This window comes from Arthrobacter sp. A5 (assembly GCF_051131705.1).
Lineage (GTDB): Bacteria > Actinomycetota > Actinomycetes > Actinomycetales > Micrococcaceae > Arthrobacter_M.
Genome location: NZ_CP180316.1, coordinates 510667 through 567895, shown reverse-complemented (window position 1 = coordinate 567895; position 57229 = coordinate 510667). Strand labels below are relative to the sequence as shown.

Annotated in this window: 51 protein-coding genes, 1 tRNA gene, 2 rRNA genes and 3 pseudogenes (1 of these 57 cut by a window edge); 31 read left to right on the top strand and 26 right to left on the bottom strand. The window is 63.3% G+C overall.

Translation table 11 applies throughout. The annotated features are described in order from the left end of the window. The first annotated feature begins 18 nt into the window (after positions 1-18). The 3 genes from ACLLJI_RS02735 to ACLLJI_RS02725 all read left to right on the top strand — a co-directional run bounded on the left by ACLLJI_RS02735 (position 19) and on the right by ACLLJI_RS02725 (position 2847). Positions 19-792, top strand: a complete 774-nt coding sequence (locus tag ACLLJI_RS02735) for a uracil-DNA glycosylase (protein WP_434617638.1) — start codon at positions 19-21, stop codon at positions 790-792. 76 nt (positions 793-868) lie between these two features. After that, a complete protein-coding gene (locus tag ACLLJI_RS02730) occupies positions 869-1693 on the top strand; it encodes a siderophore-interacting protein (protein WP_434617635.1) in 825 nt (274 codons plus the stop codon). 110 nt (positions 1694-1803) lie between these two features. Beyond that, a complete protein-coding gene (locus ACLLJI_RS02725; protein ID WP_434617632.1) occupies positions 1804-2847 on the top strand; it encodes a DNA-formamidopyrimidine glycosylase family protein in 1044 nt (347 codons plus the stop codon). A 65-nt stretch (positions 2848-2912) separates the two neighbouring features. On the opposite strand, the gene ACLLJI_RS02720 is transcribed toward ACLLJI_RS02725, so the two are convergent. Together ACLLJI_RS02720 and ACLLJI_RS02715 are read right to left on the bottom strand one after the other, a co-directional pair. Then, positions 2913-4388 carry a threonine/serine ThrE exporter family protein gene (locus ACLLJI_RS02720; RefSeq protein ID WP_434617629.1) on the bottom strand — a complete coding sequence of 492 codons (1476 nt, stop codon included), beginning with the start codon at positions 4386-4388 and terminating at the stop codon, positions 2913-2915. A gap of 137 nt (positions 4389-4525) precedes the next feature. Further along, positions 4526-5599, bottom strand: coding sequence for a lipid II:glycine glycyltransferase FemX (locus ACLLJI_RS02715; RefSeq protein WP_434617626.1), 1074 nt, complete (start codon positions 5597-5599; stop codon positions 4526-4528). Positions 5600-5896: 297 nt separating this feature from the next. Between ACLLJI_RS02715 and ACLLJI_RS02710 the strand changes: the two genes are divergently transcribed. The 3 genes from ACLLJI_RS02710 to ACLLJI_RS02700 all read left to right on the top strand — a co-directional run bounded on the left by ACLLJI_RS02710 (position 5897) and on the right by ACLLJI_RS02700 (position 8078). Next, on the top strand, positions 5897-6508 hold the full coding sequence (locus ACLLJI_RS02710) for a hypothetical protein (protein ID WP_434617623.1): 612 nt from the start codon (positions 5897-5899) through the stop codon (positions 6506-6508). Next, positions 6448-7251, top strand: coding sequence for an ABC transporter permease (locus tag ACLLJI_RS02705; protein WP_434621114.1), 804 nt, complete (start codon positions 6448-6450; stop codon positions 7249-7251). The genes ACLLJI_RS02710 and ACLLJI_RS02705 overlap by 61 nt, the downstream gene beginning before the upstream one ends. A 146-nt stretch (positions 7252-7397) precedes the next feature. Beyond that, the gene (locus ACLLJI_RS02700; RefSeq protein ID WP_434617620.1) at positions 7398-8078 is read left to right on the top strand and encodes an ABC transporter ATP-binding protein; all 681 of its coding nucleotides are present in this window, start codon (positions 7398-7400) and stop codon (positions 8076-8078) included. Between the two features lie 160 nt (positions 8079-8238). Here the strand turns inward: ACLLJI_RS02700 and ACLLJI_RS02695 are convergent, their stop codons facing one another. Then, entirely contained in the window at positions 8239-8481 is a 243-nt protein-coding gene (locus ACLLJI_RS02695; RefSeq protein WP_434617617.1) for a DUF2630 family protein, read from the bottom strand. A gap of 111 nt (positions 8482-8592) precedes the next feature. Continuing rightward, on the bottom strand, positions 8593-10044 hold the full coding sequence (locus ACLLJI_RS02690) for an amino acid permease (RefSeq protein WP_434617614.1): 1452 nt from the start codon (positions 10042-10044) through the stop codon (positions 8593-8595). A gap of 218 nt (positions 10045-10262) precedes the next feature. Here ACLLJI_RS02690 and ACLLJI_RS02685 point away from each other — a divergent pair, with 218 nt between their 5' ends. The 15 genes and pseudogenes from ACLLJI_RS02685 to ACLLJI_RS02615 all read left to right on the top strand — a co-directional run bounded on the left by ACLLJI_RS02685 (position 10263) and on the right by ACLLJI_RS02615 (position 24075). Then, entirely contained in the window at positions 10263-11135 is an 873-nt protein-coding gene (locus ACLLJI_RS02685; protein ID WP_434617611.1) for a prephenate dehydratase, read from the top strand. A gap of 112 nt (positions 11136-11247) precedes the next feature. Continuing rightward, positions 11248-11652, top strand: coding sequence for a hypothetical protein (locus ACLLJI_RS02680; RefSeq protein ID WP_434617608.1), 405 nt, complete (start codon positions 11248-11250; stop codon positions 11650-11652). Beyond that, on the top strand, positions 11633-11821 hold the full coding sequence (locus ACLLJI_RS02675) for a hypothetical protein (protein ID WP_434617606.1): 189 nt from the start codon (positions 11633-11635) through the stop codon (positions 11819-11821). Before ACLLJI_RS02680 ends, ACLLJI_RS02675 begins: the two co-directional genes overlap by 20 nt. Before the next feature lie 307 nt (positions 11822-12128). Further along, positions 12129-13334 (top strand): cation:proton antiporter, encoded by a 1206-nt coding sequence (locus ACLLJI_RS02670; RefSeq protein WP_434617603.1) that lies wholly within the window; start codon positions 12129-12131, stop codon positions 13332-13334. Between the two features lie 60 nt (positions 13335-13394). Next, entirely contained in the window at positions 13395-14402 is a 1008-nt protein-coding gene (locus ACLLJI_RS02665; RefSeq protein WP_434617600.1) for a zinc-binding dehydrogenase, read from the top strand. A gap of 185 nt (positions 14403-14587) precedes the next feature. Then, on the top strand, positions 14588-14998 hold the full coding sequence (locus ACLLJI_RS02660) for a hypothetical protein (RefSeq protein ID WP_434617597.1): 411 nt from the start codon (positions 14588-14590) through the stop codon (positions 14996-14998). A gap of 129 nt (positions 14999-15127) precedes the next feature. Then, a pseudogene (locus tag ACLLJI_RS02655) lies at positions 15128-15258 on the top strand (IS30 family transposase); the annotation flags it as partial. A gap of 947 nt (positions 15259-16205) precedes the next feature. Beyond that, on the top strand, positions 16206-16871 hold the full coding sequence (locus ACLLJI_RS02650) for a GntR family transcriptional regulator (RefSeq protein ID WP_434617594.1): 666 nt from the start codon (positions 16206-16208) through the stop codon (positions 16869-16871). Positions 16872-16909: 38 nt separating this feature from the next. After that, the gene (locus ACLLJI_RS02645) at positions 16910-18538 is read left to right on the top strand and encodes a BCCT family transporter (RefSeq protein WP_283562425.1); all 1629 of its coding nucleotides are present in this window, start codon (positions 16910-16912) and stop codon (positions 18536-18538) included. 2 nt (positions 18539-18540) lie between these two features. Continuing rightward, positions 18541-19674 (top strand): mandelate racemase/muconate lactonizing enzyme family protein, encoded by a 1134-nt coding sequence (locus ACLLJI_RS02640; protein ID WP_434617590.1) that lies wholly within the window; start codon positions 18541-18543, stop codon positions 19672-19674. A 2-nt stretch (positions 19675-19676) separates the two neighbouring features. Then, a complete protein-coding gene (locus ACLLJI_RS02635; RefSeq protein WP_434617587.1) occupies positions 19677-20795 on the top strand; it encodes a mandelate racemase/muconate lactonizing enzyme family protein in 1119 nt (372 codons plus the stop codon). A 753-nt stretch (positions 20796-21548) separates the two neighbouring features. Beyond that, the gene (locus tag ACLLJI_RS02630) at positions 21549-22046 is read left to right on the top strand and encodes a hypothetical protein (RefSeq protein WP_434617584.1); all 498 of its coding nucleotides are present in this window, start codon (positions 21549-21551) and stop codon (positions 22044-22046) included. 231 nt (positions 22047-22277) lie between these two features. Then, positions 22278-22535, top strand: a complete 258-nt coding sequence (locus ACLLJI_RS02625; RefSeq protein WP_434617581.1) for a relaxase domain-containing protein — start codon at positions 22278-22280, stop codon at positions 22533-22535. 171 nt (positions 22536-22706) lie between these two features. Further along, positions 22707-23060, top strand: coding sequence for a tyrosine-type recombinase/integrase (locus ACLLJI_RS02620; RefSeq protein WP_434621111.1), 354 nt, complete (start codon positions 22707-22709; stop codon positions 23058-23060). A 331-nt stretch (positions 23061-23391) separates the two neighbouring features. Further along, positions 23392-24075 (top strand): DUF4192 family protein, encoded by a 684-nt coding sequence (locus tag ACLLJI_RS02615; protein ID WP_434617578.1) that lies wholly within the window; start codon positions 23392-23394, stop codon positions 24073-24075. Positions 24076-24506: 431 nt separating this feature from the next. Here ACLLJI_RS02615 and ACLLJI_RS02610 read toward each other — a convergent pair whose 3' ends face one another. The 3 genes and pseudogenes from ACLLJI_RS02610 to ACLLJI_RS02600 all read right to left on the bottom strand — a co-directional run. Continuing rightward, positions 24507-24653 carry an aldehyde dehydrogenase family protein gene (locus ACLLJI_RS02610; protein WP_434617575.1) on the bottom strand — a complete coding sequence of 49 codons (147 nt, stop codon included), beginning with the start codon at positions 24651-24653 and terminating at the stop codon, positions 24507-24509. Positions 24654-25250: 597 nt separating this feature from the next. Next, positions 25251-25947 (bottom strand): annotated as a pseudogene (locus tag ACLLJI_RS02605) (SDR family oxidoreductase). 57 nt (positions 25948-26004) lie between these two features. Further along, a pseudogene (locus ACLLJI_RS02600) lies at positions 26005-26550 on the bottom strand (aldehyde dehydrogenase family protein); the annotation flags it as partial. A 1167-nt stretch (positions 26551-27717) separates the two neighbouring features. Here ACLLJI_RS02600 and ACLLJI_RS02595 point away from each other — a divergent pair. Further along, positions 27718-28389: a FadR/GntR family transcriptional regulator gene (locus ACLLJI_RS02595; RefSeq protein WP_434617572.1), complete on the top strand. Its 672-nt coding sequence runs from the start codon at positions 27718-27720 to the stop codon at positions 28387-28389. Between the two features lie 160 nt (positions 28390-28549). On the opposite strand, the gene ACLLJI_RS02590 is transcribed toward ACLLJI_RS02595, so the two are convergent. The 4 genes from ACLLJI_RS02590 to ACLLJI_RS02575 all read right to left on the bottom strand — a co-directional run bounded on the left by ACLLJI_RS02590 (position 28550) and on the right by ACLLJI_RS02575 (position 32153). Continuing rightward, entirely contained in the window at positions 28550-29488 is a 939-nt protein-coding gene (locus ACLLJI_RS02590) for an amidohydrolase family protein (protein ID WP_434617569.1), read from the bottom strand. Further along, positions 29481-30449 carry an aldo/keto reductase gene (locus ACLLJI_RS02585; protein ID WP_434617566.1) on the bottom strand — a complete coding sequence of 323 codons (969 nt, stop codon included), beginning with the start codon at positions 30447-30449 and terminating at the stop codon, positions 29481-29483. The genes ACLLJI_RS02590 and ACLLJI_RS02585 overlap by 8 nt, the downstream gene beginning before the upstream one ends. Further along, positions 30446-30760 (bottom strand): L-rhamnose mutarotase, encoded by a 315-nt coding sequence (locus ACLLJI_RS02580; protein ID WP_434617563.1) that lies wholly within the window; start codon positions 30758-30760, stop codon positions 30446-30448. Before ACLLJI_RS02580 ends, ACLLJI_RS02585 begins: the two co-directional genes overlap by 4 nt. Positions 30761-30824: 64 nt before the next feature. Then, positions 30825-32153, bottom strand: coding sequence for an L-fuconate dehydratase (locus ACLLJI_RS02575; protein ID WP_434617560.1), 1329 nt, complete (start codon positions 32151-32153; stop codon positions 30825-30827). A gap of 211 nt (positions 32154-32364) precedes the next feature. Between ACLLJI_RS02575 and ACLLJI_RS02570 the strand changes: the two genes are divergently transcribed. Both ACLLJI_RS02570 and ACLLJI_RS02565 read left to right on the top strand, forming a co-directional pair. After that, positions 32365-33285, top strand: a complete 921-nt coding sequence (locus ACLLJI_RS02570; protein ID WP_434617557.1) for a fumarylacetoacetate hydrolase family protein — start codon at positions 32365-32367, stop codon at positions 33283-33285. Then, on the top strand, positions 33286-34044 hold the full coding sequence (locus tag ACLLJI_RS02565; protein ID WP_434617554.1) for an SDR family NAD(P)-dependent oxidoreductase: 759 nt from the start codon (positions 33286-33288) through the stop codon (positions 34042-34044). 100 nt (positions 34045-34144) lie between these two features. On the opposite strand, the gene ACLLJI_RS02560 is transcribed toward ACLLJI_RS02565, so the two are convergent. The 8 genes from ACLLJI_RS02560 to ACLLJI_RS02525 are packed head-to-tail and all read right to left on the bottom strand — an operon-like array spanning position 34145 to position 43363. Then, positions 34145-34909 (bottom strand): copper homeostasis protein CutC, encoded by a 765-nt coding sequence (locus tag ACLLJI_RS02560; protein ID WP_434617551.1) that lies wholly within the window; start codon positions 34907-34909, stop codon positions 34145-34147. After that, positions 34906-36477: a M81 family metallopeptidase gene (locus tag ACLLJI_RS02555; protein WP_434617548.1), complete on the bottom strand. Its 1572-nt coding sequence runs from the start codon at positions 36475-36477 to the stop codon at positions 34906-34908. The genes ACLLJI_RS02560 and ACLLJI_RS02555 overlap by 4 nt, the downstream gene beginning before the upstream one ends. Continuing rightward, positions 36474-37910: a sulfatase family protein gene (locus ACLLJI_RS02550; protein ID WP_434617545.1), complete on the bottom strand. Its 1437-nt coding sequence runs from the start codon at positions 37908-37910 to the stop codon at positions 36474-36476. The genes ACLLJI_RS02555 and ACLLJI_RS02550 overlap by 4 nt, the downstream gene beginning before the upstream one ends. Before the next feature lie 37 nt (positions 37911-37947). Then, positions 37948-38823, bottom strand: coding sequence for an ROK family protein (locus tag ACLLJI_RS02545; RefSeq protein WP_434617542.1), 876 nt, complete (start codon positions 38821-38823; stop codon positions 37948-37950). Next, the gene (locus ACLLJI_RS02540) at positions 38820-40163 is read right to left on the bottom strand and encodes an alpha-L-fucosidase (RefSeq protein ID WP_434617539.1); all 1344 of its coding nucleotides are present in this window, start codon (positions 40161-40163) and stop codon (positions 38820-38822) included. The genes ACLLJI_RS02545 and ACLLJI_RS02540 overlap by 4 nt, the downstream gene beginning before the upstream one ends. A 27-nt stretch (positions 40164-40190) precedes the next feature. Further along, positions 40191-41096, bottom strand: a complete 906-nt coding sequence (locus tag ACLLJI_RS02535; protein WP_434617536.1) for a carbohydrate ABC transporter permease — start codon at positions 41094-41096, stop codon at positions 40191-40193. Then, positions 41086-42024 (bottom strand): carbohydrate ABC transporter permease, encoded by a 939-nt coding sequence (locus tag ACLLJI_RS02530; protein ID WP_283562038.1) that lies wholly within the window; start codon positions 42022-42024, stop codon positions 41086-41088. Before ACLLJI_RS02530 ends, ACLLJI_RS02535 begins: the two co-directional genes overlap by 11 nt. A 43-nt stretch (positions 42025-42067) precedes the next feature. Then, complete coding sequence (locus ACLLJI_RS02525; protein WP_434617533.1) at positions 42068-43363, bottom strand: ABC transporter substrate-binding protein; 1296 nt, start codon at positions 43361-43363, stop codon at positions 42068-42070. Positions 43364-43513: 150 nt separating this feature from the next. Between ACLLJI_RS02525 and ACLLJI_RS02520 the strand changes: the two genes are divergently transcribed. Both ACLLJI_RS02520 and ACLLJI_RS02515 read left to right on the top strand, forming a co-directional pair. Further along, on the top strand, positions 43514-44761 hold the full coding sequence (locus ACLLJI_RS02520; RefSeq protein ID WP_434617530.1) for an ROK family transcriptional regulator: 1248 nt from the start codon (positions 43514-43516) through the stop codon (positions 44759-44761). Between the two features lie 251 nt (positions 44762-45012). Beyond that, the gene (locus ACLLJI_RS02515) at positions 45013-45339 is read left to right on the top strand and encodes a hypothetical protein (RefSeq protein ID WP_434617526.1); all 327 of its coding nucleotides are present in this window, start codon (positions 45013-45015) and stop codon (positions 45337-45339) included. Between the two features lie 34 nt (positions 45340-45373). Here ACLLJI_RS02515 and ACLLJI_RS02510 read toward each other — a convergent pair whose 3' ends face one another. Next, positions 45374-45775: a hypothetical protein gene (locus tag ACLLJI_RS02510; protein WP_434617524.1), complete on the bottom strand. Its 402-nt coding sequence runs from the start codon at positions 45773-45775 to the stop codon at positions 45374-45376. 13 nt (positions 45776-45788) lie between these two features. Here ACLLJI_RS02510 and ACLLJI_RS02505 point away from each other — a divergent pair, with 13 nt between their 5' ends. Then, positions 45789-46004, top strand: coding sequence for a hypothetical protein (locus ACLLJI_RS02505; RefSeq protein ID WP_434617522.1), 216 nt, complete (start codon positions 45789-45791; stop codon positions 46002-46004). A 103-nt stretch (positions 46005-46107) separates the two neighbouring features. Here ACLLJI_RS02505 and ACLLJI_RS02500 read toward each other — a convergent pair. Together ACLLJI_RS02500 and ACLLJI_RS02495 are read right to left on the bottom strand one after the other, a co-directional pair. Then, a tRNA-Thr gene (locus tag ACLLJI_RS02500) sits at positions 46108-46184 on the bottom strand. Between the two features lie 179 nt (positions 46185-46363). Beyond that, positions 46364-47263, bottom strand: a complete 900-nt coding sequence (locus ACLLJI_RS02495; RefSeq protein ID WP_434617520.1) for a DsbA family protein — start codon at positions 47261-47263, stop codon at positions 46364-46366. Positions 47264-47483: 220 nt separating this feature from the next. On the opposite strand from ACLLJI_RS02495, the gene ACLLJI_RS02490 reads away from it, so the two are divergent. The 4 genes from ACLLJI_RS02490 (at position 47484) to ACLLJI_RS02475 (ending at position 52578) form a co-directional block, all read left to right on the top strand. Next, positions 47484-48920: an alpha,alpha-trehalose-phosphate synthase (UDP-forming) gene (locus ACLLJI_RS02490; protein WP_434621108.1), complete on the top strand. Its 1437-nt coding sequence runs from the start codon at positions 47484-47486 to the stop codon at positions 48918-48920. Continuing rightward, positions 48910-49758 carry a trehalose-phosphatase gene (otsB, locus tag ACLLJI_RS02485; RefSeq protein WP_434617518.1) on the top strand — a complete coding sequence of 283 codons (849 nt, stop codon included), beginning with the start codon at positions 48910-48912 and terminating at the stop codon, positions 49756-49758. The genes ACLLJI_RS02490 and otsB overlap by 11 nt, the downstream gene beginning before the upstream one ends. Before the next feature lie 225 nt (positions 49759-49983). Continuing rightward, complete coding sequence (locus tag ACLLJI_RS02480; protein ID WP_283562044.1) at positions 49984-51066, top strand: ABC transporter ATP-binding protein; 1083 nt, start codon at positions 49984-49986, stop codon at positions 51064-51066. Between the two features lie 150 nt (positions 51067-51216). Further along, positions 51217-52578 (top strand): DUF4032 domain-containing protein, encoded by a 1362-nt coding sequence (locus ACLLJI_RS02475; RefSeq protein ID WP_434617515.1) that lies wholly within the window; start codon positions 51217-51219, stop codon positions 52576-52578. A gap of 106 nt (positions 52579-52684) precedes the next feature. Here ACLLJI_RS02475 and ACLLJI_RS02470 read toward each other — a convergent pair whose 3' ends face one another. The 4 genes from ACLLJI_RS02470 to ACLLJI_RS02455 all read right to left on the bottom strand — a co-directional run. Beyond that, positions 52685-53371 (bottom strand): hypothetical protein, encoded by a 687-nt coding sequence (locus ACLLJI_RS02470; RefSeq protein WP_434617513.1) that lies wholly within the window; start codon positions 53369-53371, stop codon positions 52685-52687. A gap of 93 nt (positions 53372-53464) precedes the next feature. After that, entirely contained in the window at positions 53465-54850 is a 1386-nt protein-coding gene (locus ACLLJI_RS02465; RefSeq protein WP_434617510.1) for an FAD-binding oxidoreductase, read from the bottom strand. A gap of 151 nt (positions 54851-55001) precedes the next feature. Beyond that, positions 55002-55118 (bottom strand): 5S ribosomal RNA (rrf, locus tag ACLLJI_RS02460). Positions 55119-55413: 295 nt separating this feature from the next. Then, positions 55414-57229 (bottom strand): 23S ribosomal RNA (locus ACLLJI_RS02455); it runs 1331 nt beyond the window's last position.

Sequence of the window (57229 nt, the reverse complement as noted above, 5' to 3'; positions counted from 1 at the left end):
TCGGCCAGAATAGGGTGCGTGACTGATTCCGATGCACTTTTCGATCCCCCCGCATCCGATCCCCCCGGGACAGGCCGCTGGCAGGCTGACGATGAGGACGCGCTCGCGCGCTTAGCGGATGAGCCGCTGGCGGCCATGGCTCCGGACTGGGCCGCGGCCCTGCAGCCGGTCGAGGAGCAGCTGCGCCGGATGGGCCGCTTTCTGCGGCGGGAGTACGACGACGGACCCGGGTTTCTGCCCCGTCCCCGGCACGTTTTGCGCGCCTTCGAACGTCCCCTGGCCGACGTCAGGGTGCTGATCGCCGGTCAGGATCCCTACCCCACCCCGGGGCACTCCGTCGGGCTGGCGTTCTGCACGGACCGGCGCACCCGCCCGCTGCCGCGTAGTCTGGCCAACATTTATAAGGAGCTTCAGTCGGATCTTGGCATTCCGCCGGTGCAGCACGGTGATCTGAGCCCGTGGGCGGACCGGGGTGTGATGCTGCTGAACAGGGTTCTTTCCGTGGCGCCGGGAGCCACCGGCTCGCACCGCGGGAAGGGCTGGGAGTTCGTCACGGATGCCGCCATCAGCTCCCTGGCAGCCCGGGACACGCCGCTGGTCGCCGTCCTTTGGGGCAAGGATGCACTCAAACTCCGGCCGCTGCTGGGCGGAACCGCCGCCGTCGTCTCCGCGCACCCCAGCCCGTTGTCCGCTTCCCGCGGATTCTTCGGATCGCGGCCGTTCAGCCGCACCAACGAACTGCTGCAGGCCCAGGGCGGGTCCCCGGTCGACTGGGCCCTTCCCTCGCTATAGGCTCGTAAGGGCGCCCTCACCCAGCTGGCAAAAGCCCGGTCTGGAGGTTGTCCACGCCGATCCCAGGAGCCCTGACATGACAATTGCCCCCGCCGTAAAGCACCGTCCGCAGGCCACCCTGACCGTGCTGCGGACGCACTGGCTCGGTGACCATATGGTGCGCGTTATCGCAGGAGGTGCGGGCTTCTCGGACTTCACCCCGAACAATTCCACCGATATGTACGTCAAGCTCCACTTTCTTCAGCCCGGCGTCGACTATCCGGAACCAGTTGACGTTTTCGCCCTCCGGGACACGCTTCCGCGCGAACAATGGCCGTCCACCCGCACCTACACGGTCCGCTGGGTGAACCCGGTGGCGCAGGAACTGGCCATCGACTTTGTGGTGCACGGAGACGAGGGTCTGGCCGGCCCGTGGGCCGCGGCGGCCCAACCGGGTGACCGACTGATCGTCTCCGGACCGGGCGGCGGCTATACCCCAAACCCGGACGCCGACTGGTACCTGTATGCCGGCGACGAGGCCGCACTACCCGCCATCGCCGCGGCGATGGAAGCGCTGCCCGAAGGTGCCGTTGGCCACGCTTTTCTGGAGGTCGACGCCGAAGCGGACATCCAGGAAATTGCCGCCCCGCGTGGAATGGAATTGGTCTGGCTGCTCCGCGAGGGTGAACCCGCCGGCACCAGCGCCCTGCTGACAGACGCGGTGGCGGCGGCCACGTGGCGCGAGGGAACAGTGGATGTCTTTGCCCACGGCGAGCGCGAATATATGAAAGCACTCCGGAAGATCTTCTTCGCCGGACAGGGCCTGGAGAGGTCCCAGGTCTCGCTTTCCGGCTATTGGGCCCGGGGGCGCAACGAGGACGGTTTCCAAGCCGAGAAGAAACTGCCGATCGGAAAAATCTGACCACCCTTCTGAACGCTGCTGAGCACTCTTCTGGAGTGTGCCGAGGGACGCCTCGGGCCGTGGGAATTTCCATACTGCGCGGATCCCTGGCGTTGGGGCACAATGGCTGTATGCCAGAACTTCCGGAGGTTGCCGGTCTGATCGGCTTTCTGCAGACAAATCTGTTGGGGGCAACGCTGACGCGGATGCAGGTTCTGTCCTCCGCGGCGCTGAAGACGGCCGATCCGTCCTACGCAGACCTGCAGGGGCTGCGGCTCGCCGCCGTGACACGGCACGGAAAGTTCGTCGATATGTCCCTCACCGCGCTCGGATCCCCCGACCTCCACGGTGCCGCGGCCGCCGCCGCGGATACCGAGGCTTATGGTGCCGCGGTCGCCGCCGCGGATACCGAGGCTTATGGTGCCGCGGTCGCGGAAACTGAGGCTCACGCTTCCACTGCCGCGGATACTGAGGCTCACGCGGACTGGACCCCCGGGCCACTCCACCTGATCTTCCACCTGGCAAAGGCGGGCTGGGTACGGTACTCCGAAACGCCGTCGAACGCTGTGCTGCACCCGGGCAAAGGACCGATCGCTGCACGACTGACCTTCGACCAGGATTCCGCCGTGCGGAGCCTGGATCTGACCGAGGCCGGGACCAGGAAGAGCCTGGCGGTTTACGTCGTCCGCAGCCCGTCCGATGTTCCCGGCATCGCCGCCCTCGGACCGGATCCGCTCAGCGCGGACTTCGGCGTTCCGGAACTGGCCGGCATCCTGGCCGCAGGCTCCGGCCAGCTCAAGGGTTTGCTGCGCAATCAGCGGGTGATCGCCGGAATCGGAAACGCCTACAGCGACGAGATACTGCATGCCGCGCGGCTGTCGCCCTTCGCCATCGCCCGATCCTTGGACGAGCCGGCCGTCAGGGCGTTGTACGACGCCATCGGGAACGTGCTCGGAGCGGCCGTTAAGTCAGCCGAAGGCAAGCCGGCCAGCGCATTGAAGGACACGAAACGGGCCAGCATGCGGGTCCATGGAAGAACGGGACAGGCCTGCCCCGTCTGCGGCGACGAGGTCCGGGAGGTCTCCTTCGCTGACACGTCGCTGCAGTATTGTCCGACCTGCCAGACCGGCGGAAAGATCCTCGCGGACCGGCGGACGTCCAAGTTCCTCAAATAGCGTCCACGTTGCAGGCATGTTGGCCTCGCCGACCGGAGCGGGCGGGGAAAATTCATGCAGGAGCGCTAACGGCGCCGGTTGCGCCGCTTCTCGTTGCTCCCCTGCCCCCGGGTCAGTGGACGTGCCAGATTATCGCCGAGCACCACGCCGGCGGCAACGGCCATGATGATGATCAGAGCATTAAACAGTCCCACCGCGCCTTCCACCGAGGCGGCTGGAGTGATGGTCATGACGAACATGGCGCGGAAGATGGACAACCCCACCAGCAGGAAAATGACGGACGGCACGGCGACAACCAGCTGCGGCGCCCCCATCCGCAGCGCCACGAAACGAGCCGCCATTCCCACGGCAACGGCGGCCACTGCGGGCGCGAATCTGTCGCCGAGCCCGGCCGCCGTGGCGACCAGCAGGACGCAGTACCCCATCAGCCCGATCAGGCCGGTGGGCAGCAGCAGCTTAATCTTGGTCTGCTCGGCAATGCCGATGGCCACGGAGGCCAGCAGCACCAGCGGCAGGGCGATCCATAAGGGCAGACCGCCGGACAGCGGCTGCGTCACGTTCAGGTCCCCGGAGCCGAAAAGCGATCCGCAGACCAGTGCCCCGGCAATACCGGAGACGATCGCACCAAAGGTCAGGAACGCGGACAGGAAACGTCCCGCGGCTGTCACGGGGAAGCCATTGATGGCATCCTGGACGGCGGAGACGAGCCGGCCGGAGGGCAGCAGCAGCAGAATACCGCCGGCCACGACCGTGGCAGGGGTCAGGGGAACGTTCAGCAGGGAACATGCCAAGGCTATCGCGGTCACCACAAAGGAGCTGGCCCCCGTGATGAAGAAGTCCGGCACCCGCCATTTGCCCAGGGTACGGGCCAGCAGCCCCACCAGCAGCGAGCTGAGCAACGCGACTAGCGCGCCGAAGGCGGCGCCACCGATCACTGCCACGACGATGCCGGCAAATCCGGCCTCCGCCAGGGTCACCATCCAGCGCGGGAAGGGCCTCGGGCTCCTGAGGATGACGTCCAGCCGGCGATACGACTCGTCGCGGCCCACCCCGCCGGACACAATGTCGGTCACCAGCTCATGCACCAGTGCCAGGCCGGCATAGTTATTGGTCCACGACCGCACCACGCGCAGCAGGGTGATGGGCGTGGCATCCTTCTTGGCGTAGTTGATGATGACCGACTGGTTCGTGATGTCGACCTCGATATTGCGCAGCCCAAGCGCAGCGGTGACCGCGATGATGCTGGTCTCCACCTCCAGGGCCCCGGCCCCGTAGCGGAACATCGTTTCGGCCAGATGCAGCGCGAAATCGATGGTCTTGCGGGCCGAGGCATCCACCCCGCCCACCTGGATCATCGGATTCGCATAGGGGCTGCCGGCAAGGCGTTCCACGATACTCATCGGGGCCGTCGGTGGTGCTTCGCCCTGCACGAGCTTACGCAGCACACTCCGTGCCGCGTAATTCTGCTTCACTGCCGGCACCACGGGAATCATTCCGGGATGTGGCACCGAGCGGTTCCTGTCCTGTGACTTGTCGCTCATCTGGCCCTTCCCACCGGCTGAAGCCTGCCGGCCGCCGTCGTTGCTGCTGCTGCTGGCGTTGCTGTTACTGCTGTTGCTGTTGCTGTTGCTGTTGCTGTTGCTGTTGCTGTTGCTGTTGCTGTTGCTGTTGCTGTTGCTCAGTAAAACTGCTTTCCTGTCCGACGCGTATACAGTTGCCGGAAGAGCCGCTCACCGGCCACGGTCCATGCCTTATAGGTCAAGGGCCTGACCGGCAGATCGTAACAGCCCACAAAGTCGGTGACCGTTTTCGTGAAGCTGGTCTTAAACATTCCCAGCCCGTGATGCGGATGCGATGGGTCCTTCAACCGGTCTGCCGGCGGCGTGCCACAGAAATCGTACTCGGTGACGCCAAGTTCCTTTATGGCATTGATGGCAACCCATTGCACCAGGTGCGAATCCCCATACTGCGAGCGCTTCTGCAGCGATCCGCCGTCCTTATAGGTGCCCTTGTCTCCGTAGTTGATCACGAAGGCGCCAACCGACGGACGGTTGTCCTCGTAAACAAAGTAGAGCCGGCCCTGCCCCCGGCTGATGAACCCGTTCCAGAACCGGCGGTAATAGCCGTAGTCCCGGATCTGGGTACTCCCCTTTTCGGCAATGGTGCCCGCCATCAGCGCATACATGGACGTCAGGTTCTGCTCCGTCGGCTCCACCTGACGCACCTCGACGCCCTCGCGCAACGCCCGTCGGACCGCGTTGCGGCCGCGCGAATGCAGATTGCGCAGCAGCTGGTTTTCCTCCGGTGAAATATCCAGAATCGCGGTACTGTCATTGGGCTGCAGATTGAAAGTCTTGACCAGCCCGGCGCCCGCAAGAACGGCACGGGCCCGGGCACCGTCCACGATGTCCGGCTCGATCTTCACCGCAAAGACGTTCAGCCGGGCCCGCTTAATGAGTCCCACCGTGGCCGTCATCATGGCGCGAATGTCCGCCACCTCCGCGGCGTCTGGCCCCTTGATCAGATACCAGAGCCTGCCGAGCACGGGGAATGACTTTTCCAGCACCAGGTTGTAGCTGCGGTAATCGGAGGATTCGTACACCAGGTACAACGGCTTCCAGCCGTAGTCGCTCTTAACCTCCGCGAAGGCCTCCGACTGCAGGAGGTTGCCACCATTAGGATTCGCGGTGACATGTGCATCCCAGCCCGCAATCTCCGCTGGGGAGGCGAACCGGGCAGTGAATTCTGGCAAGAGACCCTCAATTGATTGGCGGCATTGTATGCAGCGTGGTTTGGCGGGAGATTTGGCGGCAGACGGCTGCATCAAGGTTGGCTGATGGACGTCTGCATCAAGTCTAACGGCCAGTGGCTGTGCCCTTCCTGAGGCGTTGCCCACGTCGGGAGGAGCACAAAGCAGAGTGCCGGAATTTGCGGGGAGGTCCACGGCTCACAGCCCGGCCACAGCATCGGGAAAGCACTTCCACGGTTACGCGCTGAAGCATGAAGGACAACGAGCGCCGCCAGGGCGCCGGCAATCTCTGGAGCAATTATGAGTGTTCTAGCCCGTAGTGTGGGCTATGCCTTCCGCAATAGGGTCCGCAGCGGCGCCGTCGTCGTTATTCTGGCCGTCGCCATCGGGCTGGCCCTGTCCATACTGGTGGCCAATCAGGCCGTGGCGGCCAGGATCACCTCACTGAAGGCGTCCGTCGGCAACAACCTGACGGTGAACCCGGCCGGATCGCGCGGCGGGCAGGGCGGCGGCGAGCCGTTGACCACTGCCGATGTCAGCACCGCCCAGTCCGTGGCGCATGTCGGCTCGGTCACCGGGGCGCTCACGCTCCGGTTGAGCAGCTCCGGCACCGCCGCGGCATCCGCCACTGCACAGGGGGGCGGGCAGTCCGGCGGCCCGGGAGGAAGGGCCGCCGACGGCACCACCAGCCTGGTGTCCGCCGTCGACCCCGGCACCTTGGGTAACCGGGCGAGCGGCAGCGCCGCCAGCAACTCGTCCGCTACCGCCACCTCCGGAGCCAGCGGCGGGACCGGGGCCGGCAACACCGCCGCCAGGGCCGGCTTCAGCAGCCCGATCGAGGCCACCGCGGCATCAACGGATCGGTCAACGCCGCCGGTGCGGCCATCAACATCGTCAGCGGGGCCGCGCTGAGCGATTTCGCCGGGACCTCCGCCCAGGCGCTCGTCGGCAGCACGCTGGCCGCCAAGAACTCCCTGACCGTCGGCTCCACGTTCACCGTCAACGACCGCACCATGACGGTGGCCGGAATCTTCGACGCCGGCACCGCCTTCGACAACAACGCGATCTATCTGCCGCTCGTGGCCGCACAGACGCTGACCGGCCAAACCGGCGAAATCAGCACCATGAGCGTGGTTGTGGACAGCATCGACAACGTGGACGCCACCAAAACAGCGCTGGCGTCGGCGCTGGGCAGCACCCGCGTGGACGTCACCGCCGGCTCCGCCAATCTGGATTCCGCCATCGGCTCGCTCGGCAGCGTGCAGAATATCTCCCTGATCGGCTTCATCGCCGCCCTCGGCACCGCCGGTCTGATCGTGTTGCTGATCATGATCATGGTGGTGCGCGAACGCCGCCGGGAGATCGGCGTGCTGAAGGCCATCGGCGCCTCCAATCGCAGCATCGGAGTGCAGTTCGTCATCGAGGCACTGGTGCTGGTGGTCATGGGCTCCGTGGCCGGCGCGGTCATCGCGTCCTTCAGCAGCAATTCGATCGTCGGCGCGCTGGTCTCCAGCAACACGACTACGACGACGGCGGCAGGCTCGGGTCGCCGGGCGGCCCTTGGTGCCGCGGGCAGGCGGCCGGACAGGCAGTCGGCGGAGGCACGCGATTTCAGGGCAGCGGTCGGGGTGCCTTTGCCGGAGCGAGTCAGCTGATCGGCACCGTCAGTACCTCCGTTGGCTGGCAGACCCTGGTCCTCGGCGTCGTCGGCATCCTGGTCATTGCAGCCCTCGGCGCGCTGATCCCGGCGCTGCTGACAGCCAAGATCCGTCCCATCGAAGTTCTGCGAGGAGAGTAAGCCATGCTGGAAGTAAAAGACGTCGTTAAGGCCTTCAAATCGGGCGACCACACCATCAAACCGGTCAATGGAGTGACCTTCTCCGTCGGGCAGGGCACCTTTGCCGCCATTCTGGGCAAGAGCGGCAGCGGCAAGAGCACGCTGCTGTCCCTGCTGGGGGCGCTGGACAAGGCCACATCCGGCGATGTGCTGGTGGATGAGGTCAACATCAGCAAGCTGCCCGACGCCAAGCTGACGGCCTACCGCCGAGACGATATTGGTTTCGTCTTCCAGCAGTACAACCTGATCCCGAACCTCTCGGCGAAGGAAAACGTCATGCTGCCGATGGAATTCGCCGGTGTTTCCCGGGCCGAACGCAACGTGCGTGCTGCCGAGCTGCTCAACCAGGTGGAACTGACAGAGGATATGCACGACCGGAAGGCAAACAGGCTTTCCGGCGGTCAGCAGCAGCGCGTTTCGATTGCGCGGGCCTTGGCGAACAGGCCCAAACTGATCCTGGCGGACGAGCCGGCGGGAAACCTCGATGATGAAACGGGCGAACTCATCATCGAACTGCTGCGCTCGCTCTCACATGAGAAAAACACGACCATTCTGGTGGTCACCCACGACCAGGCCCTGACCGGGAAGACGGACCGCAAATTCCGGATGGCCCGCGGCAAAATCACCGAGATAACGGCCAGCTAGGGACGCTGACCGAGCCGCTGGCCGCTGATGACGGGGCAGACCTGCGATAACGATGTTGCGCAACAGCGTCTTCGCTGGTCCGCCCCGTCTTCGCTGGTCCGCCCCGTCTTCGCTGGTCCGCCCCGTCTTCGCTGCACCGCCCCGTCTTCACGCTGGAGGGCTACTGTCGGTAACCCTCCACCTCATCAGCGGGACGCACGGCGGCCTCATCTGGATTCTGACCCGCGTCAAGCTTGGCGCGCCGCTGCCGGAGCAGGTCCCAGCACTGATCCAGCTGGACTTCGAGGCGCCGGAGCTCCTCGCTGCGGGATTTCGACTCCCCCTCGGAAGGGGCCACGTCGCGTAGGCCTTGCTCCTGCTGCACCAGTTCCTGAATCCGTTGATGTATCTGCTGACCATCCATCGCTGACTCCTCCCTTCGACCCGGCAGGACATATGTCCTTGCGTCCTACGCTACGCAGTACGCGCGCCGCTGACCACACCCAACCCCATCCGTGATCGGGCGGGCAACGGCCTATTTTACGACGATGACCGGTTTCTGGTCCGGGCTTCCTTCCGGTGCCGGATGCGTTTCAACGTCGGCGGACCGGGCGGCCGCCGACGCTGCGGCTGCGCGTCCACCGCCGCCACGGTAGCGGTACAGACCGAGGGCGACGACGACGGCCGCCAGTCCGGCCGAAAGCAGCAGCGCCTCGCGGGTGTCCGGCAGGACGATCATGCCGATGAGCAAGGCCACGATGCTGCCGATAGCGAGCCAGGTCAGGTATGGGAAGGCCCACATTTTTAGTTGCAGGTCCCTCGCGGCAGCACCCATCCTGCGGCGCAGGATCAGCTGGGACAGCGAAATGACCAGCCAGACGAACAGGGCGATCGCGCCCGAGGTGTTGACCAGGAACAGAAAGACCGTGTCCGGGGCAAGGTAATTCAGGCCGACGGTGATGAAGCCGACGACGGTGGAAGCCAGCACCGCTGCCGCCGGTACGCCGCGCCGGGAGATCTTTTTCAGCGCATTCGGGGCATCGCCCCGGCTGGAGAGCGAAAAGATCATGCGACTAGCTGTGTACAGGCCCGAGTTCAGGCAGGAAAGCACAGACGTCAGCACGACGACGTCCATTATCACGCCTGCGCCGGGGATTCCGTACAGCTCGATTACGGCGACGTAAGGGCTCTTGGCCACCGACGCGTCGTTCCAAGGCAGCAGGGTAACCACGATGGCAATCGAGCCGATGTAGAAGATCAGAATGCGCCAGACCGTAGATTTAACCGCCTTTTTGACTGCATCCACGGGGTTGGCGGACTCGCCGGCGGCTATGGTGGCAATTTCCGCGCCGAAGAAGGAAAACACGACCACCAGGATCCCCGCCAACACGGCTCCGCCACCATTGGGCAGGAAGCCCCCGTTGCCGGTGAGGTTACTCATGCCGGGTGCTGCGACGCCGGGCAACCAGCCCAGGATTGCCGCCACGCCGAGCAGCAGGAAGATGGTGATTGCCGCGACCTTGATGGAAGCGAACCAGAATTCAAATTCGCCGAAGGATTTTACCGATGCGACGTTGGTCAGCGTCAGCAGCACCATCAGGATCAGCGCCCAGATCCACTGGTCCACTCCAGGCACCCAGCGGTGCATGATCGCGGCTCCGGCCGTAGCTTCCACGCCAAGAACAATGATCCAAAACCACGCGTACAACCAGCCGATACTAAAGCCCGCCCATCGTCCCAGCGCTTTGTCCGCGTAGGTGGAGAACGACCCCGTTTCCGGATTGGCAGCGGCCATCTCCCCCAGCATGCGCATCACTAGAATGACCACTAAACCCGCGGCGGCATAGGCAATGAGGATGCCCGGACCCGCCTGCTGGATTGCGACACCGGAGCCGACGAACAGCCCTGCACCGATCACGCCGGCGATGGCGATCATGGACAGATGCCGCGGTTTGAGCGTTTTGGAAAGTTGTGGGTCTGCAGTCACTGCTGATATCCATTCTGTTCTTCGACTCTGTTCTTCGACGTCCCGCGGGCCACTACGTACGGCCCACTGGTATCGAAAAGCGTGGGCTGTGTCACAGCCGGGTTTTACTGTAACGGCAGTTCCGAATGCGGCCTATGTGCAGTTGGACAGTTGAGGCGTCCCGCTACTGAACGGACGCCCTTTTAGGGAGCCTGCCCGGCATTAACTAGCATGGAATCATGACGTCTCCAGCAGAACCTACCGTGATCGGTTCCATTGCCTACCAGGGCGAGCCCGGAGCGAACTCGCACATTGCCTGCCTCGAGGCCTACCCGGGCTGGGAGGCCCTGCCGTGTTCCACCTTCGAGGACGCCTTCGCCCTGGTCACGTACGGTGAGGCACAACTGGCCATGATTCCGATCGACAACTCGGTGGCGGGGCGGGTAGCGGACATTCACCTGCTGCTCCCGGACACTAGTCTGCAGATTGTCGGCGAGCACTTTCTGCGAATCCGCTTTGATCTGCTGGGTATACCCGGTGCCACCATTGACCAGGCACAAGAAGTCCACAGTCATGTCCACGCCCTGGCCCAATGCCGCCGCTTCATCCGCGCTCACGGCCTCAAACCGGTCGTTGCCGGGGACACAGCCGGGTCCGCCCGCGAGGTACGCGACTGGAACGATCCGAGTAAGGTTTCGCTGGCTCCGCCGCTGGCCGCCGGCATGTACGGGCTGGATACTCTGGCCAAGGATGTGGAAGACGAGCACCACAACACCACCCGATTCGTGGTGCTCTCTCCCCCACAGAGTTACCCGGAGGCTGGTAGCGGGCCGCTGGTCACCAGTTTCGTCTTTCGGGTCCGGAACATCGCCGCGTCCCTGTACAAAGCGCTCGGCGGTTTCGCGACCAATGGTGTGAACATGACCCGGTTGGAGAGCTACATGGTGGATGGTGAATTTTCCGCCACCATGTTCATGGTGGATGTGGAGGGCCATCCCGAGGACCGCGCCCTGAAACAGGCTTTGGCGGAGCTCACCTTTTTCAGCACCGAGTTGCGGATCCTGGGCGTGTTCCCCGCACACCCCTACCGGCAGACCAAAATATCGGATTAGACCCTGATCCGCGAACAACTGATCGATTACGTCGTCGAAGCAGTCGCGGCAGCCGTCCGCTGAGCGGGCGCGGACGTCCCCTTGGATCCCCCCGCGGGACTATGCTGATCCGATGCGAACGGCTACCGAAATCCCCGGCTGGCTGCAGTACATCTCTGCCGCCGCGCCCTTGGCCATATTGGTCGGCGCCTTCATCGCAGGGACCATCGGCCTGGTGACCCTCGTCGAGCGCACACGCGCCGACAGACGGGATCAGTTCTGGCAGCGCCTGCAGTGGGCCATCGACGCAGCTATTTGCACGGACGATCGGGTCCGGCAGCGGACCGGCCTTATCGTACTGGCACGATTGGGGATCAGCGACCTCTGCCGTGATGAAGATGCGGATCTTCTCCGTGACATCGCCGACGGCGTCACCGCCGCACTGCTGGCCGCACCAGTGGACGGGACTGCGGCCACGGGCGATAATGAAAAGACAGCACATGAAGAAGGTGGGGCTAGTGGCAACTCCAAAAGCTGAGGAAATGCAACCGAAGCTGATTAGGAAGCTGTCCCCGTCCGGCCATTACGAGGTGTCGCTGCCCACTCAAAGCAGGACCGTCGTGGTGGCCAACAGGGAAGATGCCCTCGTGCTCGAAGCCGCGGAAAACTTACGCCGCGCCCTGGATTCGCGTCACAGCAGACGCTAGCGGCCGCCGTCGCCGACTATGCAGAACCCGCCGTCGTTGACATGCGAGATGAACAGGTACCCCGCACCGATGGCAAGCACCACCAGGGCCAACTGCCCCGGCTGAAGGTTCCCTGGCTGAAGGTTCCCCGCCAGCGGGTCACAATGCCGGCCGCGGTAGTCGCGACCGTGGCAGACCCGGAGGCCGGCTGTGCAGCAGAGTATCCACCACCGGGTTACGTTGTGGCGACTACGATGACGGTATTAACCGGTTGCCTCCCGTCAGCGGCCCGCATCACCCCGACGGGTTGAGATGAAGGAATGCTGACGTGAACGATCTATCGACGAGCATCGTCCTTATCTCGCTGATCGCCGGGGCTGCGCCGCTCTTGGCCTCGCTGACCGGTCGAGTTGCAAAGGTGCCTCTCGTCGTATTCGAGATCGTTTTGGGTATCGTCATCGGCCCAAGCGTGCTCGGCTGGGTGCAGCCGACGGCGTTCGTCAAGACGCTCTCCGAGCTTGGACTTGCCATGTTGTTCTTCATGGCCGGGAACGAGATTGATTTTGCCGCGATCAAGGGACGCCCTGTCAATCGGGCCGCGCTGGCCTGGCTGATCTCCCTTGGCGCGGGAGTTGCCGCCGGCGTGCTGCTGACACCCACACCCGAGGCCGGAGTCCTGGTCGGGATCGCGCTCTCGTCAACGGCCCTCGGAACGCTTCTGCCAATACTTCGCGACGCAGGGGAAACCAAGTCACCTTTCGGACGGGCAATTACGGCCATCGGCACGGTCGGCGAATTCGGACCGCTGCTGGCAATCTCGCTGTTTCTGAGTGGCCGGAACCTGGGACCATCCGCCATCCTGCTGGTGGTATTTGTCCTCATCGTCGGACTTTCCATCTGGCTGACTGGGCGAGGAAAGCATCAAAGCGTTCACCGGCTGATGACGGCGACCCTGCACACCAGTGGCCAGTTCGCCGTCCGCCTCGTTCTCCTCATCATCGCCATCCTGGTCGCCCTGAGTCTCATATTTGGTCTGGACATGCTCTTGGGGGCGTTTGCGGCAGGCATTCTCTGGCGCGTTCTGATGGCAGGCGCCAGCCGGAACGACGCGGAAGTTGTCGAAATCAAGCTTGCAGCTGTCGCCTTCGGGTTCCTGGTACCGGTCTTTTTCATCAATACCGGTATCTCGTTTAACCTTGTCGCGCTCCTGGCCGATCCGTTTATTCTTGCCTTGGTGCCCATATTCCTCATCCTGTTCCTGCTTGTGCGCGGCCTGCCGAACCTGCTGGCAGCATCCGTAGGCGCTACCTGGTCGGACCGGCGCGCAACCGTCTTATTCAGTTCGACGGGTCTGCCCATCATCGTTGCCGTGACCGCCATCGGCAGGAGCAGCGGACTCCTCCCTTCGGGAATTGCGACCGCCCTGATCGGCGCGGGGATGCTGTCGGTACTGCTCTTCCCGTTCCTTGCCCTGGATCAACGACGACGGCGCCCCTCTGCCGTACCGCCAGATTCCAGCCGCACGACGGCGTGAACACCCCGTCTACTGGCTGCAGCGGTACCCAGGGATTCCCGGGAGGCCTAGGCTGGCTCCATGGATTCTCACGAAGTGCAGCTGGCCAGCTACCCGGACGGGGCCGTCGAGGCCCGGAATTTCAGGATCGAAACGGCGGATGTCCCGGAGCTTGGCCCCGGCCAGGTGCTGGTGCGCCTGCGTCGGCTGGGCCTGAACGCCGGGCTGGCCAACCGGATCGGCGGCCCGGACACGGCCTACGGCCCGGGCATTCGTCCGGGCGACGTGCCGGCGAGCGACGGCGTCGTGGAGGTTCTTGACTCCCGCAGCGATCTGTTCCGCCAAGGCGACCTCGCCGTCCGAAAATCGCCGTGGCGCAGTGTTGGAGTAGCCGCTGTCGAAGAGCTGCACCGCATCCCCACACTCGAAGCGGACGTCCCGCTGGAGGCCCATCTGACGGTGCTTGGACATGTCGGCTTCACCGCGTACACCGGCCTGATGCGCTTTGGCGGTGTGCGAGCGGCGGACACCGTCTACGTTTCTGGGGCGGCCGGCGGTGTGGGCAGCTGCGCCCTACAGTTCGCCAAGGCCGTCGGCGCCACCGTGGTTGGCAGCGCCGGTTCGGCTCAGAAGGTGCGGTTGCTGGGCGAATTGGGCGCTGACGCCGCCTTCAACCACCACGACGGCGCGGCCCTGGACCTGCTGCGCGCAGCGGCCCCGGACGGGATCGACCTGTTCTATGACAACGTTGGCGGAGAACAGCTGGAAGCCGCTCTGGAGGTGCTCCGCTTTGGCGGGCGCGTCGTGATCTGTGGCGCCGCGTCCCAGTACGGGAGGGGTGGCGAGCGCCGCGGCCCGGCGAACTACATGCGGATGATCTACCGGCAGCTGACCATGCGCGGCTTCGACGTGACATCGAACGAGGACCTGCGCGAGGACTTCGAGTCCGACGCCACCCGGTGGTTGCGCGCCGGGAAAATCCGCAGTGTCCACACCGTAATTGATGGCTTTGGCCGCATCCCGGAGGCTTTCGCGTCGCTCCTTTCCGGCGGCAACAGCGGCCGCATGATTGTCGACTGCGACGGCTGACCACGGGGGCTCCACGGCCGCAGACTCATGGACACCCGAAGCTGGTGGACCAGGCATACGGCACCTCGACGGGTTACACGGTCGCAACGTACGGATGTTATCCAAGCCGGGCAAAATCAAAAGCATGCGCCTCTGGTTCCGCCTATAGCGGGTGCCGTAGAGCGGACCATTGAAAGAAACAGACCATGAGCACCACCTTCAGCAAGGAGGAAAAGGCTGCAATGCGCGCGGCTGCGGCCGAAGCGAAGGCCGCAAAGGTGGGCGCCGATCTGGAGGCAGCGTGCCTCGCTGCAATCGCCGAGAAGACCGGCACGGACAAGGAGTTGGCTCAGACTCTGCACCAGCTGGTCAAGAGGCACACTACTTTGGGGGCAAAGACGTGGTACGGCATGCCGGCGTACATCAACACTGATGGCAAGGTGGTGGTGTTCTTCCAATGCGCCGCCAAGTTCAAGGTCCGGTACGCCACCATCGGCTTTCAGCCCGATGCCAATCTCGACGAAGGCAATTTCTGGCCGAGCTCTTTTGCCGTGACCAAGCTGACCGCGGCCGATCAGAAGCGACTGGTGGAGTTGCTGAAGCGGGCCGTCAGCTAGGCGTAGATCCCATAGACGTAGTGATCAACGAGGCCGCCCATACTCTGTCTCATGGAGGATGGTTAGGCGGCCACTTGCGTTTCCAGTAGGCGATGGTGAATCGTGCTGGCGACGCCGATTAGCATCCGCGGACGCGCTGTCAGGCGGCCACGACGCTCCGCCGGCAAGCGGGCGGGCAAGACCCGGACATGATTTTGATCAGCGAACGACCTGCTGAAGTCGTTGACCGCGCCGTCGCTGGCCATAGGGATGCCGACCTGACGAAGGCACTTCAAGCGTCGTTGCCATTACGCACCTTCCCGATTCTGAACAAGCCGGACACCCAGACGCTGCCATGCCTCAGGAGCCATCTACCCGCGGTGGCCCACACCGATGCCTCAACGCAGGTGGCCCTCAACTGCTCGCTCATCGAACGCATGCAACCTGCCACAGCCATCGCGGAGCCCCGGCAGCTGTGGAAGGCGGCCTGGACGGCCCCGGCATGCCGGACGACGCCGCCGCCGCCGCGGTGGAGCCGGGTCGAACGCGGCGAAAGAGTCCTCCTGCACCTGTACACCAAGGCAGACCGCCTACCAGGTCCCGTACATGCGCGGGCCCGGAATTGAGGGCATGGGGTTCACATGAGGATATCCGTCGACGCGTCGCGAGCACGGTTGGCCTCGGACCATGTGTCCCCGTCGGTGATCTCTCCACCGGAAAGCACCGCAAGAAAGTTGCCACGAAAGGCTGCCGCTATTGACCAGGAAGTGAAGAAGGCCAAGCCGGCGCCCGATATGGCCCGTCTGGATGATGGGCCGGTGCCGACGGTCAGAAACTGATGGGGGCCCGTGAAATGTGGCCCTTCCAGGAGCCGCTTTACACAGCGCATCCATGCGAGGCTGGCGCCGATAGCGCATCACGGAAGCGCCGAGTTAGGGAATCCTTCCCACGATGTTACCGCCAGCAGACGTTGGGCGGGAGATCTCGCCCGCCCCCGCTGTTGATTCCTGACCTTGAAATCTGCCGTTGCACGTCTGGCGCTGTAGTTGCCTTTGGTGGCCCGTAGGCGTAGGGGTATTTCACCTGCGTTGTGATCGAGGGCCGGTCCATGGCGGGATCGATCGAAAATTCATAGCGTAAGAATGACGCCGACCTCTACCCAAATGTAGGAAAAGTCACTATTGTAAGATTGTCGACAATCGACAGTAGTAAGCGAAGGGTGCGGGCTATGGGCAAGTTGGAGAGAATCTCGATGAAGGACCGCCTTGCGACGGAGCTTCGGCGCAAGATTCTGGCGGGAGATCTTCCGTCGCACTCCCGCATCACCGAGCAGAATCTCGCCGACGAGTACGGGGTCAGCCGCGCCGTGGTGCGGGAGACCATGCTGGTCCTTGAGCTCCAGGGGCTCATCGTGTCCACACCCTATAAGGGGTCCGAGGTCGCTTCGATTTCGCGCACTGAAGTCGAGGGACTGCTGTTGCCGATCCGTATCCAGATCGAGCAGTTTGCCCTCAAGGAAGGGCTGGCACTCTTTGACGCCGACACGTATGAAGACTTTGGGAGTGTCCTGGCCGAAATGGAACGAGCGATCTCCAATAAGGACATCGAAGCCTTCAACGAGGCCGACATGCTTTTCCACGCCATCATCGTGGACGCCTCTCCGACGGACTCTGCGCGAAGCATCTGGGATTCCATTCATCCACGGATCAGGATGCACTTCGCACTGCAAACCGGGCGCACCGGCGCGCTGCCGGAGTTCCTTGAGGACCACAGACGACTGGTTGACATCTTCCGGACCGGAGACGTCAACGCCAGTGTCGCCGCGATCAAGTCCCACATCATCGAGACTAACGAACCCCATCTGGGCGTACTTGACGAATTCGTCCAGGCATAACCACACGCAGATATCAATGCACTGCCGAAGGAGACAATGTGATTGAAACCAAGGCCGCCAGCGAGGCGCCCAAGACGTACCAAAAACCCAGACCGAAAGTGGATAAGGTCCTCGTCATCGGGGCCATCATCGTCGTCGGAATAGTCGTGACGGCCCTGCTGCTGTGGCCCAGCCAAGCACAGTCCTCCGCAAGCTCCCTGTTCGATGGATCGACCCGCATCTTCGGCGCACCAGTACAGGTGCTCGGCCTGGGCTGCTTCCTGCTGGCGGTACTCCTGGCGGTCTCCAGGTTCGGGCGAATCAAACTTGGCGAAGGCAAGCCTGCCTATTCGACATCCAGCTGGCTATTCATGTTCATTTCCGCGGGCCTCGGATCGGCCACCATGTATTGGGCCTTCATGGAATGGGCCTACTACTACCAAACGCCCGGACTCAATATTCAACCGGAATCCCGGGAAGCCCTGGACGTGAGTATGTCCTACACCTTCTTCCATTGGGGTCCCATCCCGTGGGCCATGTACGTGGTCGCCGGCATCTCGATGGCTTACTACTTCCACGTTCGAAAGGGCAAGCGCCTTAGCTACTCCGGCAACATCGAGGCAGTGACGAAAAAGGTGAAGGCCGACGGCATCGGCGGGCGCATCATTGACCTGCTGTTCCTTTTTGGCACCTTTGGCGGACTGATCCTGACCGTCACCGTGACGGTCAACACCGTCTCCGCCGGGGTCGCCGGGCTACTGGGCATTGAGAACGCCTTCTGGCTAAAAGCCCTCATCCTCACCGTGTCCACCGTGGTGTACGGACTGAGCTCCTTCGTTGGCATCGACAAGGGATTGCAGAAACTGGCCAAAACCGCAATCATGGCCGCTTTCGTCTTTGCCGCGGTGGTGTTCCTGATTGGCCCGTCCGAGTTCATCATGGACAATGTCGTGAACGCTGCCGGACTGGAAGCTCAGAACTTCCTCCACATGAGCCTATTCACCGACCCGAACGGGGGCGGCTCCTTCAGCCGCGACTGGACAGTTTTCTACTGGCTCTACTGGATTTCCTACCTCCCCGGCGTTGCCATCTTCATTACCCGGGTCTCCAAGGGACGCACCATCCGGCAGACCGTCTTTGGCCTGATGGTGGGTGGCTGCGCAGGAACCATGTTCTTCTTCGGCATTCTCTCCAGCTATGCCATCCACCAGATGAATCATGGGACCGTCAACGCCCCACAGGTCTTGGCAGGCAAGGGCGGCGACACGGCGGTCGCCGAGCTGCTGAACACCTTGCCCTTCGGGGGATTCTTCTCCATTGTGTATTTCCTGATCATGCTGGTCTTCCTGGCCTCGCACATGGACGCCACCTCGTTCACCGTTGCCGCGGTCAGCACCCGGAACCTGCCGCACGGGACCGACCCCGCCCGCAGCCTCCGCCTGTTCTGGGTTGTCATGTTGGCTGCCGTTCCGATGGCCATGCTGGCGATCAACGCCGACCTGGGTACGCTGAAAACGGGCCTGACCTTGACGGCCATACCGTTCCTCTTCCTACTGGTGGTTCAAATCTGGGGTCTCATCCGATGGCTCAGGCAGGATTCGGGCCGCATCGACATGAAAACTGGCCTCCTTCGCCCGGTGAAGCTGGATGAGGCAGCAGAACCCAAAGCTGCGGAGGAAACTCGTTGACCATGAAGATTATCGACGTCGAAGCGATCTGGCTGCGCGTTCCATCGTTCGGTGAACCGTGCGAGTGGGGCGAGGACGCCTTCCTGGTGAAAGTGCACACCGACACCGGCCTGATCGGAATTGGGGAATCCGACAGTGCCCCGGCCGTACTCAAAGCTTTAGTTGAGACACCCTCCTCCCATTCCACAAGTCGCGGGCTGCGTGAAGTCCTGCTGGGGGAAAACCCCCTGGACATTGACCGCTTGTGGCGGAAGATGTACGACGAATCCTCCTACATGGGTCGGCGCGGGGCTGCCATACATGCCATCAGTGCCATCGACATAGCCCTGTGGGACATCGCTTCGCAGCACTACGGGGTGCCGATCCATACGCTTCTGGGCGGCAAGGTCCGTGACGGGATTGCCGCCTACGGCACGTTCATTCCCAAAGACAGCCCCGGGGACAACGCGAAGCTCGTCGAAGGGCTCCTCCAATCCGGGGTCACCAGCCTGAAGCTGGGCGGAGGCCTGTTCGGTGCCGACCCGGACCACGACCATGAGGTCATGCGTGTTGTCCGGGAAACGGCAGGAGACGATGTAGACCTTGCAATTGACTTGGTGTACCAGTGGAAAAATTACCGCTACGCCAAAACCCAGTGCGAGCGGATGGCCCAATTCGGGCTGAACTGGATCGAGGAGCCCCTCCCCAGCGACGACCATCAGGGGCTGCGGCGTTTGGCGGAAACCTCAGGGACCCGGATATCCGGCGGCGAAGGACTCTCGACAGTGGCAGAATTTTCCGAATTCATCCGCGAGACACGACCTGACATCATCCAGCCCGACATCACCCGTTGCGGGGGCATCAGTGAGATCCGAAAAATCCACGACGTCGCCACGCGCTACAGCACAGAACTTGTCCCACACGGATTCAGCACCGGCATTCTCATGGCCGCCACGGTGCAGTTTCTGGCCAGCATCCCGGGCGGGGAGCTGATCGAGTTCTCCCAAAGCACCAGCCCGCTGTCCCTGGACCTGGTCACAAATCCCATCACCCTGGAAAACGGCAAGGTCATGGTGCGGGACGCGCCCGGTCTGGGCATCGAACTGGATGAAGAACTAATTTCCAAATATCGCGTCGAAATGACGTTAGGAGCCTGACAATGAAAAATCTTACGATCGACTCCGTCGACGTATTCGTCCTGACAAACCCCGAGGCCAGGTATCGGACCTCGGCCCACTACGACGAGCTGCAGATCACCAATACCGTGGTGCGAATAAATGCCGGCGATGCGTTCGGCGTCGGCGGTGCCATCTCGTGGACCGAAGGCGGCGTGGACACGGCCCTGGGCAAGGCCATTGAACATGTTGGAAGCGCCCTCATCGGTCAGAACGCGCTCAACCGGGAACGCCTCCACGGGCTGATGTCCAACAGGTGTGCTTCCATGCTGCCATTTTCCCTGGCGCCGCTGGACATCGCCTTATGGGACTTGGCCGGCAAAACGTTCGATGTGCCGCTGTACCAGCTACTGGGAGGGCACCGGGATGAAATCCCCGCCTATGCGAGCACCCCCTTCTTCGACACCATCGAGGAATACCTGGACATGGTCGCCCAGTATCTGGACCAGGGCTACCAGGCGATCAAGTTCCACACCTGGTGCTACCCGGATGAGGACCTCAAGCTGGTCAACGCCGTCGCGGAAAAATTCGGTGGTCTGGATGTTGCCTGGATGCTCGATGTTGAAGGGCGCTACAACCGGCAGGACGCGCTGCGTGTCGGCCGGCGGCTGGAGGAGCTCGGGTACACCTGGTTCGAGGCGCCCTTGCCCGACGGCGATCTGGAAGGCTATCGCTGGCTGCGCAGCAAGCTGGACATTGAAATCATCCCGGCCGGAAACGAGCTCGTGACGCTGGGTCTGGTACAGACGGGCATGTCCATGGGCAGCTGGGACCACGCCCGTGTCGATGCAACCCTCGCCGGTGGCATCACCGGAACCCAACGCATCATGTCCGCCGCCCGGGCATATTCGATGAATGTCGAATTGCAGTCGTGGGGCTATACCCTCTCCCAAGCCGCCAACCTGCATCTGATGCTAGCGTTCCCCAATTGCCGCTACTTCGAGCAGGCCATGCCACTGGAACCGATGGAGTACGCCGCGCTGGACCCGATCCGCATCGATGCCAACGGACTGGTTCGGGCATCGGACAAGCCCGGATTGGGCGTCGACCTTGACTGGGAACTGATCGAAAAGCAGGCCCTGGTCAAATACACGCTCAAATGACACCTGAGCTGGGCCGCCTGAAAAGGTGGATCTGACCGTCGAGGAACTCTTGAGTTCTAGCGGTCTTTGCAACTCCCAGTCTTCGGGAGTTGCAACGACCGCGGCTCATTCAAGTGATGAATCCTCCCGGCCCAGGACGTGCGCGCCGTAGCTGACGGGCTGACCTTTCACGTTTCTGGACACCGGCAGTTCCGTCCCGGGACCGGTTCCTCATGGTTTTCGACCATTTGGGAAAGCCAAAGCCCGCGAGCCTGGTGTCGATCCGAGCACGTGCGACGGTGGGGTTGCAAGGCCCGTATGACGGGCCACGGGATGGGAGCAACGGCTCAACAAATGGAAGGAAGACGTCCCACTGCACTGTCGGGCCGACCCGTCGATCGAAAGCGGCACGGCGAGTCGGTGAGGGCCGCAAGCGCGCCAGGTTCTGGACGGGCGGCATCAGGCGTCCGATGCCGTCCACTGCCACAGCGATGCCTGTTGGCCGTATCCTGCCAACCAAATCTGCCCCTTCAAAACCTTTGGCAATTGTCCTTGCCTCACCGCTCAGCGAAGTAGCCATCCTCACTGCCCCATCTCCCCGCGCATCACAAAAATCGACTATTCAGTCGCTTCACACATCTGGCATCCAAGGCCCGCGGGCTTTGGCCCCACGGGCAGTCATGCTGGCGACCGGCCCGTGCGGCATGAATGGTCATGTCTCCGCAGAATTGCCGGGAATGCCAGAGCCCCTTTGAACCCCGGCGGCCCACCCAGATGAACTGTTCCATCGCGTGCTCCCGCCAGTGCCGCGAGCGCCGTCGCTTGGAAAAGCGCCGAACTGGTTTCCGGGCAGCGGCCCGGACGTTGGTCGCCGTCGAGCGGTCGGACGGCCAGGCCAGGCTGCTGGCGGCCGAACAACAATACCAGCGCAGCCTTGAAGTCCAGAACGCAGCCGCCGTGGAGGAGTTCCATACCGCAATCCTGCAGCGTGACCGCACGATCGATGACCTGCGATCGCAGCTCCAGCGTCTGGCCACCATCAACGTGGACCTGTGCGGTGACCGCGCCGAGACAAAGGCGGAAAGCATCGAGCTGCGCCTCGAAGGCGCCAGATTTCTGGGCACCCGGCGGACGGATGTGCAGGACCTCATGCAGCTTGCGCTCCGGCTGCTGCAGCTGACCGATCGGCCCGGTATCCCTCTGGATCCGCCCACCGCGGAGATCTACCGCCGCCGGGGCTGGAACACGAAGATCCCCGCGCGATCCCGATGACTGTCTCCATCGCCCGCGTGACCGCGCACAGCGGTGTCAAGTACCTGTTAAAAACCACCATGCGCGATGACATCGCGCTCACGCCGGCCATGGCCGCGGACTACTACATGAAGCCGGGCACACCGCAAGGCCGGTGGATCGGCTCAGGTCTGCCCGGGATCAACCGCGAGCCTCTCTCTCGTCGCCGAGGGCGACGCCGGCGCAGTCTTCACCTCCGCCGAGCACCCCGACATGCACGCTCCGTTGGGACGAGGGTGCCATGGCGGCGTCGACCATTGGGAGTCCCGGGCCCGCGACCCCCAGCTCCACACCCACGTGGTGATCGCCAATCGCGTACAGCGCGCCACCGACGGTGCCTGGGTCACGCTGGATTTAGGAACCCTCTACAGGCAGCCGACGCCGCCAGCGAACACTAAAGCGGCCTGCTGTTACCAACTGCAGGCAAGCGTGGGCGCAGTGCCCGGGCTTCCGGCAGCCGGGCGGTCGTGAAAGAAATCCGCGCCACGAAATTGTCACGGCTCATCCAGGCATAGGAACAGTCGCACGGACATGCGCCGTCCGCCACTGCCGTCGTGAAACTGCGCCAGCAGGCCACGCTGTCCACCAGAGTGGCCAAGGACAAGGAACCCCGCCGGTTACCTCACGACCCGTGGATCACAGCTGCGACGACGGCCGTGCGGCAGGCGGGGCGGGGCACCGCCCAAACGCTCCGGCTTCAAGGCCGCTGCCGCGGGCCTAGGCACGCCCACCTTACGGATCCACGACCTCCGCCACACCTACGCCAGTCTAGCCAGGGCCTCCGGCGCGGACCTCAAGACATTCCAGGCGATGATGGGGCATAGTTCCATCACCGTCACGGCCGATCTGTACTCCCACCTGTACGACGACGAACTCGACAGGGTGGCAAAGATTCTAGACTCGCTCCAGCTGGTGTGGCCTTTTGTGGCCTTTTCGGCCTCGACGTCCCAACGACAATCGGCCCGACGCCCGATGAACTCCCCTAAAACACAATGATCCAAGAGTGGAGCCTCCTGCCGGATTCGAACCGGCGATCCCCTGTGTAGGTGCAGGGGCGCCCTGTGACCTGCCAATTCCTCGTATTGCCCTGTGTTCTAGGTGGCGTATTGCAACGATGACAGGTACTATGTAAGCGGTGATTGTCGCTGATTCTGGAGGGTTTATGGCGAGTCGGTTGCATTCTTCCTAACCCGTCGGCAGACAGCCAAAATCTCGCTCGCAGCAAGCGACCCGCGCGACCGTGCCCTCGTCAAACAAGCAGAACGACTTCTCCAGGGGCACTGACGGCGCCCACCGTCTGCACACGGTCAGGTAGTCGGCGCTCCCATTGGGCACCGGTGCGGCGACCAGCCATCCGCTGGACGGGATCCTGTCCAGCGAACTCAACGCAGAACTCGTCTTTCGCGGATCCAGCATCGAGACATCACCGGGTTTCCGCATCCCCGTCATGGGCCGCCCGGACCTCAGCACCGAAGTCCTGCGGCACTGTTTCAGTATCGAAGTCATGCATCCGCGGGCCGCCATCACCCGAGCCAGGAAACTGTGGAACAAGATGCTCGACGGCGGTGGCGAACCTTCCGACGACGAGGCCGCCGAACTCATCGCAGACCTCAAACTCATCACGGTCCGCGACAGGCTCATCGCCGACATCCCCGGCATCGACGACAGTAGGCGCGACCTACTCCTGGGTCAAACCAAACAAATCCCCCACTGGCAACGCGTCGACCGCGCCTCCGAGGTACTGTTCCAGCTCTACATGCGTACCGACGGTACAGACGCCGTACCCGTGCTGACCGGCCTGGGCGTCATCCAGTGGTGGGAAGGCCACGGCAGCAAAGCCCACCAATGCTTCCAACGCGCCCTTGAAGCAGACCCCGACTACCGCCTGGCTCAACTCACAGACCGACTCGTCTGCGAAGGTATCCTCTCCGACTGGGCCACCAGCCGGCAGACGGCATACCAACCGCCTCACACCCGCGGGCCAGAAATTGGCGGCATGGGGATGGCCTAAAGGCCAGACATGAAAGAACGAGACTAGCGGCAATAGATTATCGGCATGTTCAAGTCCCTTGGATGCGCTGGATTCTTTGACGTGATTTGATTCCCGCCGGTTACGTCCCGTGGAGTGGTGTAGTTCCTGGCTGGCGGTCAGAGCCCAACGGCCAGATCCATCCAGCACGAGACCTGGCCGCCACCGAATACTCCGCCGACGCAACAGCGGCGCCCTCAACCAGCCCAAAAGACTCCTCCAAAGTCACTCCTATGACCAGGGCGCCATAAGCAGTCACGTAGTATTCCGCGCAATCCACCAAGAATGAACGCAACAACTATCAGCACCCAAAGCCACATGCGGAGACACCATGGAGAATCTCAGAATCGGAGCCCCTAACCTCGCCTCATGGGAGGGCATATTTCATCGACTATCCATTGCTCGATTTGTCTTCAAATTCCACGGAATCTAGGCATATTCCATATAAAGCCGATGGCGTCGATGCCAGGGTGTGAGACGAGCTTTTCGCCGAAGTCGCCTTCGCCGGGGAGGATGCTGACCAAGCCGTCCGGAACGCCCGCCTCCAGCAGTGCGTCCATGGCGCCAAGGACGGTCAGCGACGCGTTGCTCGGGGCATGACGATATGGGCGTTGCCCGTGGCTAGACCGCACCAGAATCAGAATCAGATCTCATCGTGACATCGGGGCCGGCTCGCGTACCCTGCCGCACATTTGACCATGTCCAACTGCTTGGAGCGTCTGAGCGGCATGACGATCAGATCGTCCGTCAATATCTTTGCCCGTAGTGCCCATAGTTGAGCAGTGGCCGTAGCCAGCTGTCCCGGTTTCCATGTTGAGAACGCCGGTCAATAAGAGCTCGGACGCCTTCACGGGCGTTGCACGACGTCATGTCCCCGATTTCCGGGAAGCCCAAACCTGCACGCCCCTGCTTTAGACTGACGTTACGTGGATCCTTTCCCCGTTTTAAGGGGATCCTGTGGATTCATCCTCATACGCGTCATCCATTCGCTCCGGGTCTGCCCACGACTGGCCCAGTCGCGGCTGGGAAGACGATCGTCGCTTGGGTTTGTTCTCAGCGTGGCGGTACCCTGCCGGATAACGGAGGTGCCGCCGCCGACCTCAAGGACGACGGCGGCAATCAGGCCAGGCGTTGAGCCTTCGCTCAGTTCCCTGACGTTACAGCGGGGTGACGTAAGCTCCGGCAATGCCGCCATCAACGAGGAACTGGCTGGCAGTGATGAACGACGAATCGTCAGAGGCCAGGAAGGCCACGGCAGCGGCCAGCTCCTCGGGTTCGGCGAAACGTCCCAGCGGCACATGGACCAGGCGTCTGGCGGCGCGCTCAGGATCCTTGGCAAAGAGCTCTAGGAGCAGGGGCGTATTGACCGGTCCCGGGCACAGCGCGTTGACGCGGATGCCCTGCCGGGCGAATTCGACGCCGAGCTCGCGACTCATCGAGAGCACGCCGCCTTTGGAAGCGGAGTATGAGATCTGCGAGGTGGCGGCGCCCATGACGGCAACGAAGGAGGCAGTGTTGATGATCGAGCCCTTCCCCTGTTCCTGCATGTAGGGGATGACATGCTTGCAGCAGTAGAAGACGCTGGTGAGGTTGACTTCCTGTACTTTGCGCCAGGCCTCGATGCCGGTGTCTAGGATCGAGGCGTCGTCGGCCGGAGCCGTCAACGGAGTCGGCGGCTGCCTTCCCTGTGTCATCATCGCAGATGTCCGCGATGACCACGTTGGCGCCCTCGTGTGCCAGGCGTTTGGCCGTGGCCAGGCCGATGCCCGAGGCGCCTCCAGTTATCACCACGCTGCGGTTCTGCAGCCGGTTGCTGACCAAGCCGTTGTAGGGTGCTTCGTTGTTTTCACTCATGGGGGGTGCTCCTTGGGGCGTGAGGGACTGCTGGTGGGTTGTTCGCAGTGAAATGGGTTAGCGGGTTGAGATGAAGACGTTCTTAACTTCGCTGAACGCGTCGAGGGCATCCGGTCCCAGTTCCCGGCCGAGTCCGGATTGCTTGTAGCCGCCAAAAGGGGTGGAGTATCGGACGGAGGAATGCGAATTAACGGACAGGTTCCCGGCCTCGACGCCGCGTGAGACGCGCAGCGCGCGCCCCACATCCGAGGTCCAGATCGAGCCGGACAGCCCGAAGTCGGAGTCGTTGGCGATGCTCACGGCGTCAGCTTCGTCCTCAAAAGGCACGACGGTGACGACGGGACCGAAAATTTCTTCGTGCAGGGACCGGGCAGATGGGTCTGCGGGTATGAGCACCGTGGGTGGGAACCAGAAGCCGCTGCCTTGGGGAGCTATGCCTTGGAAGGCGACGTCGGCGCCCATCTGCACGCCGCCGTCGTACACGAAGGACGACACCGTCTCGCGCTGTCCGGCAGAAATGAGCGGGCCCATGTCCATGGTCGGATCCGACGGGTCCCCGACACGAAAGTTCTTCACGGCCGGCTCGAGCAACTCCAGGAATTTCACCGTCGTCCGCATCCCCACGGCTCAGGACAAAGAGCGAGCGTCCGTCCTGCGCGCAACATTCTCTTTGAGCTCGAGCTCTGGTCGAAAGAGCGGATCGACTCCCCGAAGATCCATCAGGTCATGCCATGGTTCCAACGTCGTTTCAATCGGCAAGGGATTATGCCAAGACACTATATTTCTCCTTTGGGTTCGTCACCCACGAGATGAAACTAGCCAGGGACGTAGCCGATTGGGTGGTATTCATGGAGGATGGTGCCGTGGGCCAACAGGGACCGCCCGAGGCCGTGTTCGGATCTGATGCCGCCCAACGCATCAAACGATTCGTTCAAACGGTCTCAGATATTCCGGTGACCAGGGCTACTCCTGTCGGCACCGTTTCGCCGTAGTAACGGACACAGGACGTTGGACGAATTGGAGGTCTCTTGGTCATGGTTTCAATTCCCGCCCCGGCACCAAAAAGGGGTTCTGACTTGCGGCGAATTCCCGCAGGTCAGAGCCGCTGAAGGCCATAAGCGGCCCAACCTTACTCCCCCAATTCGTCAACGTCTTCTGCCGATTTCACCCGTTACGCAATCCAGGCCAGTCCGGAGAAAAATATGGTGACACTGTCACCACGGCAAAACCGGACAAAGTTGGGGAGGCGCCCCGGACGCCGAAACAGCCTGCAATCGATCCAAATTCTTGTTCAGCACTCTCCAATCGGACTTCAACACCAGCCATCTATAACTGCGGATCGTCCATGGCGGTCCGATCCGAGCAGAAAGCCCTCCGGCGCTCCGATAGTTTAACGTCGTTTGCCAGCGGGGCCGTCCGGTATCCACACGTCCCCCAGGACCAACGCCACTCTGACGTGTCCGCGCTGCCCAAATCCTGCGCCGTGGAAGGCCGCGAGATACAACGGGCACTGCCTCACAAAAGGGGTATCCGCCCTTTCAGGTTCTTCGTATTCAGGCATGGCAGCCGGGTTGGAGCCAGCAAGATAGCAAAGTAGGAGGCTCAGCGCACGGCCTGCCCTTCTCCACAGCGGCTCACGCGGGAACTTGTTTTCACAGCCGTCGCAGTCGAAGCTCGAACGGCATTGAACGCCATAAAAACGCCGCCACAAAATCTGGGGCCGCCCCTGTCCACGAGCCATTCCAAACATCCGACCAATATAATTAAGATATGGCCGTTACCGACGAAGCAATCACCAAAATCAAGGACATGATTATCTCCGGGGAACTGCGCGCCGGAGACCGGCTGCCCCCGGAAATGGAGCTGAGCGAAAAGCTGGGCCTGTCCCGCAGCTCGCTGCGCGAAGCCGTCAAGGCCCTGGAAATCATCCGGGTGCTGGACGTGCGCCGCGGGGACGGCACCTACGTCACCAGCCTGGAGCCCAAGCTGCTCACCAAAGCCATGACGTTTATCGTGGACCTGCACCAGGACAAATCCATCCTAGACATCTTTGAAGTACGGCGCATTCTAGAACCGGCCGCCGCAGCCATGGCCGCCGGCAGGATCACACCCGAACAAATCACCGCCATGCGCGCCACCATGGAGGGCATCAGCGAGGATAACGGCGTGGAGTCACTCGTGGAGCACGACCTGGTGTTCCACAGCCTCATTGCCACTGCGGCCAACAATTCTTACCTGACCAGCGTGTTGGAGGCCCTCTCCACCGGCACGGTGCGCGCGCGCATCTGGCGCGGACTGACACAGGAAAACGCCGTGGACCGGACGCTTTCCGAGCACGCCGCCATCATCGAGGCCCTGGAACGCAGTGACGGCGAACTGGCCAAGGCCCTCCTCACCGTCCACATCTGCGGCATTGAGCACTGGTTGCGCCACGCCTTGTAAACCGAGGCGAAGTTAACAATGCCGGTCCTGCGCCGGTCGGGTCCCCAGGCATCCGCAGGACCGGCGTGCTGGCCGAACCTGCGGATGGCCGTCCGGTGCTGGTCGGCGCCGCACCCCTCCAGCATGGCGAACACAGGCAACAGGAACACACGAGCGCAGCCTAAACATATGGCGCGTATGTTGCTTCAGCCGTCCGGTGCCAGATGGCGGAGGCCTCGCCCAGGCTGAGCGACTCAATGAGTTGCCCCACCACTTCCAGGGTGTTCGCATAAGGCAGGCCCAGTAGGCTGACCGGCCAGTCCCCGCCGTACATGAGTCTGCTTGGCCCGAAGGCTTCCAGCGCCACGGTCCACGCCCGTTCCAGCGCGGCGGCGGACAAGTCGGCGCCGGGGCAGTGCAGGCCGGACAGCTTTGCCACAGTATTGGGCAGCGCGGCCGCGGCACGCAGCTGCAGCTCCCACAGCGCAAACTCTTCATCGGTCCCGGCCCGCGGCGGCTTGCCCAAGTGGTCCACCACCACCGTCAGCCCCGGCAGATCGGCGGCCAACGCGGCAACCTGGCCAAGATGCCGGGGGAACGCATCCGGCACCTCAAAGGGGATCCCGGCCGCAGCCAGCAGACTCAAGGATTCACGCACCGCAGGCAGTGCCAGCACGTCGGGCCGAGGGTCGTCATGGACGAGGGTTCGCACACCGCAAAACTTGGGGTGCACCAGCCACTTTTCCAGCAGGGCCGCGGCGGCAGCGGCATCCTCCAACGGTAGCCAGCCGACCACCCCGGCAATCCAGTCATGGCGGGCGGCATTTAGCAGCATGGCTTCCGTGTCCGCGGCGGTGTCGTCCGCCTGCACCAAAATGGCGCGCCGGACACCCGCCGCAGCCAGCGTTTCACGCGCCTCCTGCACCGGATACGTTCGGTATAGGTGACCGTGCTGCGGCCCCAGCCAGGGGTACCGTCCCTCCCCCAGCGTCCACAGGTGGAGGTGCGCGTCCAGGCGTTCGACGCCGTCGCCGTGCCCCCGCGCCCAGCCCGCCATAGCGGCGGCCGGCCTGGTGGCGGCGCCCTGCCTGCCCGTACTGGCGAAGGCTGCCTCAGCCATGAACCAGGTCCTCCGTGAGGAGTCCGCGGCTGACCATTTCGGTCCATAGTTCCGCCGGCAGGTCTGCTTCCATGCGTTGCGCTGTCTGCCTGATTTGTGCCGGCTCGGTGGCACCGACCACAACATTACGCACGGCCGGGTGGCTGAGTCCGAATTGCAGGGCTGCAGCCGGAAGTTCCACGCCAAAGTCGGCGCAACACGCGGCCAGGGCCCGGGCCTTGTGAAGAATGTGGGCCGGGGCGGGGGCGTAGTTGTAGTGGGCGTCGTCGGGCACTACCGTGCGGGCAAGCAGGCCGGAGTTGTAGACGCCGACGTTGACAACCCCCACGCCGCGTTCAATGCAAAGCGGCAGTAAGTCCTCCGTTGCTGGCTGTTCCAGGAGGGTGTACCGGCCTGCCAGCATGACCAAGTCAAGGTCGGCCCCGCGGATGCAGGCCGCGAGGGTTTCCGCGGAATTGGCACCGACCCCGATGGCGGCGATGAGACCCTCGTCGCGCAGTTTCTCCAATGCCGGCAGTGCCTGGCTGATCCCGGCGGAGAGGTCGTAGACGTCGGGGTCGTGCAGGTAGGCGATGTCGATGCGGTCCAGCCTCAGCCGTTCCAGGGAGTGCTCAATGCTGCGCCGGATGCCGGCCTCGGACGGGTCCCAGCGGCGGGTGGTGTCCGCAGGCACGTCAAATCCCTCGCCGTCGCGGGCCCCGGCCGGGTTGGCTGCCGGTTCCAGGATGCGGCCCACCTTGGTGGAGATGACAAATTCATCCCGTGGCTTGGTGGACAGGACGGCGCCCAGGCGGCGCTCCGACAAGCCCAGCCCATAGTGGGGGGCGGTGTCAAAATACCTGATGCCCGCGTCCCAGCCGGCACCCACGGTGGCGGCAGCAACGGCGTCGTCCATGGCGCGGTAAAGGTTCCCGATGCCGGCAGCACCGAATCCCAGCCTGCCCAGTTCGGGCACGCTCATGGCAGTTCCCACACCTTTGTCAGTCCCATGTCGTCCCCGGAGTAGTCATCTTCAACCTCCAAAAGCTCCGCCATGACTGCCTGCCATGCGATGTTGACCGGGTTTGTGGCCAGTTCTTTGCGCATGGTCTGGTAGTCGGCCACCTCAACGACGTGAAAGAGGTCCCTTCCGCTGCGCCAGATGTTCCAACCGGTGACGCCGGCAGCGCGCAGGGCCGCATCCAGCTCGGGGCTGATGACCGCATGGATGGCGTCGTATTCGGCCTCCTTGTCAGGCTTGAGCCGTGTGTGCAGGGCGATTTTCTCGGTCATGCGGGGTCGCTTTCATTGGGGGGGGAAATGTTCAGGGGCAGGCCACACCGGCAGTATACGGCGATCATTGTTGCAGCGCGGCCTGGCTTTGGGCGTCTTCACGCCAGAAGCCGCCGTGCGGGAAGCTGAACTCGGCAATGGACTCCGCATGCATTTCGCTGCCGGCCCCCGGGGCGGACGGCGGCCAGTAGCAGCCGTCATGGACGTTGATCGGGGTGATGAAGTGTTCGTGCACGTGGTCCACAAATTCAATCATCCTGTCTTCCTTGTGGCCTGACACCGCCACATAGTCAAACATCGACAAGTGCTGGACGGCCTCGCATAGTCCCACCCCGCCGGCATGAGGGCAGACGCGGACGCCGAACTTGGCGGCTAGGAGCAGGTTGGCAATATTTTCGTTGACGCCGCCAACGCGGGCAGCATCAATCTGCATGACCTGCAGTGATTGCGCCTGCAGCATCTGCTTGAAGACAACACGGTTTTGGACGTGCTCGCCGGTGGCGACGGGGATGGGTGCGATTCCGCGGGCAATGGCGGCGTGACCCAGGATGTCGTCGGGGCTGGTGGGCTCTTCAACCCAGGCGATGTCGAACGGGGCGAGGTGGCTGATCCATTCAATGGCCTGGGGCACGTCCCAGCGCTGGTTTGCGTCCACGGCAATCTTGAAGTCGGGCCCGACGACGGCCCTCGCCGTCCGCAGCCGCCGCACGTCGTCCGCCAGGTCGGCTCCGACCTTGAGCTTGACTTGCTTGAATCCGTCGGTCACCGCTTCGCGGACCAGGCGGGTCAGTTTCTCATCAGAGTAACCCAGCCAGCCCGGGGTTGTGGTGTATCCGGGGTAGCCTTCGGCCAGCAGTGCGGCCGTGCGCTCCGCCCGTCCCGGCTCGGCTGCGCACAGGATCTCCAGGGCCTCGTCCCGGGTCAGGGCGTCGCTGAGGTAGCGGAAGTCCACAAGCTCGACGAGTTCCTCCGGGCTCATCTGTGCCAGCAGCTGCCACAGCGGCAGGCCGGCGCGTTTGGCCTTCAGGTCCCAGAGTGCGTTGGTGACGGCGCCAATGGCCATGTGCATGACGCCCTTTTCCGGGCCGAGCCAGCGCAGCTGCGAGTCGTTGATGAACGCCAGGTACGTTGTGCCCATGTTGGCCAGCAACTCCTCAACGTTGCGGCCCAGCAGGTACGGGGCCAGTGCAGAAATGGCGGCCGTTTCCACATCGTTGCCACGGCCAATGGTAAAGACAAAGCCGTGGCCCTCGTGGCCGTCCGTACTGTCAGTGACAAGCCGCAGGTACGCCGCGGAGTAGTCCGGGTCGGGGTTCATGGCGTCGGAGCCGTCCAACTCCCGCGACGTGGGAAACCGGACGTCGCTGGTTTCCACGGCGATGACTGTGCTCACTGGGCTGCTCCTAAGAAAGTGTGTACTGGAAACGCAAAAGCTAAAACAAGATAAACATCCGATGTTTCACGTGTCAATATGGGAGCGGATGCTAAAAATGTGCGCACACATGAGTAAAGTATCTACAAAGCTCAGATGTTAAGGTGCTGCTTGCGGCCCTTGCGCATACCCAGTTAGCCGCTGCGGCGGCGAAAGGAGAGGAAAGATCCCCATGAAGATTGCACGTCTTGGCGAGCCGGGGTTGGAAATCCCCGTTATTATCGCCGCCGGAGCCGACGGCGAGGAGCGCACCCATGATGCCCGTCCCGTCACGACCGACATCGATGGCGGGTTCCTGTCCGGTGGCGGCATCGCAAGGCTGTGCAAAGCCGTCAAGCGCGGCGAACTCCCGCTGCTGGAGGGTGCAGCCGCCCTGCGGATCGGTTCCCCGGTGGCCCGGCCCAACAACGTAATTTGCATCGGCATGAACTACGCCGCGCATGCCGCGGAGTCCGGGGCTCAGCCGCCGACCATTCCGGTGGTGTTCCTCAAGCCGAACAACACCGTCACCGGTCCCTTTGATGCCGCCCCCATCCCGCCGCTGTCCGCCAAGTATGACTGGGAGGTCGAGCTCGGCGTGGTCATTGGAAGCAAGGCCAGCTACCTGGCCAGCGTTGAAGAAGCCGCAGACGCCGTGGCCGGCTACCTGGTGGCCAACGACCTCTCGGAGCGGGCATACCAGATTCCGGGCGCCGCCGGCCAATGGACCAAGGGCAAATCACTCCCCAAGTCCACGCCCCTGGGCCCGTGGCTGGTGCCCGCTGCCGAGGCGGACGCCAACAACCTCCAGCTCAGGAGCTGGGTCAACGGCGAACCGCGCCAGGACTCCAACACCGCGGACCTGATCTTCGACATCCCCACCGTCATCCACCACCTGAGCCAATACATGGTCCTCGAACCCGGCGACGTGGTCCTCACCGGCACCCCCGAAGGTGTCGCCCTCTCCGGCCGTTTCCCGTATCTGCAGGACGGCGACGTGGTGGAAATGGAAATCGCCGGACTAGGCCGCCAGCGCCAAGAATTCTTCCGCGCCGCCCCACGCGCCGCCGGAAGCGATGTTGCCCAAACCGCCAAAACTGCCCGGGAGGCTTAAATGAGCCAGGAAATGTCAAACCTCACCGCCATTGTCACCGGTGGCGCCTCCGGCATCGGCGCCGCGATCGCTGCGAAACTGCAGAGCATGGGCGCGTCCGTGGCCGTCCTGGACCTGGCCCCCGGCAATCTTCCGGAGGGCCAGCTCGGCTTTTCTTGCGACGTCTCCGACGACGCCTCCGTCACAGCGGCCGTCGACGGCGCCGTGGCAGCATTCGGCGGCGTGGACATCGTAATCAACAACGCCGGCATCGGCGCCCAAGGCACCGTGGAGTCCAACGACGACGCTGAGTGGCACCGGGTGTGGGACATCAACGTGGTGGGCATGGTCCGCGTGGCCCGCGCAGCCCTGCCGCACCTGCGCAAGTCCCCGGCGGCAGCCATCGTGAACACCTGCTCGATCGCGGCCACTGCCGGACTTCCCCAGCGTGCACTGTACTCCGCCACGAAGGGCGCAGTGCTCTCCCTGACCCAGGCCATGGCCGCAGACCACCTCCGTGAGGGGGTTCGCGTCAACTGCGTGAATCCGGGCACCGCGGACACCCCGTGGATTGGGCGGCTCATGGACGCCGCCCAGGACCCCGTGGCGGAGCGTGCGGCCCTGAACGCCCGCCAACCGCACGGGCGCCTGGTCAGCGCTGATGAGGTGGCCGGCGCCGTCGCCTACCTGGCCAGCCCGCTCTCCGGTTCCACTACCGGTACGTCCATCGCGGTCGATGGCGGCATGCAGGCCCTCCGTCTGCGCCCCGCTGGACAGTAGGCCCACACGCGCCACCGGTGACCCGGGGCCTGCCGGGATCCAGTCAGGGCCGGTAGGCTCCGAGGCCCTCGCGGGCGGCCCCGGCCGCCGGCTGGGTCAGTCATCGTGCCTCGAGGGCCCGGCGGGCTCGGCCGACCAACTCAACGCTCGTGGAGTCCAGTTCCTGCGCCCCGCCGCCGGGACCGGCCGGATGCTGGTCCACGAAGGGAACCCGGGCCGAAAGATGCACGGCGTCCACGCCAACCCGGACCAGTGCGCCGATATCCTGGATGCGGACGCCGCCGCCGGCCATGATCTCGACGCCGGCCGGCCGTTGCCGCACCATGGCGTCGAGCACGGCCAGGCCGTCAATGCTGCGCACCGCGCCGCCCGAGGTCAGGACGCGGCTGACTCCGCTTCCGGGGAGCCGCGCCAGCTGCCCCACGGGGTCGGCGCAGGCATCAAGGGCCCGGTGGAATGTCACGGGCAGTCCGTCTGCGGCCTCGACCCATTGTTCCAGTGCTGGTAGGTCAATCGTCCGTTCAGCGGTCAGTGCCCCCACCACCACGCCGTGGGCGCCGGCAGCCTTCAGGTGCCGGATTTCGCGGCACATGGTGTCCACCTCATCGGCGTCGTACACGTATCCGCCGCCGCGGGAGCGCACCAGGGCCTGCACGAATCCGGCCGCCCCGCCTGTTGCGGCCAGCACGGCCTCCACGATTCCGTCCGAGGGCGTCAGCCCGCCCATCCGCAATGCCGTACACAGTTCCACCCGGGACGCGCCCCCGGCAGCGGCGGCGCGTGCCCCGGCGGCGTCCTGGACCGCAATTTCCAGCCCGGCCCAGCCATCCAGGGGCGGCCGGGCCGCTTCAGCAGGCGCGGTCACCGGCGGTGCACGGTGGCGGTCAGCGCCGGTGCGCCGCCGTCCTCCGAGAACGGGAATACGCCGTCGGCCAGGTGCGAGTGATCCAGGCGCAACAGGTCCTGGTCAACGCCTCCTGGCGTCAGCGCCAGCTTCCAGCCGGCGGCCGCATCAAAGAGTTCCGGCTCCAGGTAGCCGATCTTCACCACAATCACGTCAAACCCAGCCGGGTCCAGTCCTAAACAGGTGAAGTCGCTGATGTGGTGGAATGGCTTGCGCCGCTCGGTCAGGATCGCAAATACATTGCCCACCTTGACGACGGCCTGCATGCCGGCCACGGGGTCACCGTCGGTGATGGAGTAGACGGTGCCGTGCAGCCGGACCGGGCCGTGCGCGTTGTGGTCTATACGGGCCCCGGCCTCCATGTCCACGGCGCCCCCGACCCCTGCGGCGACGGCCTGTTCCACGGCCTCGGCGTCAAAGATGGAGGCGTGTACCAGCCGCACATCGGCGGCGGCAAGGGGTTCGCTGGCCAGCAGCTGCGCCAGCGTCCACGTTACGTCCCCCGCACCGCCGGCAGTCGGGTTGTCGCCGGTGTCGGAGAGGAAGTACGGGCGCGGGGCGTCCTGGGCGATCGCCACCGCGATCCCCTCCTCCAGCGTGGCCGTTTCGGCGACAAAGGCAAAGTCGCGTCGCGCGTCCCAGTACAGGCGCCCCAGCCGCTCGGCTTCTCTTCGGATCACCATTACGTCGTCGCCGGTCACGACGACGTAGGCCTGGCACCGGGGCTCGTCCGCCCAGGCATAGCCAACCCAAATGGCCGCGTCGAGGACGCCGTCGAGCTCGGTGACTGCCGGAATTTCCTCGTAAATGCCCTTGGCAGGTTCAATCCGGGTGCTCGTCTTTTCACCGGGCAGCAGCACGGGAACCGGCAACCAGGCCTTCGACGGGCGGCGTTTGTAAACATCCGCCCCCGTCGCGGCGCGCAGCCTGCCCAACAGATTGAAAACGGCCCGCTCCTTCGTGTTCATGGCGTCCTCGTGCGGGGCCATGCGGTAGCAGGTGATCAGGTCCACGTTTTCCAGCAACTCGAAGGAGACGTTGCCGTGCAGGTCCATCGAGGCGGAGACCAGGGCGGCGTCGCCGAGGGCCTGGCGCACGTGGCGGGCAAGGTCGCCTTCGGCGTCCTGCATGCCTACCACGCTCATGGCGCCATGGATGTCGAAGAACAAGGCGTCCAGGGGTCCGGCGTTGCGGATCTGATCAATGATCTCGTCGCGGAACGCGACGTACAGCTCCGGGTCCACGGCGCCTCCCGGCAGGGACCGGGCGTGCATGAGCGGCACCCACTCAGCTGCGGAGCGCAGTTCGCGTCCTTCATCCAGGAACGGGTAGCAGGCCAGGAGGTCCACGCCGCGGCGCACCGTGAACGCCTCCGCGCCGCTGATGTGCGGGGAGAACGTGCTGGATTCAATGGAAATGCCGGCAATGCCGATGCGCGGCCGGGCCAGCCCGCCCTCGACCACCGGTGCCAGCGGCGGGCACCACACCTCGGACGGGTCGGGGGGTGGGGTGGTGGTTTGTTCAGTCATCGTGTTCCTCGAATGAATCCAGTGGTGCGTTCAAATGTTTCAATCATGTCCAGCGCCTGGCCTGCCCTGTTGGGCCATAGGTTTGTCGTCTCCGTCGGGTCATCGGCCAGGTCAAAGAACTGTCCGGGCCCGTTCCCGGTGTCGTCGGGCTTGCCGACCGGTTCGGAAAAGCCGCCCGACCCGGTTCCAAAGATGGCCTTCCCGGAACCGCTGCGCAACACCAAGGTGCCGTCATATGCCTGGTGGCCCAGCACCCGGGCAACGCCGGCGTCGGCCGATTCGCGGCGCAGCAGGGGCGCAAAGGACGTCCCGTCGCCGACCCTCCAAACAGCTTCGGCGCCGCCGCGGACTCCGGCAGGCTCTGCAGTGTGTTCGGCCAGCGTGGCCCGGATGTCCATCAGGCTGACCAGTTCATCGCACACCTTGTTCGCGGCAATGCCGGGGCCTGCCACAATGAGCGGCACGCGGTGGCCGGCCTCCCAGGCGTCCGCTTTTTGACCCCGCCAGTGCCCGTTGGGGCGGTGGACCACGACGTCGCCATCGCCCGGGAACATGGTGGGCGCCCCGTTGTCCGAGGTGAACACAAAGACAGTGTTCTCAAGGCCCTCGCCCAGGGCGCCGACCAGCTCCCCGACCATCCAGTCGACCAGCGCAACCCCGTCGCCACGGGGCCCGGCCTCGGTGGTCCCACGGACAAATTCCGGGGGCACGCAGGGCCGGTGCGGGGCGGCCGTGGCCACGTAGGCGAAGAACGGTTCCCCGCCGCCGCGCTGGGCGCGGATCCAATCCGCGGCCCGCGCAACCACGGTGGTGTCGACGGCGTCGTCCTGCCAGCCCGGACTTTGCAGGCCGGGGCGCTGGGAGGTGACCAGCCGCGTCTTTTCCTCCAGCGGCACCCCGACTGCCCTGTCCTGGTCGAGGAAGCAGTACGGTGGCATGTCCAGGGACCCGGCAATGCCAAAGTACGTTTCAAAGCCAAGCGCGGTGGGCCCGCCCCGGAACGGGACGTTGTAGTCAATGTCCCGACCGTGACCTTGCATTTCGGCGGCGAAGCCGGGGCTGAAGGCATCCCGGGTGGAGCCGTCCAGGTCGGTCCAGCCCAGGCCCAGGTGCCACTTTCCAAACGCCCCGGTGCGGTAGCCTGCGTCGTGGAAGTCCCGCGGCAGTGTGGGCGCATCGACCGCTATGATGGCCGGGTCAAGGCCGCCCAGCACCCCGCTCTTCAGCGGGCTCCGCCACGGGTAGGACCCCGTGAGAAGGCTGTACCGGCTCGGCGTGCAGACGGCGGACGACGCATGTGAATCGGTGAAGCGGACGCCTCGTGCAGCCAGGGCGTCAAGGTTCGGCGTGTGGATTCGCGTGGCCCCGTAACACGACAGGTCACCCCAGCCTAGGTCGTCCGCCAGGACAATTACAACGTTGGGTTTCATCATTGTGTTCTCCAATCGAAAAGTCTGGTGGTTTGCATTGCTAGCTGGCGCTGGCGCCGACGCCGATGCCGTCCATCCCGCGTTTGCCGACGTGGTCCGCGGCGTAGGCGGCAGCCCCAATGAACCCTGCATCGGGCCCCAGCTGGGCGGGGACAACCTGAGGTGTGGCGTGGCGCCCGTGCTCGGCCAGCAGTTCGGCCAGTCGTTCCCGGGTGGGTTCGGCCAAGGCGGCACCGGCCGAGCTGACTCCCCCTCCGAGCACAATGAGGTCCGGATCCAACAGCATGGAGACCTGGCTCAGGCCAAACCCGAGCCAGTGGGCGATAACGGCAAAGTCTTCGCTGGTCCGGGCCTCAGTGGCCAAGGCGCTGCCGCTGGCATACCTGTCCAGGCAGCCGCGGCTGCCGCAGCCGCACGGGCGACCGCCCGGCTCGACCACCATGTGGCCGATTTCCCCGGCCCAGCCGTGCGCTCCGACCACCAATTTGCCGTTCACCAACAGGCCGCCGCCGATCCCGGTTCCCACCGTCACCATGGCTGCGTCCTGCACGGTCTGAGCCGCACCGAACTTGTGCTCGGCCCACAACGCGGCGTTTGCGTCGTTGATGACCAGGCACGCAACGTCGAGCCTGGCCTCGATCAGGTCCGCCAACTTCGTGTTGTCAAGATCCAGGTTGGCCGCGTAGGACACGGTCCTGTGGTCGATCGAGACGTAGCCTGGGACCGCAATTCCCACGAGTGTCCCGGCGACGTTGGGCGAAAGCTGAAGGACCAGTGCGGCCACGGCGTCGGCAATGGCCACTTCACCGTGGGGGGTGGGGCGCTGCGAACGCGCCAGCACCGCCCCCTGCCCATTAACTATCCCTGCAGCAATTTTGGTGCCGCCGATGTCCACCCCAATCCATGATTCACTCATGCCGGTGTTTCTCCGGAAGCCGGGTGCGGAATGCGCAGCACCGCGACGGGCTCGGCGGCCAGGGCTGCCGGCACTCGGACGCCGCCGGTGCCGTTCTCCGCCGCACCCAGCCATACGCCACCGGAGGTGTCCAGCGGCGCCGAGGGAAGCTCGGCTCCGGGGGTGAGGACCGACAGGTAGCTGGCGCCGGCCCCGACCGTCACTGCATAGTGCGCCTGTTGTTCCGGCGCCATGGTCCCCTGCCAGGGCCGGGTGCCGTAAATGGCTTCGCCATTGATGCTCAACCATTGGCCCAGGCCAAGCAGTCGTTGGCGGTAGCGTTCGGGTACGGTTCCGTCAGCGGCCAGGCCAATGTTGAGCAGGAAGTTGCCGTTGCGTGAGACAACGGAGACCAGGTGGTGGACCAGCTCCGGCACGCTGAGGACATCGGCGTCGGTTTCTTGTTGATTGAAGCCAAACGAGCGGCCCAGTCCGCGGCAGCTTTCCCAGTGCTGGCCGCTCAGGCCGCCAATGTCGCTGTACTCGCGAGTTAGGTAGCCGTGGGAGGGGACGCCCCAGCGGTCGTTGACTATTCCGTCCGGCACGGCCGCCCGGTATTCATCGAACAGGGCCGCCACGCCGAACTCGGCGTTGGACTTGCCGGCATCCGGCCATTCAATGTCGTTCCACAGGATGTCGGGCGCGAACCGCTCCACCAGCTCGTGCACCTGCCCGTACGAATAACGGGCAAAATGTTCGTCCTTGCGGCGCAGCCTGAAGATGTCGGGATCAGAGTTGATGGCCGGGAAGTCGCTGACGTGCCAGTCCAGGGCGCCGGAAAAGTAGCAGCCAAATCTCAGCCCGGCGCCCCGCGACGCCGTGGCGAATTCCTCGACCAGGTCACGCTTGGGGCCGCGCACGGCACTGTTGAAGGGTGTCGTGTCCGTGTTCCACAGGCAAAACCCGTCGTGGTGCTTGGTGGTGGGCACCACGTATTTGGCTCCGGCGCGGCGGAAGAGGTCAATGCAGCCAGCGGCGTCGAACGACTCTGCTTTCCACACATCGGCCAAGTCTTCGTAGCTGCTGCCGGCACCAAAGGTGGACCGCTGGTATTTCTGGGCACTGCTGCCGTCCAGTCGGACGGTGTTGCCGTACCACTCGGCGTACTGGTGGTCGCGGTAGGCATCCTCCACCGGCATCGACGCATGGCCCGTCTCGGCCCAGGCCGGCACGGAGTACAGGCCCCAGTGCACAAAGATGCCAAATTTTGCGTCCTCAAGCCATTGCGGAAATTCCCACTCCGGGTAGTTTGGCGCGTTAGCGCCAAAGTCGGGACCAACACGATCTTCAAAATTAATCATTACTGCCTTCGTGTAGGAGGAGGGCGGTTAGCGACCGGCGAGGCCGACGGTGGCAATGCCCTTGACCAAGTGCTTTTGGAGAGCGATAACCATGATGAGCGTGGGCAGAATGGCAATCACGGAGGCCGCCATCACCAGGTTCCAGGAGCTTCCGTGTTCGCCGAAGAATGTCTGCAGGCCCAGGGAGACGTTGCCCAGTTGGTTGACATCGTTGACCACGATCAACGGCCACAGGAAACTGTTCCAGAAGGTAATGAACGTCCACACGCCCAGGACGGCCAGCGACGGCTTGGCCAGGGGCAGGATGATCCGGGTAAACGTCCCCCACTGGCTGCAGCCGTCCATGCGGGAGGCCTCCACCAGCTCGTAGGGGATGTTGATGAAGAACTGTCGCAGCAGGAACGCCCCGAAGGCGCCGAAGGCCCATGGCAAAATCAGCGCCTGCCATGAGTTGATCCAGCCAAACTTTTGCATCAGCAGGAACATGGGGATGACCAGGACCTCCTGGGGAATCATCATGGTGGCCAGGTACAGGAGCATGTACTTGTCCCTCCCCCGCCACTTGAGGATGCCGAAACTATAGGCCGCCAGCGATGACACCGCCACAACAATGATGGTTCCGGAAATGGAGATAATCAGGCCGTTGACGATGAACCGCAAAAACGGCGTGTAGTTGAAGACTTCCACGAAGTTCTGCCACCGTAATTCCGAGCCGATCAAGGACGGCGGCTGGGAGAAGATCTCCCCGTTGGGCTTCAATGCTGAGAAGAACGTGAAAATGATGGGAAAAAGGAAGGCGAGGACCACCACGCCAAGCACCACTTCACTGGCCACTTTCAGCGGCCGGAACTGCGGCTTGTTCCTGCGGACCGCTGCTTGGACGGCCTGTGCGGACTGTCGGCGGGATGGGGACTGGAGCTGACTACTGGTCATAATGTACCCATTTCTTTTGTCCCAGCCACTGGATCATCGTGACGACGAGGATCAGGACAAAGAGGATGATGGCGGGTGCGGCGGCGGCGCCGAGCTCGCCGCCCTGGAAAGCGGTTTGGTAGACGTTCATCACGACGGTGACGGTGGATGTTCCGGGCCCTCCGGCGGTCATAACGAATGGTTCGGAGAACATTTGGAAGGCCGAAATCATGGTGACCGTGGAGGCAAAGAAGATGGCGGGTGTCAGGAGCGGCAGTTTGATGCGCAGAAGTTGTGTCAGGCCGTGGGCGCCGTCGAGCTTGGACGCGTCAAGGATGTCCTGGGGCAGTTGGTCGATGGCGGCGGAGAAGATGAGCATGTTGTAGCCAAAGCCTTGCCAAATGATTACGACGACGACGGCCAGCAGGGCCGTGCTGCTGTCACCCAGGAGGTTGGGCAGGTGGATCCCGAACAGGCTCTGCATGGTCGAGTCCACCAGGCCATTGGGCTGGTAGATCAGTTTCCAGATCACGGCGGTTGCAACCGTGGGAGTGACGACCGGAAGGAAAAACAGGACCCGGTACAGGCGGCTAAACCGGCTGGTGGAAACCCAAAAGGCGGTGGACAGGGTCAGGACGAGGTTGATGGGCACTACCAGAAGCGTAAAGACGAGTGTGTTCACCAGGGCGGCCGGGAATTGGCTGCCGGGGGCGAACAAATTACGGTAGTTCCCCAGCCCTGCGAAAGAGATGTCGCCAAAGGTCGGCCAGTTGAAGAAGCTGGTGGCGACCGCCAGGATGGTCGGGAAGAGGATGAACACTGTCATCCCCACGGCGCTGGGGGTGAGGAACCCCAGCGCCGCGCGAGAATCGGACTTCTTCTTCCGCTTAATCGGGGCAGCCGGATCGGGGATCCTTCGCTGCACGGTTTTGTTGCTTATTGCCGTCAAGGTGGTGCCTTTCTGCTGCGGCCCGGTGCGGAAGGAGATGGACTTACTTGGCTCCGCTTTGCTGAACGTTGTTCAGCGCATCGGCGGGCGAACTCTTTCCCGTGTAGGCCTGCTGGAACTGCTGGGCCATCAGCTTGGTGACCGCATCCCAGTTGTTGGTGCTGATGAACGGAACTGCCATCGCTGAGGAGTCTTTGGTCACCTGGGCCACCTGTTCGGAGTACCCAGGGTTCTTGGGGTCGATGTCCTTTTTCAGGGCGTCGATGAACGCCGGGAGGGCGGCGGTGCGGGCAGGGATGTTGCCCGACGCGGCGGACGCCATTTGTGACTGCGCGTCTGTCAGGACGCCGATGGCCTTGGCCGCCTCGGTCTTGTTCTTGCAGGTGGAGGAGATGCCGAACCCGGAGTTGGCGGAGAAGGTGCCGCCGCCGTTGGGTCCCTGCGGCAGGGCAACGACGCCTACGTTGAAGCCGGCGGCGTCGGTGACATTGCTCTTCAGGTTCCAGGAGCCGTCAACGGCCATGGCTACGTTGCCTGCAACGAACTGTTGCTCGCCCCAGGGGACGTCGGAGGAGCTGGCAGGGACGCTACTGATCTTTTTGTCGGTGGCCAGACTGGAGTACCAAGCGAAGGAATCCTCAAAAGTCTTGTCCGTCATCTGCAGTTTTCCCTCGGAGGAAACCGGCTTGGCTCCGTTGTAGGCCAGGAGCTGGGCGGACATGTGGAGGTCGGAAAAACTTTGGCCGAAGGCGGGCTTGTTCGTTGCCTTGGTGATCTTTTGCGCGGCGGCGACGAAGTCGTCGGTGGTCCAGCCGTCTTTTGGCTCGGCGACGCCGGCCGCCTTGAAGGCATCCTTGTTGTAGTACATGACCATGGTGGAGAGGCCATAGGGCAGGGCGTACTGCTTGTCGCCGCTTTGCAGGGCCTTCAACGCCCCTGCGTCCCATTCACTTGCGGTGAACCCGGCCGCCTTGGCCAGCTCGCCGTCGAGCGGGGTCATGGCCTTGGCAAAAGCCGGCAGGCGGAGACTCTGCATGCTCACAATGCACGGCGCCGTGCCCGATGCCAGCTGGGACTGGAGCTTGGTGAAGTAGTCGGAGAAGGGGGCCGTGGTCAGGTTGACCTTGATGTTCGGGTACTTCGCCGTCACCTGCGACGCGAGGTCCTCCCACGTCTTGTTGCCTTCATCGCCCTGTGACCAGAATGACCAGTCGAGCGTGACATTACCGGCAGCCTCCCCGCCACCGGCCGATCCCGACGAGGAGGGGCTGCACGCGCTGGCCCCGAGTGCAAGGGCGCTTCCAACGGCTATGGCGGCGAGCTTCGTTGCTAGTTTCATGACAATCCTTCAGTGGCTTTAGGCGTTCAGCGGTCTCGGGTGCATAATTAATTCGGCGCCGAATTATTGGTGTGGTGTTAGCGTAATCACAGTTGGACCCACAGTCAAGGAGGAGGGGTAATTATTTCCACAGCAGGCATCCGCCCACACATGAGCCCCACCCGTGACGCTGTGAGCCGCGCGGAAATCCTTGGCCTGCTGGGGCAGCTGGGGAAGCTAAGCCGCAGCGAAATCGCCAAGAAGCTCAACTTGGGACCGGCGACCGTCACCGCACAGGTACGCCGTCTCATGAGTGATGGCTACGTGCGTGAGCTGCCTGCCGATGCGCGGGCCGGTGCCGGCCGTCCTAGGGTCCCAGTCGAATTGGTGGCTGAATCTGCTGTCATCATCGGCATGAGCGTGACGCCCACCAACGTCACGATTGTGTCCATGCTCATTGACGGAACCATCACCGACGCACGGACCACGTCATTCGATCCGTCATCCAATCCCTTGGGCCAGTTCAAGGCTATGGTCATTGAACAGCAAAGTTCCATGGAGCATCCAGAGCGCGTGGTGGCGATTGGAATTTCCGTCTCGGGCGCGGTGGACCAGGCACTTTCCACGGTACGGATTTCCGCCACCTTGAACTGGCGCGACTTCAAGCTTGGCGCCCAGCTGGAACGGTCCCTCAACAAGCCCGTTTTTGTCTCCAACGACCTCTTTGCGCTCTCCACCCGCGAAGTGAGTTTTGGGCTCGGCCGCAACAAGGATGACTTCCTGCTGCTGGGCCTGGGATTCGGCGTCGGCCTGGGAATCGTCAACCACCGCAAGGTCTTTTATGGCTCCACCGGTTCCTCCACAGAGTTTGGGCACATGTCGATCGACCCAGACGGACCCCTGTGCGTATGCGGAAACTACGGCTGTCTGCAGGTCTACGCAGGACTGAACGAAGTTATAAGGACAGCAACGGCGACCGGCGGCCCCAGATCACTGTCCGGCGTGCTGACGGCGTCGCAAGTCGGCGATCCGGCCGTCCTGGACTTCCTGGCCGAGACTGGCCACCGCGTGGGCCGCGCCGTGGGCGGCGTCGTCAACCTGCTTGGTATCGGCACGATCATCGTGAGCGGTCAAACCATGTCACTCTGGGAATACCTGGACGACGGATTCCGCCGCGGCCTGGATGAAACGGTGCTGAAGTTCCTGCTTCCGCTGGACATCACTGTCAAGTCATGGACCGAGTCCGAGGATGCCGTTGGGGCCGCCGGATTGGCCCTGCACAACGCCATCAGCCTCAACGTTCCGCTCATCCATCCGGGCGAAGCTGTCGATGGGCCCGACCAGGGTTTGGTTGTCAACTCAGGTGTATACCCGCCGGGCGCCCGCCACTCCCCCGAGTCGAAAACTTCCAGAGGTTGAAAAATCCATTCATTCCAACATCAGGCAAGCCGGGGAATAAGCGATACCCCACCGACGGTCGCACCCCACTGCATCAGGGCCCACAGAACGTTATCCGGGTGGATCCGGTTTTCCTGCGCCGCCGGAGTTTCCACGAGGTCATACCAGTACAGAGCGCATCATGACGGGCGCGGAGGCTGCCCGGGCTGGCGGGACTTGTTCATCGGCGGCGAGTGCGCCGGCCGGTCGCGGTACGCCCCTGGCCGCCCCGCATGCACCTGAGCATCGGTCTGATGGTGCTGATCTGCGCTGATGTGATTTGTCCGGGCCTCCGCTACCTGTCGCGCTTCGCCCCGGCGTGCCGGGGATTGACCCACGAGATGGGCGGCGTACCTTCGACAGTACGGCGTTTGCCGCCCTGTGCCACCGACGAGCCGTCCCAGCGTCGCATCGATGGCATGGGGCGGATGCGTCTGTTCCGCAACGACATTAAGGCACGAGTCACAGCGCTCATTGCCGGGGCGACGGCGACCCATTTCCATGACAGGCTTGGTGGTGCGCTGGGGGCACCCCCTTCACGCGATTTAGGCTTCGATTGACAGCGAAACGCTTGACTCTCGGACTGCTCCTAGTTTATTGACTCAACGTGCGCGGATTGAAGGCACAGGAGGCACCTACGTCCACACCGTCACAAAACCCAAACTTGCCCAGATGAATCTTCACATAGGGCCGAACGCCCTCGACAGCCCTCATCAGCTGGTCGACAGGAATGTCGTGATCGGGCCGACGGGTGAGGAACTGATCCACTGTGGTATCAGGTGTTTCAAAAGCTTCGCTGGTGCAAGGACTCATGATGATCACCGCTTCGTGCGTTGCTTGAATATCAAGCGCGACGCCGTTAAACGTTGCGCGGAAGATCTTGGGGCACCGTTGGTGGCGGCAAGATCGTTCCGGCATATGCCGGACCCCGTGGGCTGGCACTGGGTGCGATGCAAACAACGTCGGCAAGACGTGGCGAAAGGTCGCAAACTCCATCGGCTATGGCTGGGTGACTCTGAAGACTTTCAGAAAGGCCAACGCCGCTCTGATCGCAAGGGCAATGGGAGTCGAGGCGGCCGCTTACCAGGCCGGACATTCAAAGGTCTCCATGACCCAACAGCACTACATTGAGGAGTATCAGGAGGCCCTAGACACCAGGGCCGTCGTGGATGCCTTCAGCCCGAAGGAAGAGCCTCCGCCGACCCCTAAGAAGGATGAAAACTGATGAATATGGAGGCCCAATGTGGAGAGTTTGTGGAGACCTAAGTTGGATTGGCCCCATATTGGGGCCATTCCAACTACCAAAGACCCAACGATTCCGGGCTTTCTGGAGCCTCCTGCCGGATTCGAACCGGCGACCCCCTGTTTACAAGACAGGTGCTCTGGCCAACTGAGCTAAGGAGGCGTGCTGACCAACTGCCAGCCGGCCGGCCCGAAAGCCAGCTAAATAAGACTAGCCCAGGGGCGCGCGCAACGCTAAATTCCCAACGCGCTCCAGGACCCAGGAACCGCTGCTCCGGGCAGGAAAGAGCTCCCTGCCCGGAGCAGTCCGGACTGTCCGGGCTAGCCGGCCCGGACCCGAGGCTACTTCTTCGCGTCGATGATCGGCTGCGCGAACGCGTCGAACGCAACGGTCGTATCGGTGTACTGCTTGCCGTCCACAAAGACCGTCGGTGTGCCGTTGACGCCGTGGGCATGCGCGGTCGCCGTGCTGTACTGGACGAACGGGCGGTAGGTTTTGTTGTCCACGCAGCCGCTGATGTCCGCGGCTCCGACGTCCTTGGCTATCTTCTTGAGCTGATCGTTGCTCAGCCCGGCGCTGTTTTCCGCCGGCTGCTGGGCGAAGAGCTGGGTGAAGTAGTCGGCGAATTTATCCGGTGACGTATCGACCACGCAGGCAGCCGCCGCGGCGGAGCGGGAGGAGTAGTTGGTCGTGGAGAACTGGTCCAAAATCCCGGCGGCCCGGTACTCGATGGTCGCCTTCCCGCTGTCCTGCCATTGCTTGAGCTGGGGTCCGAATTTGGTCTCAAACTGGTTGCAGGCCGGGCAGATGAAGTCGATGTAGGCCACAATTTGAACGGGCTTGCCGTCGGCGCTGGGCGCGATGCCGATGGAGGCCAGATCGGTGGCAGCGGCGCTGGCCGCAGCTGCCGTTGGCGCCGCCGGCAGGGTTGCCTTATTAACCTCGCCCGGGGAAGCGTTCTTCACCACGCCGTTCTGGTCCTGCACCACGCCGCCGTAAGTATTGGCGTTGGCCGGAACCGGACCGCTGTCCGCGATGGCCTCCGGCTTTTTGGTCCCCTGAACGATCAGCAAAGCGACAATAACAACAACGACGACGGCGGCAAGCAGCACGCCGCCGCGGATCAGCCAGCCGTTGCGTTTCTCCTTCTTCGCGTGGGCTTCGCGGATCCGGCGGGCCTGTTCACGCGCTTGTGCAGTTCGTTCGGTCTTGCTCAGCCGTGGCTCGTTCTGGGGGGTCATAGTTCCTCGTGTCAATGGGCGCGGCAGCTTGCCACGCGGCGGCAACTTCCCCATTTTAGGGGAAGAACCCGGGAGCTTCTCTCACGCTCCGGATAACGTGCCAGCGGGACGGATGATTCCGGTGCCTATAAGCTGGCAGCTAAGCACCAAACGAACGCGGGAGACACTGTTGTCAGATCCTCAGACACGTCCGAGCCAGATCATTCACGAGCGCAAGCCGATGGGCGACGCCCCCAAGGGAGACTACGACTTCATCGTCGTGTCCAACCGGCTGCCGGTGGACAGGGTCCCGGCGTCCGAAGGCGAAGGCGGCTGGCGGCGCTCCCCCGGCGGACTGGTCACCGCTCTTGCCCCGGTGATGAACAAGGCCGACGGCGCCTGGGTGGGTTGGCACGGTGCGCCGGATGAGGAGGTGGAGGCCTTCGACAACGACGGCATGCGCCTGATCCCGGTGACGCTCAGCAATGATGAGGTTGAGCTTTATTACGAGGGCTTCTCAAATTCGACGCTCTGGCCGCTCTATCACGACGTCATTGCGCCGCCGGAGTTCCACCGGACCTGGTGGGACGTCTACCGCAGGATCAATCACCGGTTTGCCGATGCGGCAGCCCGCTCCGCGGCGAAAGGCGCCACCGTCTGGGTGCAGGACTATCAGCTGCAGCTGGTGCCGCGGTACCTGCGGCAGAGCAGGCCGGATCTGCGGATCGGGTTCTTCAACCATATCCCGTTTCCCCCGCCGGAGATCTTCGCTCAGCTGCCCTGGCGCCGGGCCATTATCGACGGTCTGCTCGGGGCGGATCTGATCGGTTTCCAGCGGCCCAATGACACGGCCAATTTCCTGCGCTCGGCCAGGCGTTTCCTGGGGGCGAGCGTGAAACAGCAGCAGGTGCATGTCCGAAATCCCGACGGCGGAATCAGCCACATCGCGCGGGCCGAGGCGTTCCCCATCTCCATCGACGTGGACCAGATCCAGAAGCTGGCCCAGCGCCCGGACGTGGTCGAGCGGTCCCGGCAGATCCGCAGCGATCTAGGCAATCCCAAGACCATCCTGCTCGGGGTGGACCGGCTCGACTACACCAAGGGCATCTCGCACCGGCTAAAGGCCTACGGCGAACTGCTCAACGAGGGCAACGTCAAGGTCGAGGACGCGTCGATGATCCAGGTCGCCAGCCCCAGCCGTGAGCGGGTGGAGAGCTACCGGCTGCTGCGCGAAGAGGTCGAGGGCACGGTGGGCCGGATCAACGGCCAGTTCGACACCATCCAGAACACCGCGGTGAGGTATCTGCACCACAGTTATCCGGTGGAGGAGATGGTGGCCCTGTACCTCGCAGCCGACGTTATGCTGGTCACCGCCCTGCGCGATGGCATGAATCTCGTGGCCAAGGAATACGTTGCGGCCAGGATCAACAACACCGGTGCGCTGGTGCTCAGCGAATTCACCGGGGCCGCGGACCAGCTGCGGCAGGCGCTGCTGGTCAACCCGCATGACATTGATGGACTGAAAGAGACCATTATGGCCGCCATAAACCTCAGCCCGGCCGCCTCCAGCCGGCGGATGCGGGCCATGCGCCGGCAGGTCCTGGACCATGACGTGGAGCGCTGGTCGCAGGACTTCCTGATCGCGCTGGACGAAAAAGCCGTCCGCGATGACCGCTGAGCGGCCCCCGGGAAAACCCGCCGGACTGACCGGCGTGCCCACCGGCCTGACCAGTCTGCCCACAGAGCTGACGGCCGCCGTCGACGGTCTGTGCCGTACCCCCCGGCTGCTGGTGGCGATGGATTTTGACGGCACCATGTCCCCGCTGGTCCCGCTCGCCGGCGACGCACGGCCGCTCCCGGCCACCGCGTCGGCGTTCGCCGCCATCGCGAAACTGCCAAGTACGACGACGGCGCTCATCTCCGGGCGCGCCCTTGCCAGTCTGCGGGTGGTTGCCACTCCGCCACGGGAGAGCCTGCTGATTGGCAGCCACGGCGCGGAGGTCTGGCTGGGGCCGGACGCGGAGCCGCTGACGTTGAGCCGCGCCGGCGCTGAGCTGCTCGCGCGGACGAGCACAATTCTGCAGGACATCGCCGGCCGGCATGCGGGGACGCTGCTCGAAATGAAGCCGGCCGGTGTGGTGCTGCACACCCGCCTGGCCGAGCAACTGGTGGCCGCGTCCGCCGTCGCGCAGGCACACCAAGCTTTGGATGCGCTGCCCGGGGTCTACGTCAGCGAGGGCAAGCGGGTGCTCGAAGTTTCGGTGCTGAAGGCGGACAAGGGCGACGGTCTGCGGGTTCTGCGCGGCGCCGCGCACCCCACGGCCGTGCTCTTCGCGGGTGATGATGTTACCGACGAGCACGGCTTCCGGGCGCTGGAGCTCGACGACGTCGGCGTCAAGGTCGGTGCCGGGGAGACCGCCGCGCGGTTCCGGATCGGCTCACCGGAGGCGGTTACACCTCTGCTGGAGCTGGTACTTTCGCGGCGAACCACGTATCTCAACAAATCCGCACAGTGAAAGTCACGCAGTAAAGCAGCGCCATACAAAACCGTGCAGGGTCTATGGAGGACTATCAATTCCGCGCAGTGAAAATCCCACATCGTTATGTGTGCCATAATGATGCTGTGACGCACCGCACAACTTTGCGGTTTCCTTCGGGAAGCGGCGCCGCATAACTGAATAAAACAAACCATTCACTACGGATCGTTCGGCACGTACCTGCCGATGAAGGGATTGAAGACTGTGGCTACAGTTACTTTCGACAACGCTACGCGTTTGTACCCGGGCACCGAGAAGCCCGCTGTTGACAGGCTCAACATTGAAATTGCCGATGGCGAATTCCTCGTCCTCGTAGGACCCTCCGGTTGCGGTAAGTCGACCTCGCTGCGCATGCTGGCAGGCCTCGAGGACGTTAACTCCGGCCGGATTCTGATCGGCGACCGCGACGTCACCGATGTTCCCCCAAAGGACCGCGACATCGCCATGGTTTTCCAGAATTACGCGCTCTATCCGCACATGTCGGTGGCCGACAACATGGGCTTTGCCCTGAAGATTGCCGGTATTCCCAAGGAGGAACGCGCCAAGCGGGTGCAGGAAGCCGCCCGGCTGCTGGATCTCGAGGCATATCTGGACCGGAAGCCCAAGGCTCTTTCCGGCGGTCAGCGCCAGCGTGTCGCCATGGGCCGCGCCATCGTGCGTAATCCGCAGGTCTTCTTGATGGACGAACCGCTCTCCAACCTCGATGCCAAGCTCCGCGTGCAGACCCGCACCCAGATCGCCTCGCTGACCCGCCGGCTTGGCGTTACCACCGTGTACGTCACGCACGACCAGGTTGAAGCCATGACAATGGGCGACCGCGTGGCTGTGCTCAAGGACGGGCTGCTGATGCAGGTCGACACTCCGCGCAACCTTTACGACAAGCCCCTGAACGTTTTTGTGGCCGGTTTCATCGGCTCTCCCGCCATGAACCTGCTGGAACTGCCCGTAGTCGACGGCGGCGTGAAGTTCGGCGGGATTGTTTACCCGGTGCCGCGGGACGTGCTGGAGGCTGCCGCGGGCAACACCGTCACCTTGGGCGTGCGCCCGGAGGATCTGGAAACGGCACCCGAAGGCGAAGGACTGCCGGTGGAGGTCGATGTCGTCGAGGAACTCGGCGCCGACGCGTATATCTACGGACACACCACCTTGGACGGCAAGGATCATGACATGGTGGCCCGAGTGGACGGCCGCCGCCCACCGTTGAAGGGGGACACCATCCACGTCCGCCCGCAGCAGGGTCACGTACACCTGTTTGACAGCTCGTCCGGTCTGCGGCTCGGAGACTAGCTGACCGTATTCCCTGGTCCCGGCTTCCCGGGGACCGGCTGAACTTGTGGTCCCGGATTCCCGGTGGTCGACCAAGGCGCCCCGCGCCGCGTGGCGACCAGGGAACCCGGGACCACAACGTTTAACCGAAGGTTAAGGAAGAATTGACCCATGACGGAATCAGCCGGTGCCAAGTGGACGGACGAGCCCACAGATTTCGAGCAGAGGGGGAAGCTGCCGCGTGCAGTGACCCCGCCGGCGGCCGTGATGGGCTCGCTGAACATCACCGCCGCCACCGCGGATCCGGAACTGCTGGATCTTCCCTGGCACATTGCCCTCGAAGACTGGCCCGAAGAAAGCCTGGCGGCGCTTCCGCGGGGGATTTCCCGGCACGTGGTCCGTTTTGCCCACCTCAGTGGGTCCATCATTGCCATCAAGGAAACCAGCGAGCACGTGGCCCGGCACGAGTACCACATGCTCCGCAAACTGCAGCGCCTGGACGTTCCCTGCGTCCAGCCCGTCGCCGTCATCAGCGGCCGGACCACAGCGCACGGTGCACCCCTGGATCCCGTGCTGGTCACCCGCCACCTGAAGTTCTCCCTGCCCTACCGCGCGCTGTTCTCCCAGATGCTGCGCCGGGACACCCTCACCCGCTTGATAGATGCTCAGGCGCTGCTGCTGGTCCGGCTGCACCTGATCGGCTTTTACTGGGGGGACGTCTCGCTGTCCAACACACTTTTCCGCCGCGATGCCGGAGCCTTTGCAGCCTATTTGGTGGACGCCGAGACCGGCGAACTGTACCCGGATCTCTCCACCGGCCAGCGCGAGTACGATCTGGAGATTGCCCGGGTGAACATCGCCGGCGAACTCATGGATCTCCTGGAGGGCGGGCTGATTGAGGAGAAGGTGGATCCCGTCGCCACCAGTGAACTCATCATGGACAGTTACCGCCGGCTGTGGGGCGAGCTGACGGAAAAGGAGTCATTCGAACTGGGTGAGCGCTGGCGCGTGGGCGCGCGCATCCGCCGGCTCAATGAATTGGGCTTCGACGTCGGCGAGTACGCCATCAAGACCACTCCGGACGGAGCCACCATCCAGCTGCAGCCCAAGGTGGTTGACGCCGGGCACCACCAGCGCCGGATGCTGCGGTTGACCGGGATTGATGCCCAGGAGAACCAGGCACGGCGGCTGCTCAACGACATGGATACCTACCGGGCCGACAGTTACCCGGGGCAGGACGAGGAAATCAGCGCGCACTCCTGGGTGAGCCACGTTTTCGAACCCATTGTCCGCTCCATTCCGCGGGAGCTTGGCGGGAAGCTTGAACCCGCCGAAGTGGTCCATGAGGTGCTGGAGCACCGCTGGTACATGTCCGAGCAGGAAGACCGCAACGTCCCGCTCGCGGAGGCCGTGCAGTCGTACCTCGATACTGTACTGCGGCACCGCCGCGACGAGGCCGCCATCATGCTGACGGCCGATACCGCCACCATGAAAATCCTTGAAGGCGGCTCGCTCGGTGAAGGATCAGGCTAGTTTCTGCCTGCACCGAACCGTCCGTTCGGGCACGCCGGTGCCGGGAGTGTTCAGTTCAGGGTCGCCTCTGCAGAGTAGCCAGCGCAGGGTCGTCAGTGCGGAGTCGTCAGTGCCGCCCGGCGTTGGCGCGGTTGAGCATATAGATGGCCAGAGTGCCGCCAGCCACGACGACGGCCGCTGCCAGGATCAGCAGAATCGTCCACAGGTTCGGACCACTTGATCCCGCGCGCACCGTATTTAAGTCCGCAGTGGACGTCGCCGTGTCCGGCAGGACAGACGCCGTCGGGCTGGACGACTGCGATGCCGATGTCGTCGCCGTATAAGTTGGCCACGCGCTCTCGCTAATCGGCGTTGGGACCGTTACTGGCTCTACACTTGCTTCAGCAGTGGCAGCTTCCGAAGTGGGTGGAGCCGCCGGGGCAACGGGCGCGATCGCGGGGGCAACAGGCCCTACGGGCGCTTCGGGCGCACCTTGTTTTTCGTTCCCTTGTGCCTTGGCCGCCGCCTGCTCTGCGGCCAGCTTGTCGGCAGCCGCCATTTCCGCTGCCAGCCTTTCCGCTTCCGCTCGCGCGTTCTCCAGGCCGCCCGCGGCAGACGTCTCCCCCGCCCCAGCGGAGGGCGGGACCTCCCCAAACTGGCCGCAAACAAGCTTCAAGGCATGCAGCGGACAAGACGGCCCAGACGTTTCACCATGGGCGCCGCTGGCCACGAGCAGCACGACGCTCAGCATCAGGAAGAGGACGGCCACGAGGGCCACGCTCTTGGCCGCCATGGCGCCCAGTAAAATCCGCAAATTCGTCTCTCCGAAATCGGTGAGGGCTCCGTCCAGAGCCAGAAAGGGTCCACAGGCATCATTCCCCTGCTTGGGGCTGATTGCAAGTTCCGGTCAGGCGGGCATTGCCTTGCCCGGATTGAAAATCCCCAGCGGGTCAAAGACGTTGCGTATTTTCCGCTGCAGCTGAAGCACCTCGGCATGCTGCTCCAGCGGCAGCCAGCGCAGTTTGTACTGCCCCACCCCGTGCTCGCCGGTGATGGTCCCACCCATGGCAAGTGCGACGTCGATTGATTCGTTCAGAGCGGCGGCAAGGGCGCCGGTGCTCTGCGGATCTGTCCCCGGCACCCAGAAGGTGGGATGCAGGTTCCCGTCGCCTGCATGAGCCACCACACGCAAACCCACCTCGTGGTGGGCCGCCATCCGTTCCAGCTCGAAGATGTAGTGCACCAGCTGGGACCGCGGCACGGCGACATCTTCTCCAACACTGCTTTCCACATCCCCCTCCATGCCTCGGCTGCTTCGGCGCAGGTCCATCAGCCGTAAGGCTTCCTCCGGCCCGGCGTTGCTCAACTCACCGCCGAGGTCCGACAGCGCGGCGGTGATCAGCTCGGCCTCCAGCTGGGCTGCCAGGCCGTCCGTCTGGATCAGCAGCAACGCATTCCCCCGGCTGACCAGATCCGAGCCCAGTCTGGTGTCCAGCTCAAGCAACGACGCACCGTCCAGGAGCTCCATAATGGACGGCTGGATCCGCGCCCGTCCTACCGCCAGGACACCGGCTGCGGCCGTTTGAAAATCCTGGAAAAACACCGCAAGAGTGCGGACCTCCAGCGGCAGGTACTTCAGTCTGACTGTCGCGGCGACCAGGACTCCTAGAGTTCCTTCGGAACCGACGAACAGCCCCGTCAGATCGTAACCGGCGACACCCTTGAACGTCCGGTGCCCCGTACTGATCAGCGACCCATCGGCCAGCACCACATCCAATGCCAGCACGGAGTCCCGCGTCACGCCATATTTGGCGCAACGCAGACCGCCTGCGTTCGTGGCGATATTGCCGCCGACGGTGGATAGCCGGTAGCTCGCGGGATCCGGCGCGAACATCAGCCCATAGTCGGCCGCGGCGGCATTCAGATCCGCATTAATGACACCCGGCTCCACGACGGCCACCTCGTCGGCGGCATTCAGCTCCAGGATCCGGTTCATCCGCTCCAGGCTCAACACGACGCAGCCGTCGCTGGCATGTGCGCCGCCGGAAACACCGGTTCCCGCGCCGCGGCATACGACGGCGACGCCGTATGCCGACGCGAGCTTGACCACGGCCTGAACATCCGTCACCGATTCGGCCCAGATCACCGCTGCCGGTTCCTGGTAGCTGGTCACCGGCCCCTGATCCGTGGCATAGGCCCGCAGGACCGCGGCGCCGGTTGAAAGGCAGTTAGCTGCAAGCACGCCCCCCAGCTCCGTCAGGAACTGCGGCAGCTTGGTGAGGATATCCGGCATGAATCGACTCTAACCCGGCAGCGGCGCCGGCACGTGATCCGAATGAAGTCGGTCGGTGCCGCGGTGGCGGGCGTTGGGGTGTTGGGGGGTGTTAAATGGTTTGAGCCCCGCACGGTGTGCGGGGCTCAAACCATTTTGTTTTCTAAATGGTGTCCGGCGGTGTCCTACTCTCCCACACCCTCTCGAGTGCAGTACCATCGGCGCTGTGGGTCTTAGCTTCCGGGTTCGGAATGGGACCGGGCGTTTCCCCCACGCTATGACCGCCGTAACTCTTTGTCCGCACCGGCACCACCGGGTTTTTGGGTGGGTGCTGGGGGAAATTTGTGGGTTACAACTTCACTGTATGTAGTTATTCAACTGTATGTAGTTATTCAACTGTGTGTAGTTATCCATGTGGTGTTGGGCATGGGGTGGTTGAGGGTGCAACCAGGACAACCCGTTCCCCTGTCGTGTGACAGGGGGTGGGGGTTGTTGGTTGGGAACCACATAGTGGACGCAAGCAGCAGATCTTTTTCCCTGACCGTGGTGGTGCAGCGTTTGAAGTCGCTTCACCGGTCAGGGGTGTGGTGTAAGTCATCGGCCTATTAGTACCGGTCAGCTTCACGGGTCTTTAGTCCCCGCTTCCACGTCCGGCCTATCAACCCAGTGGTCTGGCTGGGGGCCTCTCACACACAAAGGTGCATGGAAATCTCATCTCGAAGCGGGCTTCCCGCTTAGATGCTTTCAGCGGTTATCCCATCCGAACGTAGCTAATCAGCGATGCACTTGGCAGTACAACTGACACACCAGAGGTTCGTCCGTCCCGGTCCTCTCGTACTAAGGACAGCCCTTCTCAAATTTCCTGCGCGCGCAGCGGATAGGGACCGAACTGTCTCACGACGTTCTAAACCCAGCTCGCGTACCGCTTTAATGGGCGAACAGCCCAACCCTTGGGACCTACTCCAGCCCCAGGATGCGACGAGCCGACATCGAGGTGCCAAACCATGCCGTCGATATGGACTCTTGGGCAAGATCAGCCTGTTATCCCCGAGGTACCTTTTATCCGTTGAGCGACGGCCATTCCACAATGTGCCGCCGGATCACTAGTCCCGACTTTCGTCCCTGCTCGAGATGTCTCTCTCACAGTCAAGCTCCCTTGTGCACTTACACTCGACACCTGATTGCCAACCAGGCTGAGGGAACCTTTGGGCGCCTCCGTTACTCTTTAGGAGGCAACCGCCCCAGTTAAACTACCCATCAGGCACTGTCCCTGACCCGGATTACGGGCCGAAGTTAGATGTCCAAAGTGACCAGAGTGGTATTTCAACGATGACTCCACCGTAACTGGCGTCACGGCTTCACAGTCTCCCACCTATCCTACACAAGCCACTCCGAACACCAATACCAAACTATAGTAAAGGTCTCGGGGTCTTTCCGTCCTGCTGCGCGTAACGAGCATCTTTACTCGTACTGCAATTTCGCCGAGTTTATGGTTGAGACAGCGGGGAAGTCGTTACTCCATTCGTGCAGGTCGGAACTTACCCGACAAGGAATTTCGCTACCTTAGGATGGTTATAGTTACCACCGCCGTTTACTGGGGCTTAAATTCTCAGCTTCGCCCGCAAGGGCTAACCGGTCCTCTTAACCTTCCAGCACCGGGCAGGAGTCAGTCCGTATACATCGTCTTGCGACTTCGCACGGACCTGTGTTTTTAGTAAACAGTCGCTTCCCCCTGGTCTCTGCGGCCCCGATCCCCTCCGACCAGCACGTGGTCATCAAGGTTGGGGCCCCCCTTCTCCCGAAGTTACGGGGGCATTTTGCCGAGTTCCTTAACCATAATTCTCTCGATCGCCTTAGTATTCTCTACCTGATCACCTGTGTCGGTTTGGGGTACGGGCGGTTAAAACCTCGCGTCGATGCTTTTCTCGGCAGCATAGGATCACCAAATTCCCCCTCACGGGGGTCCCGTCAGATCTCAGACCCGGTATCAAAACCAGGGCCACGGATTTACCTATGACCCGCCCTACATCCTTAGACCGGGACAACCATCGCCCGGCTTGGCTACCTTCCTGCGTCACACCTGTTAATACGCTTACCTCCCGGGATCAGGTCCCGCGGTCCGCAAAAAACCGGACCCGCCACAAGGGCGGACGGTCATGCATCCGGCGGTTAGTATCACCCGATCAGCATTGGCGGTTTTTCACCGGTACGGGAATATCAACCCGTTGTCCATCGACTACGCCTGTCGGCCTCGCCTTAGGTCCCGACTTACCCAGGGCAGATTAGCTTGACCCTGGAACCCTTGATCATCCGGCGGACGGGTTTCTCACCCGTCATTCGCTACTCATGCCTGCATTCTCACTCGTGTAGGCTCCACCACTGGTTTACACCGCGGCTTCA

Excerpts from the sequence above, each read along its gene's own strand:
- ACLLJI_RS02730 (WP_434617635.1), top strand. The coding sequence starts at position 869 with ATGACAATTGCCCCCGCCGTAAAGCACCGTCCGCAGGCCACCCTGACC.
- ACLLJI_RS02725 (WP_434617632.1), top strand. The coding sequence starts at position 1,804 with ATGCCAGAACTTCCGGAGGTTGCCGGTCTGATCGGCTTTCTGCAGACA.
- ACLLJI_RS02720 (WP_434617629.1), bottom strand. The coding sequence starts at position 4,388 with ATGAGCGACAAGTCACAGGACAGGAACCGCTCGGTGCCACATCCCGGA.
- ACLLJI_RS02710 (WP_434617623.1), top strand. The coding sequence starts at position 5,897 with ATGAGTGTTCTAGCCCGTAGTGTGGGCTATGCCTTCCGCAATAGGGTC.
- ACLLJI_RS02700 (WP_434617620.1), top strand. The coding sequence starts at position 7,398 with ATGCTGGAAGTAAAAGACGTCGTTAAGGCCTTCAAATCGGGCGACCAC.
- ACLLJI_RS02695 (WP_434617617.1), bottom strand. The coding sequence starts at position 8,481 with ATGGATGGTCAGCAGATACATCAACGGATTCAGGAACTGGTGCAGCAG.
- ACLLJI_RS02685 (WP_434617611.1), top strand. The coding sequence starts at position 10,263 with ATGACGTCTCCAGCAGAACCTACCGTGATCGGTTCCATTGCCTACCAG.
- ACLLJI_RS02680 (WP_434617608.1), top strand. The coding sequence starts at position 11,248 with ATGCGAACGGCTACCGAAATCCCCGGCTGGCTGCAGTACATCTCTGCC.
- ACLLJI_RS02665 (WP_434617600.1), top strand. The coding sequence starts at position 13,395 with ATGGATTCTCACGAAGTGCAGCTGGCCAGCTACCCGGACGGGGCCGTC.
- ACLLJI_RS02660 (WP_434617597.1), top strand. The coding sequence starts at position 14,588 with ATGAGCACCACCTTCAGCAAGGAGGAAAAGGCTGCAATGCGCGCGGCT.
- ACLLJI_RS02650 (WP_434617594.1), top strand. The coding sequence starts at position 16,206 with ATGGGCAAGTTGGAGAGAATCTCGATGAAGGACCGCCTTGCGACGGAG.
- ACLLJI_RS02640 (WP_434617590.1), top strand. The coding sequence starts at position 18,541 with ATGAAGATTATCGACGTCGAAGCGATCTGGCTGCGCGTTCCATCGTTC.
- ACLLJI_RS02635 (WP_434617587.1), top strand. The coding sequence starts at position 19,677 with ATGAAAAATCTTACGATCGACTCCGTCGACGTATTCGTCCTGACAAAC.
- ACLLJI_RS02630 (WP_434617584.1), top strand. The coding sequence starts at position 21,549 with ATGAACTGTTCCATCGCGTGCTCCCGCCAGTGCCGCGAGCGCCGTCGC.
- ACLLJI_RS02625 (WP_434617581.1), top strand. The coding sequence starts at position 22,278 with ATGCACGCTCCGTTGGGACGAGGGTGCCATGGCGGCGTCGACCATTGG.
- ACLLJI_RS02610 (WP_434617575.1), bottom strand. The coding sequence starts at position 24,653 with ATGGACGCACTGCTGGAGGCGGGCGTTCCGGACGGCTTGGTCAGCATC.
- ACLLJI_RS02595 (WP_434617572.1), top strand. The coding sequence starts at position 27,718 with ATGGCCGTTACCGACGAAGCAATCACCAAAATCAAGGACATGATTATC.
- ACLLJI_RS02590 (WP_434617569.1), bottom strand. The coding sequence starts at position 29,488 with ATGGCTGAGGCAGCCTTCGCCAGTACGGGCAGGCAGGGCGCCGCCACC.
- ACLLJI_RS02585 (WP_434617566.1), bottom strand. The coding sequence starts at position 30,449 with ATGAGCGTGCCCGAACTGGGCAGGCTGGGATTCGGTGCTGCCGGCATC.
- ACLLJI_RS02580 (WP_434617563.1), bottom strand. The coding sequence starts at position 30,760 with ATGACCGAGAAAATCGCCCTGCACACACGGCTCAAGCCTGACAAGGAG.
- ACLLJI_RS02570 (WP_434617557.1), top strand. The coding sequence starts at position 32,365 with ATGAAGATTGCACGTCTTGGCGAGCCGGGGTTGGAAATCCCCGTTATT.
- ACLLJI_RS02565 (WP_434617554.1), top strand. The coding sequence starts at position 33,286 with ATGAGCCAGGAAATGTCAAACCTCACCGCCATTGTCACCGGTGGCGCC.
- ACLLJI_RS02555 (WP_434617548.1), bottom strand. The coding sequence starts at position 36,477 with ATGACTGAACAAACCACCACCCCACCCCCCGACCCGTCCGAGGTGTGG.
- ACLLJI_RS02550 (WP_434617545.1), bottom strand. The coding sequence starts at position 37,910 with ATGATGAAACCCAACGTTGTAATTGTCCTGGCGGACGACCTAGGCTGG.
- ACLLJI_RS02545 (WP_434617542.1), bottom strand. The coding sequence starts at position 38,823 with ATGAGTGAATCATGGATTGGGGTGGACATCGGCGGCACCAAAATTGCT.
- ACLLJI_RS02540 (WP_434617539.1), bottom strand. The coding sequence starts at position 40,163 with ATGATTAATTTTGAAGATCGTGTTGGTCCCGACTTTGGCGCTAACGCG.
- ACLLJI_RS02535 (WP_434617536.1), bottom strand. The coding sequence starts at position 41,096 with ATGACCAGTAGTCAGCTCCAGTCCCCATCCCGCCGACAGTCCGCACAG.
- ACLLJI_RS02525 (WP_434617533.1), bottom strand. The coding sequence starts at position 43,363 with ATGAAACTAGCAACGAAGCTCGCCGCCATAGCCGTTGGAAGCGCCCTT.
- ACLLJI_RS02520 (WP_434617530.1), top strand. The coding sequence starts at position 43,514 with ATGAGCCCCACCCGTGACGCTGTGAGCCGCGCGGAAATCCTTGGCCTG.
- ACLLJI_RS02515 (WP_434617526.1), top strand. The coding sequence starts at position 45,013 with ATGCACCTGAGCATCGGTCTGATGGTGCTGATCTGCGCTGATGTGATT.
- ACLLJI_RS02510 (WP_434617524.1), bottom strand. The coding sequence starts at position 45,775 with ATGGAGTTTGCGACCTTTCGCCACGTCTTGCCGACGTTGTTTGCATCG.
- ACLLJI_RS02495 (WP_434617520.1), bottom strand. The coding sequence starts at position 47,263 with ATGACCCCCCAGAACGAGCCACGGCTGAGCAAGACCGAACGAACTGCA.
- ACLLJI_RS02490 (WP_434621108.1), top strand. The coding sequence starts at position 47,484 with ATGGGCGACGCCCCCAAGGGAGACTACGACTTCATCGTCGTGTCCAAC.
- otsB (WP_434617518.1), top strand. The coding sequence starts at position 48,910 with ATGACCGCTGAGCGGCCCCCGGGAAAACCCGCCGGACTGACCGGCGTG.
- ACLLJI_RS02475 (WP_434617515.1), top strand. The coding sequence starts at position 51,217 with ATGACGGAATCAGCCGGTGCCAAGTGGACGGACGAGCCCACAGATTTC.
- ACLLJI_RS02465 (WP_434617510.1), bottom strand. The coding sequence starts at position 54,850 with ATGCCGGATATCCTCACCAAGCTGCCGCAGTTCCTGACGGAGCTGGGG.